The sequence below is a fragment of the Acidipila sp. EB88 genome (assembly GCF_003858395.1).
Lineage (GTDB): Bacteria > Acidobacteriota > Terriglobia > Terriglobales > Acidobacteriaceae > EB88.
This window is the reverse complement of sequence record NZ_QWEV01000005.1, coordinates 3746253-3803923: the sequence shown is the minus strand read 5'-3', so window position 1 is coordinate 3803923 and position 57671 is coordinate 3746253. Positions and strand designations below refer to the sequence as shown.

The window sequence follows — 57671 nt, the reverse complement described above, 5'->3', positions numbered from 1 at the left end:
CGTGGGATCGGACGGTGCGCGTATACGAGGATCGTACGACTGCCTTCACAACCGGGCAAGCCGCCCTTCAACTTTGATTCCGCCACGCGTGCCTCTATGGCCGAACAAAACCCAGAGCAGAGGCCTTCGCCGTCGCTTTGATCTTGAGTGCAAGGCCGGAACCCGTTAGGCTTTCGCCAAGACACACACAACCCCAGACGCGCGGTGGCGACTGCGCGCGCACAACACACACAGCCGCCACGGGAGCAGCAATGGAAAAGCAGAGCAGACGCGCAGTCCTGAAAGGCGCAGCCAAAACAGCGCTGGCAGCAGGCAGCGCAGCAGCCGCGATGGCGACGCCGCAGGTGGCAAAAGCGCAGGAAGCCAAGCCTGAAAAGAAGAACTATGGCCCGGGCTCGAAGCTAAAAGCAGGCGATCCGCCTCCGCTTTTCAACTCTGCGATCTCCTACGGAAACCTGCTGTTCCTTGCCGGAGTGGGCGCACACTTTCAGGGGACCATCCAGGAGCACACCAAGCACGTGCTCGACGAGATCGAGAAGAACCTTGTGGAAGCAGGATCCTCCATGGACAAGGTGCTCAAGGTCAACGTGTATCTCAACGATCTGAAGGACTATCAAGGGATGAACGACACCTACAAGGGTCGCTTCGGCAATATGCCTCCCGTGCGCACCACGGTTTCGCCTGCCGGGGGCATCCCCGGAAACTCGCTCGTCGAGATCGACGTCATCGCATACATCTAGCTCCGCCGCACTGCCGCTCCTCTGTGTACCACTTCCACCATGCGTCGCGGCCGAACAGGCTGCGGCGCATCAGCCGCCCCACACCCAAGGATCTGCATGGCATCGTTCGGCAGTGCACCCGTCTCTCGTCGTCAGCTCTTGAAGCAGTCAAGTGTTCTATCCGCTCTAGGCGTTGCGGCAGCGGCAAACCCGATGACCGGGATCGCGGCTGCGTTGGCCGAGCCTGCCGTGGAGACGCTCGCACCCTCCGGCTTCCCGCAGCTTACCGGGCTCGAGGCTGACAACCTCTACACGGCGCTTGGCGTGAGGCCCATCGTAAACGCCCACGGCACCTTCACGATCATCACGGGATCGCGGTCACTGCCCGAAGTGAAGCGAGCCATGTACGAGGCGTCGTTTTACTTCGTTCAACTCGATGAATTGATGGAGGCGGTCGGCAAGGAGATCGCCTCGCTCACCGGCGCTCCCGGCGCCATCGTAACGACTGGCTGCGAGGCAGCCATCGCACTTGCAACGCTCGCGTGCACGACTGGCGCAAACATTGAACAGTGCCAAGCCCTGCCGTACGTGCGTGGCAAGACCCGGGTGATCATCCCGACGCACTCACGCAATCCCTACGACTTCGGCGTTCGCATGACCGGCGCCGAGATCGTCGAAGTGGATACGCCGGAACTGCTTCGCGAGGAGCTTACCGCGCAGGTTGCGATGGTGTACGTGCTGTCCGGACCAGCTTCCGCCACCGGGGCCATGTCTATTGCCAACATCTGCACGATTGCGCGCGAGAAAGGTGTGCCGGTGTTTGTCGACGCCGCAGCCGAAGAGCCGCTCTCGCCCAACATCCACATCCAGGCCGGCGCCAGCCTGGTCGGGTACTCCGGCGGTAAGTGCATGCGCGGTCCGCAGGCTGCGGGGCTGCTGCTCGGCGATGCAACACTGTGCCGGGCAGCGTGGTTCCAGGCCTCGCCACACCATAATTATGGACGCGCCTACAAGGTTGGCAAAGAAGAGATCATGGGCATGCTTGCAGCGGTGCGCCAATGGTACAAGCGCGACCATGCCGGGGAGCAGCGCGCGTGGCAGGGCTGGCTGGACACCATTGCTGCCCGCGTCAAGACGCTGCCTTCTGTCACCACCGAGATCCTGCAACCGGACGACCTGTCCAACAAGAGCCCGCGCCTACGCATCCACTGGGATGCAAATGCTTTGAAGATCACCGGCACAGAAATGGTGCAGCGACTGGATGCAGGCACGCCTCGCATCATGGTCGATGGCGGCACCGGCTCCCGGCCGGGGCACATGGCGAGCTCGCTTACGATCATGCCCTACATGATGAACGCAGGCGAAGAGACAATCGTTGCCGACGCCATTCTTGACGGACTCACCAAGCCAGGCTCGTACAGTGACCCTGTAGTAGCTCAGGGATCGCCGGCACAGCTTGGTGGCAACTGGCTTGTCACCATCCATTACGTACGCGGTGTCGGGGTGCAGCACTTCGCGTTACAGCAGGAGGGGAACATGCTCACCGGCTTGCAGCAGGGCGAGATCTACACCGCGCAGTTGACGGGCACCGTGCATGGCGACCAGGTATATCTTCACAGCGTGATGAAAGTAAGCGGACACGCGATCACCTGGGAGTTCACCGGCACGCACTTGGGTGACACCTTCAGCGGAAGCGCCGACATGGGAGAGTACGGCACAGTGCCGTTCAAAGCTACGCGCGCTTAGAACACCAGTCAGAGCATCTGCATGCTCGGCCCTTCGGCAAGCTTGGCGTGGCTTGCGGACTGCGATGGTTGAACCGGTGCTGCAATCCTGCTTGGTGTTGGTTGCAGCCCGCCGAGCTGACAGTGCTGCTGGGAACCTAGCCAGGCAGCGCCGTCCGTGGTCTCCGCTGTCTCTGCTGTCTCAACGTGCCGCGCCTGGAGAAAAGGCGCATCAGCACAAGACACCGAATGACTCTTGGCCAGCAACCGCTGCGCACCCAGCTACCCTGCTTACTCCCTGCGCAAGAGATAACTCGTATCGTCATCGTGATGGTATGTCTGTGCTTGCAAGCTCACAGGAGGTCAGGGATCGCACGCCCTTATGCGGGTGTACAAGGCGTCGAGTCACGCCATGCGGCGCCACGGATCGACAAGAACTTCAAGCAACCCGGCAGCGTGAAAGACAAAGCCTCTGCACCTCGACTTAGGTAGGCAATAAGCCGAATGAAGGCTTGAGCTTGTATTTCGCTATAGACAAGTCATGGGAAAGTCAGTACTCTGCCGAACATTAGACATATCCGACTTACAAAGCTCGTCTTTGTTCTGGAGAAAGCAACGCCACTCTGCGTGGATTTGTATCAGCCGGAACCGGGGCTGAAGCACGCGACAACTCGTCAGCAAGCCAAGATCGTTCGTTTTAGGTGGGGTGAGCAGGATGCGCGTGGGGAAGCTGCCGGAGTTGATTGCTGCCTTTCTGGATGATCGTGCTAACAGGGTGATGGACGTATCGGAAGCGCAACAGATCGTGCTCCGCCATCATCCAGAAGCCAGGATCGCCAGGGGTAAATACGGGCACGTCTGGATCGAAGACGACCAGGAAGTCCTGAGCAAAGTCATTGGCGCGGGAACCAGGCTGGCCCGCGTATCCAGTGCCTGGATCGATGCCGCAGGGCAATTGCTTGAGAAGCGACCGACAAGTATCCACTAAGTGCATAGTTGAATGGTTGATCGGTCGGCCCGCTACCTATTCATCCCTGCCTTAGCCAGTCCAGCCGCAAGGGGCCACCGTGTCCTTCTATCGCAAGCCGCAGCGGGTTTACCTGCCTTTCGAGATAGGGAACCCTGTGATCGTGATCCTTGCCGTCGGCTGGGATGCCTCGGTCCTCGACAAGCGATGCGCGATCCTGGAAGGAAGTGGGTACTTCGTGATCAAGGCCTATGGCGAGAACGACGCACTTACCGCGGTGTCGTTCATGCGCCCGCACCTAGTGCTGTTGTGTCACACGGTAAAACGCTCCGTGCAGGACTCCCTGGCAATCGTACTCAGGGAGCGCCAGCCCGCGCTCTCCATCATCCAATTGACACAGCGCCACATGGAACCCGAGGCGCTCCTTACGTTTGTCAAAGGAGTGCTTTATGATGACGGGCTATCTGTTGGGATCTGACAAGCCGCAAGAGAGTAGCTCCAGCCTGGACTGCATCCAACAGCACTTGCTAGGGCTGCGTCCGCTCCTGGTCGCTGTTGCGCTTCTCCGCATGCAGTTCGCCGGCAATCCTGCGTTGCTGTGCGCCCTCCGCTGCTTTCCCCATCTTGATCAACGCAGTGCCCAGAACGAAATGCGCCTCCGCATCCCCGGCGTCGAGCACGACGGCCTTGCGGAGCGGTGCCACGGCCTCCGCAGCTCGCTGCAGCGCAAGCTCGCTCTGTGCCGTTTCCAGCAGCGCATCCCGATAGGAAGAATTCACCAGCAGCGCGGCCTGCAGATAGGGCAACGCCTCCGCAGGCCTGCCGCGCCTGCGAAGAACGCGCCCAAGCGTGCAGTTGGCCACAGGGTCTTCAGGGTGGAGGCTTAGCTCTGCACGAAACTCACGCTCCGCGGAGTCGATATCGTCAGTGCGCCAGTAGATCACGCCCAGGCTCGTGTGCACGCCCGGATATTGCGGATCCGCGGCAAGCGCTGCCTGCAGTTCGTGAATGGCGTCCTGCTCCTGGTACAGCTTGTCATAAGCCGTGGCCAGCATGAGGTGCGCTTGAGGCGATGCGGGATTCAACCGCATCACCTGGTTGAAGACGGCCGACGCGCCCGCGTAATCCTTCGTCCGCATGTAAGCTTTGCCAAGAAGGTCCAGCGTCTCGAGATCCTCCGGCCGTAGATTGTGCGCTTCCTGCAGGTACGCCGCTGCCTCTGCGTAGCGATCAAGCGCGAACAGATCCAGCCCCGCCAGGTCCACAGCCTGGTAGCTATGCGTTTGCTTCGCGGCAGCTTCAAGCAGCGGCAGCGCCTCCTTGTACTGCTTCGACCGAAACAACGCGACCCCGAGGTTGCGGCGAGTCACCGCATCCTCGGGACTTAACCGCAGCGCCTGCCGGTAGAAGGTAATCGCCTCCTGCTCCTTGCCTTCGCGCGCCAGTGAGATGGCAAGATTATTCAGGATCGGCAGGGAAGTGGGATCCATCGTGGCAGCTGCGCGAAACTGCGTCTCTGCTTCGACGTAGTTGCCATTCTGCAAAGCCGTGGAGCCAGACGCGATCGTCTGCTCGAGTGCACCCTTGGTCAAGGTCTGCCCTTGGCCTGTGCCTGCAATCACGAACAGGAGCCACAGCGAAAGCCATCGCGTGGCAGGCCGGGCGGTCGCTGTGGGTTGGCGCGGGTTCATCGGCGTGGGTGTCAAATGCTAGCACGAGAAGGCAGTTCGTCAGCCTCCTGTTTGCATGCCCTGCTGAATGCAGCGGCTCTCCACTTTCCTCTTGTTGCCAGGCGCAAAGCGTTCTAATCTCGACGCATTCGGACGGTTTCTCCGCGAAGAGATCCAGTCCGGCAGCTCGCTTCCGCCACACACGTGGTGGCTTTACTCTCCGTGCAAGTGTCACGGTTTCACAGGCAGGGCTACCGGCTTGTGGTGGGCGCATGCCGTGCACTTCCGCTCTCAGCGACATCCTGTTCCGCAAAAGAATCATGCGTATTCCATCTTTCTGAGTGAGGCCACAGATGCAGACGCACCTATGCCGGTCCTTCTTTGCTGCTTTTCTTTTGCTGTGCTGTTGGAACCCCCTGCGCGCGCAGGAAGTAGCGGCCACCCTCACTGGAAACGTCACGGACGCCTCGGGAGCAGTGATCCCCAACGCGCATGTGGAAATCGACAACGCCGCCGTGAAAGGCTCCTCGCGCGTCGCCACCACGGACAAGGACGGCAGCTACACAGTCACCAACCTGCCCCCGGCGGGTTACGTGATCATCGTGACAGCCCCCGGCTTCAAGAGCTTCACCGCGCAGAACGTCACCATCTACGTCGCCGAAAAGAGAACCGTCAACGCACGGCTTGAACCAGGCGCCGTCAGCGAGAACGTGACAGTGCAGCAGAATACGGTGGCCGTCGACACCTCTACCAGCGAGCAGTCGGGCACAGTGAGCGGCACGCAGGTGCGCGAGTTGGAACTCAGCAACCGCAACTTTGAGCAACTGGTGACGCTGCAGCCGGGCGTGGTAAGCGGACTCTCTGATGAAGTCGGCTTCGGGCTCAACAACTCGAGCACCGTGTCGGTCAACGGTGCCCGCTCCACCTCCAACAACTGGACGGTCGATGGGGCCGACATCAATGACAGCGGGTCCAACGGAACGCTGCTCAACGTTCCCAGTGTGGACGCGATTCAGGAGTTCACCCTGGCACGCGGATCCTATGACGCGAGCTATGGCCGCAGTGGCGGCGGACAGGTTTTGGTCGCGACCAAGGCCGGTACCAGCGAGTTTCACGGAGATCTCTACGAATTCGGGCGCAACACAATCTTCAACGCGAATGACTATTTTGCGAATCAGACCGGCACTCCTCGCGGTGTCGAGCACTACAACAACTACGGCTTCACGCTGGGTGGCCCGTTGTATATTCCGAGGCTGTACAACACCGGCAAGAACAAGACCTACTTCTTCTGGTCCGAGGAGTGGCGCAAGGTCAGCTCGCCCACCACGAGCAGCATCACCGCGCCGACCACGGCCCAGTTGAACGGCATCGTGAGCGGGCAGGTGACGGGTGCGCCCGCTGGCTGTGTCAGCTACGACCCGGCCGCGAATCAAAGCACCATCAGTCCTACGTGCTACAGCAACAACTCCAAGGTCTACCTTGCCAACGTGTTCGATGCTTTCCCGGCAAACAGTGGCGGCAATTACGTGTTTACCTACAGTTCGCTGAACAACTTCCGTCAGGACATTGTGCGGCTTGATCAAGCCGTCAACGAAAAGATCCACCTGTTTGCACGCGCCATCCAGGACGAGACGCCCGAGAACTTTCCCACCGGTCTCTTTGCCGGGGCCAACTACCCGGGTCTCGACAGTACCGCCGTCAACGCTCCCGGCGAAAACGTAGTCGGCAACCTTACCTACACCATCTCGCCGAGCCTGGTAAACGAAGCTGAGTTTGCCTATTCGCAGGGGACCATCACCGCGACATTGAGCGGTGTTGCGAACTCACCGACTGTGCTCAACCAGCTCACCAACAACACGCCTTACAAGGATCCGTACGGACGCATCCCGAGCGTCACCTTCACGGGTGGCACCATCACCGGGCTGGCGCAGGGCGATGCGCCCTACTTCGAGCGCAACCTCGATCGCACCTTCTTTGACAACTTGTCCCTGACCAAGGCACAGCACACCCTGCGCTTCGGTTACACCTTCTCGCAGATGCTCAAAACAGAAAATGCCTCCGAAGGCGACGCGAGCTTTAACTTCAATTCCTGGCAGGACTTTCTGCTTGGCAATGTCAGCGTCTACCAGCAGGCCAGCCGAGACATCATTCCCGATCTCCACTACTTCAACATGGAGGCGTATGCGCAGGATGACTGGAAGGTAAGCAGACGGCTCACGCTCAACCTGGGCATGCGCTGGAGCTACTTCCCATCGCCCACCGACGTCAATAACACGTTGAACAATTTTGACCCAACCCTCTACAACGGCTCGCTTGCTCCAGCCATCGATGTTGACGGAAACTTTGTCGCCGGGCAGTCCACAACACCGGCGACGTACGCCAACGGCCTGATCTTTCCCACTGGCACGGCCTGCGCGCAGGCCAAGGCAATCGCTCCGGGAGTTTCGTGCTCGCCCTACGGCGCGCGGGTGAACCCGAACTCGAACGCCAACTTCGCCCCACGCGTGGGCTTTGCGCTGGACGTGTTCGGAACCGGCAAAACGTCGCTGCGCGGCGGCTTCGGCACCTTCTTCGATCGCTCGCTCAATGGCATCTGGGAACAGAATGCCTTTGCGGATCCACCGCTTGTGCAGACCTCGACCATCAACAACACCAGCTTCGACAATCCGCTGCAAGGCACATCCGCCGTTTCGCTTGCACCCAACCGGCTCACAAGCACGGGCAATCCGGGCTTCAAGGTGCCGTCCTACGCGGACTACAACCTGTCTCTGCAGCAGGAGGTCACACCCAGCACGGTGTTTGAACTCTCGTATGTGGGCTCAAGCGGACGGCACCTGCTCGGCGAGCTCGATCTGAATCAACCCACCCTTGCAGCGCGCGCGTCCAACCCTGCGGCGAATGTCAATGCCGTGCGGCCTTATCTCGGATACTCCTACTTCCAGGCTCGTATCCCCGCATTCACCAGCAGCTATAACTCCTTGCAGGCTTCGCTCAATCACCGCGTCACGCGCGGCCTCACCCTGGGCATTGCGTACACCTGGTCACGCAATCTGAGCGACCAGTCAAACGATCGCGGCACCGCGAACACAGACACCTACGATCCCAAACTCGACTACGGGCCAACCACCCTTAATACACCCAACGTGTTCATCGCCAACTATGTCTACCAGCTTCCATTCTTCGCCCAGCAGCACGGCATCCTCGGGCACACCCTGGGCGGCTGGGAGGTTTCAGGCATCACCACGTTCGAGTCCGGCCATTCCGCCACTGTGACCCAGGCTGGCGACCCCTTCGCCTGTGTCGCATCCACTACAAGCGCCACTGGCTGTGTCGCCGGAACCTACCCCGGTGGCCTTGGCATCGCCACACCTAACGCCGACATCGCTCCACGCCCTGATCAGGTCGCCCCTGTACACATGACCAAGACGCAGGGACAGTGGTTCTCCACCGCATCGTTCGCTAAAGCGGTTGGCCACTTCGGGACAGAGAGGACGGGGAGCTTCCTTGGACCTGGCATAGAAAACTGGGACCTTGGCGCGATGAAGAATGTGGACTTCAAGGAACGCTACCGGTTCCAGTTTCGCGGAGAGTTCTTCAACGCGTTCAACCATGCCAACTTCGACGATGTCGATACCAACCTCAACGATGCGAGCTTCGGCCAGGTAACCACAACGCACCTCCCCCGCCGCATCCAGCTGGGAGCCAAGCTGTACTTCTAAAGCGCATGTCCACGCGGGATCAGGCAATTCACGCTCAAGAGTCACGCGGGTGCACAATGCGACCGGCCCTGCCAGGTACAGGCCAGGGCCGGTCGCGCGTTTACAAGTCACGCTGTATGTGCCCGCGCTTCAGCAGCGCGGCACCTCGCAGCCGCTGCCGCACTGTCAACACCGCCTACTCTCCCACAGCGTTCGCCTCTTCCGCTATGGTGTTGCCAGACCACATCCTGATCCGCGCGCAACCGCATAGAGAAAACCCAAGCACGCGAGTTGCCGCGGTCGCATGAAGCATCGAGGAGAACACATGTTCCCATGGAAAAGTTGTTGCCGTTCACTCACTGCGCCCGTTGCTGCCACGCTGTTGTGGATGACGCTCTCGCCGGCAGCGGAGTCACAGCGCGTCCCGGCTGCGACGTTGCCGTTCGCTCCCGTGCTGCCTCAGTCGGTTGCGCCCGCACTCATGCCGCTGCCAGCCAGCGTTGAACGTGGCACCGGGACAATGCGGCTGGACCAGAACTTCAAGATCGTTCTCGAAGGGTATCGCGAAGCACGGCTGGACCGTGCAGCTGCGCGCCTGCAGGAGCGCATCGAGCGCGCCACGGGCATCATCCTGCTGCCGCAGGCGACAGGCGCGCAAAGCACCCTCACCGTGCGCACCACACGTGCGAGCAAACCGGTACAGGCGCTCGACGAGGACGAATCGTACACGCTGGAAGTCACCAGCGCAGGCGCCACACTTACCGCGCCGAATCCACTGGGTGTGCTGCGAGGCATGCAGACCTTTCTGCAACTAATCCACCAGGACACGCAAGGTTTTGTTCTCGATGCGATCACAGTCCGGGACAAGCCGCGCTTCGCGTGGCGCGGGCTGATGCTCGATTCATCGCGACACTTCCAACCGATGCCGCAGGTACTCCAGCAGCTCGATGCGATGGAGATGGTCAAGCTGAATGTCTTCCACTGGCACCTCAGCGACGACCAAGGCTTCCGTGTCGAAAGCCATCGCTACCCAAAGCTCCAGGCGCAAGGATCCGACGGCAGGTTCTACACGCAAGAGGACATCCGCAAGGTCGTAGCCTACGCGCGGGATCGTGGCATCCGCGTCATTCCAGAGTTCGACATGCCGGGCCACGCGCGATCATGGTTTGTGGGCTACCCAGAACTCGCAGCTTTGCCCGGACCTTACAACATTGTGCATCACGAAACTGTCGACGACTTCGAGCATCCTGATCCCAAGCAGGATGGCGCCATGGATCCGACCAAAGAACAGGTCTACCGCTTTCTCGACGGTTTCCTTGGCGAGATGACAGCTCTCTTTCCGGATCAGTACTTCCACATCGGTGGCGACGAGTGTGACGGGAAGCAGTGGGATGCAACGCCCCATGTGCAGGACTTCATGAAAGCACACGGCATCAAGGATGACCCCGCCCTGCAGGCCTATTTCACCGGGCGCTTGCAGAAGCTCGTCACCCGTCATCACAAGATTGCGATCGGCTGGGACGAAGTACTGCAGCCCGACACGCCGAAAGACGTTGTGATCCAGTCGTGGCGCGGTCAGCGAAGCTTGTTCCAGGCAGCTTCCCGCGGCAACCGCAGCATCCTCTCCGCCGGCTACTACATCGACCTCAACCAGCCAGCATCGCAGCACTACCTGGTAGACCCGCTGGTACTCCCGCCTTTCAATCCCAATGACCCAACAGGCAAAGGCGTAGAGGTGCCAACACATCTCACGCCCGAACAGGAAGCGAGCATTCTGGGCGGCGAAGCCACCGAATGGACGGAGTACATCACGCCCGAGATCCTGAGCAATCGCGTATGGCCACGCACGGCGGCGATCGCAGAGCGCCTGTGGTCGCCGCAGTCCAATCGCGATGTCGCCGACATGTACACGCGCCTCGGCTGGGTTGCTCATGAGCTTCGCATGCAGGGCATCGAGAATGGCGGCCTCCTGCAGGGCATGACCGAGCGCCTGGCGGGCACAACGGGCATCGATCACCTGATGGTGCTCGCCGCAATGGTTCAGCCACCGGTGGACTACACCCGCGAGGTGGCCGGCCAGGCCTACGACCAGCTTCGGCCGCTGACCCACCTGGCAGACAGCATTCCGGCAGAAAGTGATACCGCGCGCCACTTTGCCGAGCTCGCACATGCAGTCGCCACCGGCACAGCGACCGCAGCGCAGCACGTGGAGGCGCGGGCGTGGCTGACGCTCTGGGCAGACAATGACGCCGCATTGGCGCCGATGCTCGACCGCACCGCGCTCACGATTGAACTGCAGGAGCCGTCACGCAACCTGGCCCGGACGGCAATAATCGGCTTACAGGCTCTCGATCGCATCGAAGGCCATGGCAAAGGCAACAGCGAGAACACTGCGAAGCAGCAGCAGGAACTGGAGACGTTCGACAAGCTGACTCCCGCGGCGCTTCGAAACATGGCAGTGGCGCCGGTCAAAGAACTTGTTGCCGCGAAGCCTTAATTGCGGGGCTTTCCTAGGTGCGTCTGTTCCTCCTGCGCACCCGCGCGTCGAACGCAGACCAATGCGCACGCTGCACTCGACCAGCGAGAGCAGGGTCTCCGTTCAACCCTGCCGACGACCATGCCAAGCCGTAGCGCTGCGCCGGGAAACCCGAGTGCTGGCTAAGTGGCGGGTAGCCCTGCTGCCTGCCACGCCTTGAACCCCCCGGTTACGTCCGAAGCGCGCCACAACCCTAAGTCCTGCAGGGCTGCCGCTGCAAGGCTCGAGGTGTAGCCTTCGGAGCAGAATACGATCACCTGGATGTCGTGATCGACAGCCGCCGGGAGCCGGGCGTCAGAGAGCGGATCAAACCTCCACTCCAGCACATTGCGCTCGACGATCAAGGCGCCCGGGATGCTTCCTTCCAGCGAGCGCTGCTGCTCGGGGCGAATGTCGACCAGCGTTGCCCCTTGTTTCACCGCGGCCTCGTACGACTCCTCGGGAGACATCCGGTGCAAGCGAGCGCGCGCCTCGTCGAGTAGCTGCGCAACACTCGAGGGCCTGGTCCGCGGAGTCTGCTCCCGCGTATCTGCACGCCACTCCGAGTTACTCCGCTGCTCGGTGAGCACATCCCGTGGTACCAGTTGGTCCCCATGCAGTTCGTACTCGTTCATCTCGTCGAGTGGAGGCGAGTAAGCGTGAATGCTCAACGCGGGCGCGGGTGAAATATTGCGAACATCGTGCGCGTAATCCGCGCCGAACGACCTTGGCGCGCCTGCACGCACCGTCACAGGCTGCCTGCCCGCGCAGTGCTCCTCAAGTTCGCCTGCGGTCACGACAAAAGCACCGGCTGAAGCGCCATGATCATGAAAGCCCGTGGACTGGCCCGGCATCCAACTGAGCACCCAGATGTCATAGTCCGCGGTAATCTGCAGCCGCTCATACCAGCGCGCTCCCGAGCGGAGCCGCACGCGATCCAGCCATCCATCTGTGGATGCGAACTTTGAAACAATCTCGGCAAGTTCTTCGGGTGTCTTCAACACGCTGCTGGTAGCAGCGTCAATCGGCGGCAGGCTGCCAACCGGCTGTATGGGTGCTTCTCTGGTGCTGAGCTGCATACGATCTCCAAAGCCAAACCATCGCGAAGCCCGGCGAAAACGCGGGCCCATCGATGCTAGAAAGAGGCAAACATAAGGAGGATCGGATGAGCTTTGAAGAGGCGTTTCAGAAGTTTCTGAGAGTGTCGCAGCTCATCCGACGAGGGTCTGGCGGCAGCAACAACAATAGTGCAGGGGAAACGTCATACCCGTTACGCTAGCACGGCGCCCCGAGCGGGTCAAACCAGGTGCGCAAGCAGGCAACCGGGTAAGACATGCAAAAGAGCGCCCGTCTGCCCAGGTACATCAATCACACAATGCGCGCTGGGCGAGCACACCACCTGGTACTCGGCGCGATCTCAAGCGGTTCGCGCCCTCCCGAATCAACAAAATGCTGCTCCTTACAGAGTTCCTTGCCGATCTGCTACAAAGGTCGCCATGGGCTGTTTTCGTTCTCTCCTCCTTTTGCTCTTAGTGCTTCCGTCCATCGCGCACGCGCAGACCGCGCCTGCTCCTCCGAATTGGACGCAGCACACGCAGCTGGGCCTCGATGCATTGCAGCGGCGATATCTCGAACGGACTGGCCTGTACACCTCGACCGGCTGGTGGAACTCGGCCAACGCCATCACGGTGCTCGACGACTTCATGCAGGTGACCGGATCCAGGCAGTATCTGCCCGTGCTCGCGCATACGTTTGCGCAAGCGCAGATCGTGGTCCCCAAAACCGAGCAGATCGGCGATCTCAAGGAGATGACCGGTGCGCCGGGCTTCCTCAATACCTACTATGACGATGAAGGCTGGTGGGCCCTGGCCTGGATCGGCGCCTACGATGTGTCCGGAGAGGCGCGCTATCTCGGTATGGCACAGTCCATTTTCAAGGACATGGCCGGTGGCTGGGACCAGACCTGCGGCGGTGGCATCTGGTGGAGCAAGGACCGCACTTATAAAAACGCCATTGCCAACGAACTCTTCCTTACAGTCGCCACGCACTTAGCCGTGCGCGCCGCCCCAGGCGCTGACCGGGCGCAGTATCACGACTGGGCAGCCAAGGAGTGGGCCTGGTTTCGTGCCTCGGGCATGCTCAACCAGCAAGGTCTCGTGAACGACGGCCTCACCATCGATGCGGCGACCGGTACCTGTACGAACAATCAAAAAACAACCTGGACTTACAACCAGGGCGTGCTGATCGGTGCACTTGCCGAGTGGTCAAGAATCTCTGCGGACCCAAAGCCTTTCCTGAACCAGGCACACAGTGTCGCGCTCGCCGCCGTGACCCGGCTGACCGACGCCGCCGGTGTGCTGCATGACAGTTGCGAACCGAACTGTGGCGGAGATGGCTCGCAGTTCAAGGGCATCTTTGTGCGTAACCTCGCGGCCCTGCAGGCCATCGCGCCCGACCCGCGCTGGCAGCAGTTTGTGGACACTAACGCTGGCAGTATCTGGACAAAAGACCAGGGCCCCGGAACAGAATTCGGTGTCGTCTGGTCCGGGCCGCTCATCGCTGTGGATGCTTCGGCACAATCATCCGCGCTCGATACGTTGGTCGCGGAGATTGCAGTACACCCGAAGTGAACGGTCGCAACGATAGAAAGGGCAGCCGCGAAGCTGCCCTTCTTGGCGAATCGAACCACGCTACTCTCGGTAATCAGGCCTGTGCCGCGCCTCCAAGAAGAACAGGAACCTCCGTGAGCCCGAGGGGATAGTCAGGCGTATCAGCCGTCCAGGCTTTCGCCGTCGGATTGTCCGGAAGCGTCTTCATGTAACTGCCGAGAGTCGTCGTGATCTCGATGGAGATTTCGTTGCGCCCTGGCTGCGCAGCACCCGCCAGCGGATAGCGATGCTCCCCATACCAGCGAACGCCCAGAAGATGACCATTCAACCGTACCTTCGAAACCGAGTGGACGCGCCCGAGCGAAAGCACCTGCGGTAGATCGCCTGAAGTTGCGAACGGGCAAGAGTAGGTGAGCGTGCCGGCGAAGGCTCGCAGGTCCGGCCTCTGGTTGAAGTCGATCAACGTTGCGAGATCAAGCGTGCGATCCGATCCATCCACATGCTGCAAACGCACCTTCCACGGACCAGTGAGTGTCATCACTGGCACATCCAGGTCGTGAGCGTGCGTGCCCAGTGCCCTGAAAGGCTTCATCTCTTCACCAACAGGTTCGAAAACGATCAAGCGGGACTCCGAGGGTCCGAGCGAGATGGTGAGCGCGCCGCCAATGCCACGCGCAAGCGCTGTGCGCTCTCCAGTCTCCGGGTTCCACAGCGACGCCGCCCCACCCACCTCGCCGAAGCTCGCCTCAAACGTGTGCCGGTCCTGTGGTCCGTAGTGGCAGAAGAAAAACACGTCCCGCTTGCCTTCGCGATAATGCACCTGGCTGATGTAGTCCACCGGCGCACTGAGCCGCACATCCGGCGTCAGCGCATAGCGTTGCTGCAGCTCACGATACCAGCCAACCATGTCGGTCTGCCGCACAGGAAGCAGCGGCGTACGCTCCGGGTGCCTGGTGCGCACCGACGCGATGAGCTGATGAACCACCGTGCTGGAACTCTCATGATCACGCAGCCCGTCCGACTGCTCTGGCAGCGTGTCGAGAAAGATGAGCGTGCCGCCCGACTCCACCAGTGCGCACAACTGCTGCACTGTCTCCGGGTGGAGCGACTGCACCTTGGGCAACAACACTGCCTTGTACGCGCGCGAGCCGAAATGCAGCCTGCCTTCGCGCACCGTTGCTTTGCGGATGATCTCCTCGGACAGGTAATCGCAGCCGCTTCCGTTCTGGTGCACCACCTCCCATAACTTGAACAGGTAGTCAGGGTAAGCAATGCGCGGGAACGGATCCCGTTGAAAACCAAATTTCGAGGCTACGTCGGCCTGCGGCGGCAGGATGGCGATGTCGGCCTGCATCTCGCACGCCTGCAGCACCGACGAAAGGCGAGCGCTGTAGGTGGTCCAAAGATTGAAGTACGGCCACCAGGTATTGTGCTCGCTGAAGTACGTTCCATACCGGACCCAACCAGGGAACGGGACCTGCGGCGGGCTATAGTTGAACCCGTGCAGCACCGGCTGCGTCACCCCCGACAGGATGCTCTGGTCACTCGCAATCTTGATGCGCTCCAGTGTCGTGTGGAATGGGTCGTCGGTGTTCGTCATCTCCTCGCAACTGATCAGTCGCTTACCTGCAAGATGCGCCGCGGAGGAAACGAATTTGTTGATCATCGAGTAGCTGCGTCCAGTGGTGTAGTCGCCATTGCCAAAGGCTTCAATGGCCTCGGTGTGGATCCACGTTTCACACTCGGGGATATCGACCATCATGCCTGCGGAGATCGGATCACATTCCATACCGTAGGCCTGCATGCGCGACTGCACCCCAAGCCGGTGACACCACGCCACGAACGTCGCCACAAAACGCTCATTGAACAGTTCGCGCTTGGTCGTCTCAAAGTCATAGCGCACCTGTTCTATCTGTTGCTGCAACGCAGCAGAAAACTGCGCACCATAAGGCGTAGCGACCGCGTTGCCCATTGCGCCCACCTTGAACAACACGAACGGCAGGTACGGCGCCAGGTCATAGCCGCGACGCCGCGCGAACTCCTGCAGCATGTCGTCGCACCAGTTCGCACCCTCAAGCTCGATGCTGTCGGTAAAGAAGGCGCGCAGCCGGGGAGAAAGCGGACCAAGCTTCGTTGTCAACGCGTCGGAGATGCGATCAAGATAGCGCGCCACCGCCTCGCCTGAGTAGTGGTTCAGCACCGGGCCGCTTGCTCCGGGCGCCCCATTGATCACTGCCATGTACCCCGTCATCTTCACCAGGAAGTACAAAACCTGGCGACCCTCGGCCACATCGAACGTGACCGCGCTATCTTCGGCGCGCACCGGAATATCCACTGCCTGCTCGGCGGACGATAGCTCGTACGGCACGACACACGCACGCACCAGTTGCTTTTGCGGATCGCTGTAGGCCGAGACAAGTTGCGGGTGAACATCGGCCAGCAGATCGGCCGCAGCGATGGTCACGCGTTGCGGCCCGGTGAATTCGCGCGTGCCAATCGTCATCATCTGCGTCTGGTCCTCGCGCGTGAGAAACTCTCCGCCAAACGGCCAGCCTGAGCCCACGATCATGTCGCACACCATGCCGCGATCCTTCGCACCTGCGAGCACGGCGTCGAGCGCCTTGATCCACGGCTCGCTCATCCAGGTAAGCGCTTCGATGTGCATCGGGTCTGCCTGGGCAGGGAAGCGGATGGGGTTGATCTCCACACCGCCGATGCCCGCGCTTTTGAGTACATCGAGCTCGCGCAGCAACTCCTGCTGCGTGATGCGGTCGCCGTTCCACCACCAGCGCACCATCGGACGATACCGGGCCACGGGCGTATGGAAAAGGTGCGGCAGTTCGTCTGGAGAAAACTCGCCAGGGGTCGCGCCGGCTGCGTGTTGCTCAACAGAAGAGGCCAGGAGTGCGGGCAGCGCAAAGCTGCCTGATGTGAGCGATGCAATGCGGAGAAAGTCTCTGCGGTCCATGTTCCTCAAGGTAAACCAAGGAACACGGCCGCTGCGGGCGACGGCAGGATCACTCCGGCTGCGCGAGCCGGAGCTGCAGCACTCCATCGCCCGCGGCAAGCAGGACGCCATCGTCTGTCGGTCGAGCGGTTCCGCGCTCCACCTCCACGGCATAGTGGAAGTCGCGGTAGCGGTAGCGTAGGCTCGTGCCTTCCACGCCCACAAAGGAGCTGCGTGCCTGTTCCCAGCACAGCCGCATTCCCGCAACCTGATTCTCCTGCACTCCGCTGAAGAGCATCACGAGTCTTTGCTCTGAGAACGTGAAGGTGGCCATCACACCGTGTTCAAGCGGTACCTGTACGTGCAGCGTATCTTCCGCTTCGTGCGCAGACGGCTCGCCTGCGAACCTCAAAACCAACGCGCGCCCGGCGCCGTCCGACAGCGTAAACACGCCCTGGGCAGCGCCGTCGCGCTTGTCTACGTCTCCCGGTTTACGGCTCCAATGGTAGCCGTCCAGCACTGCGAGCCCAATCTGGTCAATCCCGTGCTGCGTCGCCGTGTCGTGCAGGTAGATCTGCGGAAAGCGATCGCTGTAGACGAACAGGTCCCGCAAGTAAACGTCGTCGCCGCGAAAATGAAGATTGGCCCGGTAGAAGCGGCTCTGGTACCAGATGGTGCGCTCCGGCAATTCCTTCTTCCCATACGGGTCGGCCAGCATGATCTGCATCTGCACCGGCGTCTGCGCAAATTGCCTGCGAAAGTGACGCCCCGTCGCACTCATCGGCTCAACCACCACGCTGCTCGTGCGCACTGTCTCCGCAAGTTTATCGAGCTGCATGCCATAGGCCTCTTGCATCTCTGGCCAGCCGAAACTGTTTTCCTGGCCTAGCTGCGCGTAGGCAAGTCGACCCGCGGGCGCATGCGCCATCATCTCGTAGAAGCTGTCCACAAACGCCGCGGAGCGTCCGGAGGGCCACACCGGCTCCATGGTATCCGGGTATGCGAAGACCTTGTCGTAGTAGTAGACCGGGTCCTGTCCGAGCAGCCGGAAGATCTGCACCGGGATCTGGTTCTCCGCACGCAGCGCGCAGCTCCACGCGTTGATCCGACTCGGGTAATACGCCGTGATGGGCGAACCCCAAATTGTGAAACCATCCGTCGCCAGTTGATCGCGGCAATTGCCAAGGGCCTCCACCGCGTAGTGTTCCGCCAGGTGCGCCACGGTGACCGCGTCGAGGTTCCACGAAGCGACGGCTTTCGGATAGTAACCCACTGCTTTCCGAAAGCCGCCCATCGCGGCATCCGCCAGTCGCTTGCGGTCGTCCGGCTGGTAGCCAATCGAGTAAGCCACGGGCACGTGGTAGTCCCACTCCCAGTCAGGCTTGCCACGCCACGCGATGCCGGCAGCATCGCACAGCTTTCGATTGTTCTCCAGCCACAGCCCGATCTCGTGACTGGCCGGGATCTCCTGCTGCAGGTAGGCAAGAAAAGGGCCTTCCACCACGGCGTCAAACTGCAGAAGCCACGTCGCCGGAAAACCATGCGCCTTAATCAGTTCCATCTGTTTACGCACAGGAAGAAAGAGATCCATGGACTCACGCGGTTCCTCTGCCCGGATGAAGTTCATGATGTTGACGGTCCGGCGAACCGCGGAGCGCCCCTTCCGGTCGTGAGGGCTGGCAAGCAATGACGGGCCCGCCATGCTTGCGGCCAGCATCATTAGCAATACCTCACGCCTTGTCGGCCCGCACCTGTTTTGCATACGTCTCATCACCTCCGCTTCGCTTGTCCTTTCACAATTGCACGGACCTGCTCCGCGATTCTGCCGGTGCTTAAACAAAATTGATTGGGAGAGTTGCAGGGCTTTCACGGCGTCCGCAGCGAGCGGCATTCACAACGGATGGTTGCCAGTTTTGTCGTAGGCAAGGCTGCTTACGCTCGATGCAAGCACTGGCAGCCTCGCGTGACGAGACCTCACCGGTATTTCGTCTTCGCCATTGCGACTGTGTCGACAGAGTGCCTGATCGACCGGCTCGTGTTACAGGCAAACCGGAACCACACCGCGAACAGATGGGCAGATTGGTTGCATGATGGTGCAGCAGCTCTGCATATCTTTCATGCACGGGGGAGCTGCGCAGCCTGCTCCAGAAATCGTTACGCACTCCGCTGCGCGGCGAAATGCGATTGGAACGCCTGCCGGCTGAAACAAACAGGCGTTCCCATCGCGCAAGTCAGCATGTCCGCGTCAGGCTCCGGCATTCCGTCATGAACCGCTCCGCTGAAGAGCGGCTACCAGGCCAGCGTGGGAGGCAGAAACTCCGCGAACAGTTCGTCGTAGTACGGCTTCAACTCCTGCAGGTTCGGCTTGGTGTGTGCCTTGGAGTACAGGTCGTACTGGTTGAACTTCAACACCCACTCCAGCATGGACCTGTCCTTGTCGTTGCACAGGTAGTCGTACGCTCCATGCCGATGCCAGGGGTAGAAGGAGTGGAAGCGCAACATGTAAAGCGACTCATCGCGCAGGTACGGCTTCATGACCTCGGCGATGTAGCCGTCGTGCCCGAACGACATGTGCAGCTTTTCCAGCCCGCAGTTCGGCTCGTAGATACCGTACTTGCTCTGCAGTTCCGGCCGATGGCGATCGGGGTTCTTGTCGAAGTACTCGGGGAAGACAATGTCCTTCGACCATCCGCAACCAACCGGGAAGGTATCGCCCACCACGCCCCACTGCGGCTCGCCGTACAGGCACAGACACTTACCCAGATCGTGGATAAAGCCGGTCAGCACCATCCAGCGTGGATGGCCATCGCGGCGGATTGCCTCCGAGGTCTGCAGCAGGTGTTCAATCTGCGTCAGGTCGGTGTCCGGATCGCTGTCATCTACCAGGGTGTTCAGAAACTCTGCCGCTTCCCAGATAGTCTTCTGGCCCTTTTGGAGACTGAAGTACAGCTTCTCCTTGGCCAGCACGTAGTCAAGCGTCTGATGTTCGTGGTTGAGCCGGTAAAACTCTGCGACACTGGGAGTTGCTGTGGCGTCGTACACGCGGAATTCTTCCTGTGTCTTGCCTTCCTTGTACCGACCCTCAAGAAACTCGTCCCATTCATCGAGGTCACCCAAGGGTGCGTCGCCTGGTTTACCTGCGAGGCTTGTGCTCATAAGGCGGCTCCTAATGTGCGTGCGGCCTTGTCCCCGGCCGGATCGCGAAACTCTACGTTAGCGCTAACGTATAACAGGGAAATCCAACGGCACGCAACCTTGCACTGCACCGACCACGTGCGTGGACGACTCTCCCGGACCAGGCAATAACGCCCAGCGCCGGCTGCCACTCCAGATTCCCATCGCCATGGACCAGGCATTCCGGAGCACCTCCCTTGATTGACACCCCTGATGCCGGGTCCATACGATACCGCGGCAGGGCAGAACACCGGGGCGATGTCCCTTGTCCGATGCCGGTGTATTGCCTGGAGCGATGCGAATACCCGTACCTATGAGCCGCACAGACACGTTCAAGGCGCGCCTGACCGATGTGCAGTTTTGGGTGCCGGCACTGTGGCTTGTGCCGGGCGTCGCCGCCCTCGTGGCCCTGCACTAGAGCGCCTCCACTTCGACGAAGAGGGTCCATGGGATTGAGCCGCACCACGTTGCCGCAGAAAACTGCCACGGGACAAGGACTTTCTCTGCACGGGCTTGGCGTGGTCTGCGGACTGGCCGCAGGGGTCTGGCTGGGCGCCGCCGAGGCGCCTACCAAGCTGGTCACCGCGGGCTTTTCACCCTTCGCCGTCTCGCTCTGCATGGTGGCTGGCGTCTTCACCGCCCGCTGGACCTTTCCCACCCTGCTCAAGGGCACCTCCTACGTCTTTGCCGACCTGATGGCGAAAAAGCACCTGATCGTCTGGGCGATCCTCGCCGGCGCGTTGTGGGCCGTGGGCAACACCCTCACCATCTTTGCCATACGCGATGTCGGCCTGGCCACGGCCTTTCCTATCTGGAACACCAACGGACTCGTCGGTCTCGTGTGGGCCCGATTGTTATTTCTTGAGCTGCAGGGAGCGAATGCTCAAAACATCCTCAAGGTGGTAGTGGGTGGCGTACTCATCGTCAGCGCCGCCATCCTGCTGGGCTTCAGCACCATCCACGGCGCGTCTGCCGCGCCTGGCGCGACGGTGCAGGCGGTTCGCGGCCTTGCCGCCGCGGTTGGCGCAAGCCTGATGTGGGGCACCATGTATGTGCCCTATCGCAAGGCCTACATCAGCGGCATGAACCCGCTCTCGTTCGTCACAGCCTTCACCGTCGGCGAACTGGCGACCATGTTTGCCTTGACCCTTTACCTGGACGGCGGACGCAAGTCCTCCGTGTTCCGGCTCGTGCACAATCCACAGCTTCTGTTCTGGCTGTTTCTGGGCGGCTTCATCTGGGTCATCGGCGACATCTTCCAGCAGTTTGCCGCGAAGTACCTCGGCATCGGCCGCGGCATCCCCCTGGCAAACACCAACCAGCTCTGGGGTTTGGCGTGGGGCGCGCTCGTGTTTGGGGAACTTGCCACCGCCAATGCACAGCACCGGCTGTTCGTCCTGCTCGGCTCCGTGCTGATGATCGCGGGCGCGCTGGCCATCAGCACGGCAGTGGCTTCTTCTCGAGAACACACCTCCCGCAATGCCGCGCTTGAGCGGGAATGCGACCGCTACGGCCTCAACTACCTCGAGGTGCTGGGCGCACAGAACGGCGAAGAGTTTGGCAATCGCAACCAGCGTCGGCGGTGGTGGGACTTTGCCATTGTTCTGGCGGCTACCGCGGTGTTTATCTGGCTGGGGATACACGCTAGGCTTCCACCCATTGCCATCAACGGCCACTGGGTGCTGGCGCTCGGCGGCGTGCTGATTGTCTCCCTCGCAGGTGCCGGGTATGGCCTCTGGCGCAGCACGCGCTTCTGCTGAGGACGAGGCTGCCTTGTCACGCGCGAAGCACTCCCCGCGCGCAGCTCTCTCCCACTGCGCCGTCGCCAGGCTGACGGTGATCCTCCAAGGCAGACGTTGCAGCAGCAGAAAGGCCCACCGATGAAAGTCGCCACACGACGACAGTTCCTGGCAGCCGCCGGCACAGCAGCGGCGCTCACTGCCTTGCCGCGCGGCTTGCAAGCACAGGGAGCCGCTACCAGGGCAGGCACGCTCGCAGCAGATCCGATGCGGCCGCAGTTTCACCTGCTCCCGGCGAAGAACTGGATGAACGATCCCAACGGCCCCATTTACTTCCAAGGGCAATACCACATGTTCTTCCAGTACAATCCCGAAGCAGCCGTGTGGGGCAATATGAGCTGGAATCACGCCGTGTCGTCTGACATGCTGCACTGGTCTCACCTGCCGGTGGCCCTCACGCCGACCCCTGCAGGTCCGGATGCGTACGGCGTCTTTTCAGGATCGGCAATCCAGGTGGGCAGCCGGGTGTACGCGGTGTACACCGGAACGAAGAAAGGTTCGCCAGAGCTCGCAACGATACGGGATAAAAAGAGCGAGATCCAGGAATCGCAATGCCTCGCCTGGTCCGATGATCCTCGGCTTGTGTTGTGGACAAAGGATCCCGCTCCGATCGTGCCGCGGCCGCCCGAGGGGCTTCGGATCACCGGCTTTCGCGATCCATCCGCATGGAAGCAGGGAGACTGGTACTACATGACAGTAGGATCGGGTATTGCACAGGTCGGCGGTTGCGTGCTGCTCTACCGGTCGAAAGACATGCGCACCTGGGAGTACCTGCACGTGTTGGTGCAGGGCGCGTGGAACGGGCAGCCAACCACCAATCCATGCGAGGACGGCGAGATGTGGGAGTGCCCCGAGTTCTTCGCGCTCGATGGCGGCCACGTGCTGATCTACTCCACGCTTGGCAAGGTGTTCTGGGTGTCGGGGATCCTCAATGAAGCGACGATGAAGTTCAAAGCGGCCAGAACAGGACTGCTCGACCTCGAATCCTTCTATGCCCCCAAGACGCAGCTCGATGCCGCAGGACGAAGGATCCTGTGGGGCTGGATCCAGGAGCGGCGCTCGGAAGATGCCATGCGAACAGCAGGCTGGTCTGGGATGATGAGCCTGCCGCGGGTGCTCAACCTCGACAAGGATGGAACGCTGCGCATGCAGGTGCTGCCGGAGACAAGAGCGCTGCGCAGTGCCGCGGTTCCAGTTACGAAAGCAGACACCGGGTTGCGCGCAGTGTTGCCAAGGGCGACCGGCGAAGTTCTGTGCACGGGTGCCGGGGCTACGGATTTCACATTCGGTCTGCAAACCAGCGCCGGAGATTTGTTCAGGGTGCAGTACCACCGCGACAAACACGCTTTTGTTGCGGACGGCAAGGAGATCGCGCTTGCACCGGCCGACCTGCCGGTGTTGCATGCTTTTGTGGATGGCTCTGTGGTCGAGTTGATCGTGGCCGGCAGACTGGGCTACACCAGGCGGTTCTACTATGCGGACATCACCGCGCCTGATGTCACCGCGTGGACAGATGGCAGTGGTACATCCTTGCAAGCGTGGCAGGTTTCGCCCATCTCCTCGAACCGGTTGACCACGCCTGCTTAAGCAAGTCATCCCGGCAGGTTCCGCCACGCTGCGGCTCTAACGCGAACGCATCGCGTACATTTGGCAAACGGGTTCATAGCGCTTAAGCTGTTCAGGCCGTGGACCCATCGCTCGCCTTCGCAACGTACGCCGGGATCAAGGCACAACGTTCCCTGGTGGAGTGTACTCATGCCGCGCACAAAGCGATGTTTTCTCTGCGTGCGTGGCCTTGCTCTTTTGCTGTGCTGCCTTGGCTGCGGGCGGCACCCTCAGCCACTCACAATCGCAGTCGTACCTGAAAGCGCCCCGGAGCAGATCTGGCTCGACGAGCACGCGGGAACACTGCGCGCGGCCAGCCACCACGGTGTACGCATTTACTGGAACGCGCCCGATCGCGAGGGCGATGTGCAGCGGCAGATCTCGCTTGTGGAACAGGTCGGCGACCAGAAGGATGCAGGCCTGGTGCTGGCTCCAGCGCAGGAGCTGGCACTCATGTTGCCTGTCCGCAGGCTACTAGACCGCCACATGCCGGTGGTCATCATCAGCTCGCCGATGACGTTGCCTCCGCGGCCAAACCTCGCTTACATCCTCAACGACGAAGATCAGACCGGGGCCATCGCTGCCCGTGCCATCGGCAGCAGTCTGCACGGCAAAGGCTCGATCGCTCTGCTGGGAATCAATCCTTTTCAGAGCGGCGTCACGCTTCGCTTGCGCGCCTTTGAAGCGTATCTGCATCGCGAGTACCCGGCCATCCGCATCACCGATCGCAGGGTTGCATCGGACAGCTTCTCGTCTGAACAAACTGCGGCGGAAGTGCTGGCAGCGACGCCGCGCATTGACGCCGCCCTGGCGCTCGACCCGTCATCCGCCATCGGGCTGTACCAGGCCGAACAGCAGCAACCGACCCGGCATCGCATCACCATCATCGCCTGTGGTCAGGATGCCAGCCTCTTCGCGCTGCTCAAGTCCGGCTTCATCGATGCCTACATCGCGCAGGACTCCTACACCATGGGGTACCAGGCCGTCGACGCCATCCTCAGGATGCGACAGGGTCTGCCCGTACCGGCGCGGGTAGCACTGGGTCCGATCGTGATCACCGCGGCGAACATGCATGACCCCGCAATCCTCGCGCGGATCGCAAACATCCCGGACGAGCCGTTGTGAGACCTTTGCTCTCGGTCGTCCTACTCGTCAGCGTTTTCTGCGTGCTTGCAGCCGCGCTGACCCATGCGTTCCGCCCGGTCGAGCTCGCGCTCCCTTACACCGACCGCTTCTCCATCGACGGATTAAAGGGCTGGCAAAGTCTTGGAGGTTCCTGGTTCACGGAGTCTGGCACGGTCGTCAACGACTCGGAGGAGCGCGGCGCAAAGCTGCTCTTCGGCGCCGACACATGGAGTGACTACGCCCTGTCCGCCGACGTGCAGGTTCTCGGGGCCGACGGCGATGCCGGGGTAATCGTCCGCTCCACTGATGAGCAGCTCGGGACCAACGCCTACAGCGGCTACTATGCCGGCCTGCGAACCCTGGACGGGCGCCTGGTCCTCGGCCGCGCCGATTATGGCTGGCTGGAGTCGCAGACCGCGGCTTTCCCCGGCGGAATCCAGGTAGGACACTGGTACCGCGTGGAAGTAGTGGCTGTTGGGTGCACGGTCTCGGCCGCCGCTGTGGATCTTGCAAGTGGCGCGAGGAGCACCGTGTCCATGCAGGGCCAACCCTGCGTGCAGCATGGCCGTGTGGGGCTTCGCTCCTACGGCACCGCCGGGCGTTGGCGGGCCATCGCGATCAAGCCGGCCAATGCCGCTACGCTTGCGGCGCTTCACGCCACGCAGCAGCCTCGCGAGACGATCGACCCATACCAGTCCTGGCTCTCCGTGGTGACCGCCGCGAAGCTGTCGCAATCGTTCCCCGCCGCGGATGCTTCCGCGACACCCGGCACAGTGCGACCGATCGGCAGCCTTCGCTACGCCGACTCCACCGATCGCGCCCCGCGCACCATCCGCGGGGTCGTGATCCTGCGTCGCCCCATGCTCGTTGTGCAGGATGCAACCGGCGGCATTGCCATTCCAGCACAGGACCCCGTGCGCTTTGCGCCGGGCGATGAAGTCGAAGCCACGGGCGTGCCAATGGTGAGCGACTTCAGTCTTGTGTTAGAAAAAGCCACGATCAAAATCCTGGGCCACGGCAATCCATTACCACCCAAGTCCGTGTCCGCCTCCGAGGCCGCCACCGGCGTCTATGATGCCCAGTACATCGAGCTCACTGGGCTCGTCGCGAAGAACCAGGGTGACCAGCCGTCGCGCGACCTGCTGATTGATACCGGCTCGCAGTCCTTCCGTGCCGTGCTGCCCGAGAAAGAAAGCGGCAGGCGTCTGCTGCATTTGCCCAGGAACGCGCTGGTGCAGGTACGCGGGATCGAGGTGGTGGACCCGCATCTCACGCGCAACGAAACCCCGTTTGTGCTTTTCCTTCCATCGTTTGACTCGGTGGAGTTGCTGGCCGACCCTCCCTGGTGGAGTCTTGAGAACATGGTCTGGACCGCCCCGATTCTGCTGGTCCTGCTTCTGCTTGCGCAGCTCGGGCGCGTGCGGTTGCGGCACCTGCGCCTCCACGCCGCCATGCAGGAGCGGCAACGCCTCGGCCGCGAGATCCATGACACGCTGGCGCAGAGTTTCGCGGGCGTGGGCTACCAGTTGCAGGCAGTGCGCTCGAGCCTTGCCGCCGGCAGCGCCTCGGTTTCGGAGCATATCGACCTCGCGGTGGACATGGTGCGCCACAGCCACCAGGAGGCCCGCCGCAGTATCGCATCCATGCAGGCGGAGCTGCTCGATGGCAACGACATAGCGTGCATGCTTGAGGAGCGCGCGCGGCACATGGTCAAAGGCACGCCGTTACGCATCGCTGCCGTTACAAAAGGCGAGCCCCGCCCGTTGCCGCCCCGTATTGTGGATGCCCTGAACCGCGTCGGCCAGGAAGCCGTGGCGAATGCCATCCAGCACGCGGGCACGGACACTCTGCGGATCGAGGTCATCTTTCAAGACCGCGAGGTCCTGCTCGTGGTCGAGGACGATGGCCGGGGCTTCGACGCGGCAGCCAACCTGCCGGGCTTCGGACTGCTCAGCATGCGCAAACGCGCCGATGCCATCGGTGCGCAACTCGTACTCATCAGCAGGCCGGGGCAGGGCACACGCGTGGAACTGCGTGCATCGCTGCGTCGCAGGCGCAGACTCGAACGATTCCTGAGGACCGGGGAGCCCCACCTTCTATGAAAGCAGCAAGCAGGCCCATCAAGCTGTTGATTGTGGACGATCATCCTGTTGTCCGCGCCGGGTTGTCGAGCATGCTGGCCATGCATGGCGAAATCGAAGTCATGGATGCGGTGGCAACCTGCGCCGATGCGCTGCGACGCATCGGGCAGGAGGCGCCCGACATCATCCTGCTGGACCTTCGCATGCCCGGCATGGACGGCGTGGCTTTTCTCGAGTTGCCCGCGGAGACGCGCAAAAAGGCACGAGTCATCGTCCTCACGAGCTATGAGCGCGATGAGGAAATCTACCGCGCCGTGCAGGCCGGCGCACAGGGCTACCTCACCAAGGATGCTTCGGAAGACGAAATGGTGTCTGCCATCCTGCGGGTGCACGAGGGCAGGCGTGTGATCCCGCCGCACATCGCGGCCAGGCTTGCTGACCGCCTGATGCGGTCGACGCTGACCGCTCGCGAGATCGAGATCCTCAAGATCCTGGCGGAAGGGTTGACCAACCGGCAGATCGGCAAGCGCCTCAGCATCAGCGAGAACACCGTCCGCAACCATGTCAAGAGCCTGCTCGACAAGCTTGAAGTTGCCGACCGCACGGAAGCGGCCACCATCGCCATCCGACGCGGCATCATCCAGATGGATCAGTAATTGCTCCATCGGGCGATCTGTACCAGGAATCTGTCCGAAATGTTTCTTCGCGTGGTGAGTCTGCTACTTTCCAGCGACGCAGCAAGCTGGATGATATCTGCTAGTGCAAACGGGCTACGCAGCGAAGGTGCATCAGAGCCGGGCCATCCTAGATCGCCGACTGCTAGGATGCTCACGTTTTAGGCAAGCCGCGTCGCTGCTGCTCAGCGCGCTCGACCGGCTCCGTCTCGTGGAGGCTTGGAATGCATCGTTTGCTGGTCCGTTGTTTCATCGTCTTGGTGTTGTGCCTTGGGATCGCGGCTACCAGCTGGGCACAGTTCAACAGCAGTCTTCAGGGCACGGTGCAGGACTCTTCCGGCGCTTCCGTCCCCGATGCCGCCGTGACTCTGATCAACACCGAGACAAAAGTAAGCCAGGCATCCAGGGCTGACGCCTCGGGCGTCTACCGCTTCAACAGCCTGGCCCCCGGGAGCTACCAGGTATCGGCTACGGCAGCCGGGTTCTCGGCAGTCACTGTGGCCGTTACGCTCACCACCGGCGAAAACGAGAATGTGCCCGTCACTCTGCACATCGGGCAGACCACGACGCAGGTGCAGGTCACCGAGCAGCAACCATTACTCGACACCTCCGACACCCGCAACCAGCTCACCCTCGACCGGGCAGCGATGAGTTCGCTGCCCCTGCCGGCACGCAATCCCTTGTCGCTGATCACACTCACACCGGGCGTGACCGGCATCGGCGCCGGCAACGCAACCAACTTCAACCCGGAGAACTCCGTCGACGCGAGCGCCAATGGCCGCGGCTCCAACGGCAACCTGTATGTCGTCGACGGTCTTGACGTCACCAGCAGCATCCGCCCCGGCGTGGTAAACCTGACGCCCAACGCTGACACCGTGCAGGAAGCCACCGTGCAGACCAACACCTACACCGTGGACTATGGCCGCGCCAGTTCCATCGAGACACTGATGACAACGCGCTCCGGAACAAACCAGTTCCACGGGTTTGCCAGTGAGTTCTATACCTACCAGGGGTTGTTCGCACGCGGCGAGTTTGGCGTTCCCGCTGGTACCGACGTCTCGCCCTACCACACCAACAACCTGTCCTTCGGAGTGGGCGGCCCCGTCATTCCGAAGCACCAGTTTTTCTTCTTCGCCGGGTACGAACCATACCGCGCCATCCTCTCCACCGGCGCATCGCTTCAGACGTACGAGGACCCCGCGTTTACCGCCTTCGCGAATGTGGTTGCGCCCAACAGTCCGACCGTCGCACTGCTCAACACCTACAAGCCCACCAATGCCAGCTTCCGCAACGTGCTCCAGACGGCAACCCAGGCATTCGGCGCGCAGAACCTCGCGGCAAACACCGGCTGCGGGACGCCCAGCACCGACAACATCCCGTGCTCCACGCCGGTCTTCGACCAGGGCAACTTCAACAACAGCAGCTCCAACAACTCAAATCAGTACAACGTACGCGTCGACAAGACCTTCGCCAAGGATCGCGTCTACGGCCTGTTCTATCGCGACACCATCAACACCGGCGCACCCTCGGTTCGGCCGGCCTTTGCTGAAACGGATAAGTACTACACCTTTTCCCTACAGGGAAACGAGACACACACCTTCTCCTCAAGCACGCTCAACGAGGCCTTCGCCGGCTACAACCGCATCGAGGGCTTCGCTCCCTCGACCGGGTTGTTCAATGTGCCGGTTGTGAACGTGACTGGCCTAGGCGTCGGCCTCGGCGACGGGTTCGCGCTGGGAGACTACGTGCAGCACAGCTATCACTGGCGCGACGTGCTCTCGCACATTCACAGCGCGCACGATCTGCGCGTCGGCTACGAGGGCTGGCACGGCGACGACATCGCGAACTTCGCGGCCGCCTACGCACAGCCTAGCCTGCAGTACAGCAACATGATCGACCTCATCAACAACGACATCTACTCGGAAAGCGGCCTGACCTACGACCCCGTCACCGGCCAGCCCAAGGCGCATAACTACGGCTACCAGCAAACTACGGGCGGTGCCTTTGCAGAAGACACCTGGAAAGCGAGCCGCAAGCTCACCGTGAACTACGGCATCCGGTACGACAACTTCGGAAACGCCTACGCCAAGTCCGGCACCACCCTCGCCAACTTCCATCTCGGCAGCGGCTCGAGCTTCCCTGAACAAGTCGCAAACGGCGTCATGACACAGCAGGGACACGTGTACAACCACGATCTGAACTGGGTATTCAGCCCACGCGGAGGCTTCGCCTACTCACCCGATGAAGCATCGAAGTGGCTCGTGCATGGCGGCATCGGCCTCTACCACGACTACTTCACGCTGGGGAACTCAGAGAATGGCCTCAGCGGCAACCCTCCGTCCTTCGTGACGCCGACCTTCTTTAACAATGGCTCCACCTCCGCGCCCATCTTCAGCACGGGCACGCAGAACACGTACCCATTCGGTTTTCAGTACCCCGCATTCGGGGGCACACCGCTCAACGCCAAGGGTGGCCTCGCAGGCTCTCAGATCGCCGTCGGTGGAGTGGACGAGAACCTCGCCAGTCCCTTCACCCTCAACTTCAGCCTTGCCATCGACCGGCAGCTCACGCGCGATTTCGTGGTCAGCGTTGGCTATGTCGGCTCACACTCGGGCAACCTGGTCATCGGCGGCGGCAACACCAGCAACACCGCCTACGGCAACGACGTGAACGCTTATCGCGGAGACCTCATCCAGCACATCAACTGCACGGAGAACGCCACCACCAACACCTGCAGCGGCGTGCAAACACGCCTCAACACGAGCTTCGGAAGTATCAACTACGCCTTCAACGGGGCAATCGGCAACTACAGCGGGCTCGTCGTGTCGACGCGCGGTCGCTTCGCGCGCTCCGGCTTCCTCACGGCGTCTTACACGCACTCGCGTTCCGAAGACAACTGGCAGGTGTATCCCGTCGCCTTCCCGTTCTACAACTTCTACGCTGCTTCGCCTTATGACATTCCCAACCGGCTTTCGCTCGGTGTGTCTTACGAGCTGCCCACGCCTCGGCTTGCAAACGGGTTTGCAAGACACGTGGCGAATGGCTGGACGCTTGCCGGCCTGACGGTACTCCAGTCCGGACAGCCCTTTAGCGTCTACACCGGCGCTCCATTTGCCGCGCAGGAGATCGACCCGGCGCATGGACCGGCACCAGCGAACCTCGCCTACCTAGCCGGCAGTGGCGACTTCAACGCAGACGGCAACAACAACGATTACCCCAATGTGACCTCGTACAGGCAGCCCCACAATCGCAGTGCCTACCTGCCAAAAAATGGCGGCCTGTTCGGTTCCTGCTCGGGTGGCGTCCTGCCCTGCGGCAACTTCACCCTGCCTGCCTTCGGCACGGAAGGGAACGAGCGACCCAATCAATTTCGCAACGCAGGCTATGCCGACACCGACATCACCCTGAAGAAGAACACGCAGATCTGGGAAGGAGTGTCGCTCGAGCTGCGCATCGACACCTTCAACATCTTCAACCGCGTCAACCTTGTGAACTCCAACTCCAGCGTCACCACCGGGGCCGGCCTCACCACCCAGCCCGGCCTCGACACCAATCTCCAGGACGGCGGCTTCGGCCAGAGTCCAAGCGCCTACCCGGCACGCAACTTGCTGCTGGGCGCACGGCTCACGTTCTAGGCCCTTCACCCAAACAGCCACTGCGGCCAATCGCATTCTGGTTGCATTCAGGTCTAAGTCCGTAAGTCGTTGCGCACCCCGCGTTTATCACCCGGTTGCTTGCCCCTCTGCTACATGAGCAAGCAACCTCCACCCGTCACGCGCCTGTCACGCACCACACCCATCACCGCCAAAGCCTTCCCGCAGGACCAATCACACAGCCGGGTGCCCCATGGCTCGCACTCAAGCTATGGGTTCACAAAACCCAACGCCCCGGCCGCATGCCTCTCGGCCTATCGCCCGCACGCAGCCAGGATCATTCAACCCACAGCCCACTACTTCGTCTCCGTAAACCGGTAGCGACTCGACTCCTGGTCACGTGCGAGCTCGGTCTTCTTCGCCAGCTCCAGTCGCTTCAGCAATCCAGGCACAGCCGCCTCATCGCCCAGCTTGTGCCTGCTGCGAATCTCTGCATAGATCGCAAGGCTGTCATTCGGATCCCGCTTCAACGCCCGCTCGGCCTGCTCCAGCGCCAGGGCCGGCTGATCGGCGCGCAGGTAAAGCTTCGCCAGCAGGTCAAGCGCCTGCTGGTTGTCTGGCTCCAGCGCACATGCCTTGGTAGCTTGTGCGATTGCCTCCGCAGTGTCTCCACCGTCCGCCTCCGACAGCGCCTCGGCCAACAGGTACGCAAGCAGCGCATCCTGTGGGTGCAGCTTCGCCTGCTCTCGAAATAGCGCAAGCGACGCTGCATTCTCATGCCTCTGCGTTTCCAGGATTCCCACCGCGTCCATTGCGAGCGAAAGCTGCGGGTCCAGTTGATGCGCATGCGCAAAGTCTGCTTCGGCTTCTGCGAACTGCGACATCTGCACATGCAGCACACCACGGCTCACAAAGAGCGGCGCTGCCTTCGGCAGTCGCGTCAGCCCCGCGTTGATCATGTCGATCCCGACCTGCGCGGACTGATGCGCATCCGCCAGCCGCGCAAACGCGAGGTAGTTGTCCACCCGGTCCGGCTCCAGCACGATCGCCGTCCGCAGCAGTGCCACGGCACGCGGCGTATCGCTCGCTGCTTCGGCGATGCTGCTGCCCAGCACCAGCGAGCGCTCGTCAGCCCCGGCACCAAGCAACGGCTCGAGCGTAGTCAGCGCCTGCTTCGCCTCGCCCGCCTTCCACTGGGCAACAGCAAGGTCGTACGTTGCTTCGCTCGACGGCTGCTCCGTTTGCAACTGTGCAAAGACCACTTCCGCCTCGGGCCACTCCTCCAGTCGCGCCAGGCAGCTTCCATAGTCGAGCAGCAGCGCGGGCTGCGCAGGGAAGAGCACGCGAGCACGCTCGAAGTGGACCAGCGCGTTGCCGCACTCGCCCTCCCGCCCCTGTGTCGTCGCCAGCATCGCGTGGGTCGTGGCATCGTCGGGGCGGACCGCGAGAATGCGCAACAGCAGCGGCGCAGCAGCCTCCTGCCCGCGGGCAAACTCGATCTCGGCTGCGCCCTCCAGCGCCGGCAACGAGTTCGGGCAGACCGCAAGGGCAGCGTCGAAGCTGGCCAGTGCCTCCTGCCGGCGCGCCAGCGTGTTGAGCGCTACTCCCTGGAGTGACAGCAGGCGGCAATCGCGCGGCGCACTCCGCAAGGCGCGCTGCGCAGCAGCGAGCGCGCCTGCTGCGTCGCCTTCTTGCAGACGGTCGAGAGACACGGCAGGGGAGTCAGCAGCACTCCCGGCGACCTGCGCACGCGCCGAGACAAACGGCATCAGCAGCAGAAACAGCCACCATGCCGCGCGACTCCAGCCACGACCCGCGACCCGCATCGTTGCTCTGTTGTTCACTCCCGGGCGTCTCGGCATGCTCAACCTGCAAAAGTATGGACAGCCACGCGCACTGCTGTCAGCCCTTGTTTTCCGCCACGGGGAAAGCAGTGATGCGCAGCTTTGCCGCCGCATACGGAATCAGCAACACCGACTCGACCGGACCGTCCGCCTTTACCGGGCTCAGCGGAACGGGTCCGGCGACTCCTTCTTCCGCCCGCCACGCCGGCACCTTCCTGGCCGGCACACGCAGCGTCACGGCGGTATCTTTCCGCGCGAACGGCACAGCCCCCGTCGCACCAATCGTCTCCGTGATGCCGTGCGCGGGCGCCTCTGGGTCCAGCACAAGCGCATAGTTCCACTGGGTCATGGGATACACCTGCCAGTCGGCGGTCAGCCCACGGTCCCGCAGCTTCAACCAGTCCTCGCCGATGCCGTAAGAGAACACCAGCGGACCCCGCTCCACTGCCACAGAGTCATGGAACCAGCGCGATATACGCGGCTGCATGGGAAACACCATGCGTACCTCGTCGCCCTCCTGCCACACGCGATCGATCCTGCAGAAGGTGCCTTGCTGCGGAGCCGCCACCGCGTGGCCGTTCACCTGGATCGTCGTGCCCGCAGCCCACCCCGGGATCCTGAGCTCTAGCGGGAAACGTACCGGCGTCACGGGAGCAACCCGCAGCAACACGTTGCCCTGGAACGGGTAACTCGTCTCCTCCACAACGTGAATCGGCACACCACGCACCACAGTGTGCACTTCGCAAGGCGCGTAAGCAGTCGCGACCAGGCCAGCCAAGCCGTCTAAGCCGTCCAGCGAGGCCGCGCCTGCCGCAGCAGTTTTCCCTGACCCCATCCACAGCGACGCCGTGAACTTCGGCCAGCCCTGGTGATAGTTTGCGGTGCAGCAGCCGAAGTTCGGTTCCAGTCCAAACAGGTTTGACTCCGGCCCATCCGTGGTCCACGGTTCGCGATGCAGGCTGCACTCCACCTGGTTCGGCTGCTGGTTGTACTGGTGCGCCCACATGTCATCGGTGAGCGTGCCCGGCAGCGCGTTGAACGCAAGCTTCTCCAGCCGATCGCCCAGCGCCGGATCTCCCACGATCGCCAGCGATGTCTCGAGCGAAAACATCGTCTCCACCACCGTGCACAACTCCGACCCCTGTGAAGGATTCGGCCCGGCCAGGTGTTCGTCGCACGAGAACATGCCATTCGGCAAACCGTGATACCGGTCCAGCGCTCGCACCATCGCTGCCGCGGCCCCGCGGTCCGCCGCGGACCCGGAAAATAGTGACCACACGGGTCCCGTCTTGATCGCCTGGCCATTGTTGACGCCGTGCGTTGCCAGCGCCTTTTCATTCAGGCCGTTGCCGCCCGGCCCAAGGCCCACCTTCTCGGCAGTCGTTCGTTCGGTGTACTGGAAGTTCTCGAACTCGGCGGTCCATGCATACCCCTGCGCATGAAGCAGGTGCGCAAGCTCCAGCAGCCTCGGGTTGCGCGTCCGCTCATATAGCCACGCCACGCACAGAGCCTCGTCCTGCCATCGAAAGCGGCCCCAATCCCGCAGCGGCCTCTGCGGCAGCTCGCTCAACTGGTACCGGAAGTAGCGCTCCATGAAAGGCACCACCCGTGGGTCCCCGGTCGCCTCTGCGTACTGCGTAAGCACCTTGAGCATGACCATGCGTGGCCACCAGTCGTCGTTGCTGGTGGGGCCAAACATTCCGCTTGGCGTCTGCGAGCCAAGCGTCCAGTCAAGATAGCGCTGCGCCTTCTGCTGCAGCCCCTTGTCATCGAGCAGGTAGGCCAGCGGCACCAGTCCGTCCAGGTAATACGGACCACGCTCCCAGCTCTCTCCCGCGTGGCCCAGCCAACCGCTGTTCGGGCCTACATCGGGCCAGGTCTCGTCCAGGTGTCCGCTCAGTCCGCCGGCCTGGATCCGGAGCTGATCCTGCAGCCACCCCTTCGGCCGGACCGCACCGAGGGGCAACGCCACAAACGCCCCGGGACTAAACCCGGAACCGCCAGGAGTCGCATCCCCACCTGGGAGCGTGGCTGCTCGGGCCAGCAGTGGAGCCGCATCGGGCAGCGAACATGCAACGCCGGCAAGGCCAACCTGTTTCAAGAACTGGCGGCGACTGGGATCGCGGCGCTCGAAAATAGACACGAACATCCTCCGGGGTTGCAGCAAGACTACGCTTTGCGCTTACGACCCCGCATGACCCGAATGGTCTACATGGCGCTCTGGACAGCCCGCTATGCGGCGGCAATGCCATGCCGGCTCAGGTGGTCTTTGCTTCAGCGCCGCCATTGCCGCGATACTGCGGGATCGACATCCGCTGCTCCGCAAATACGGCATCATGCGCGACTGAGCAGGCAATGCCGGAACGGAATCCCACGTGCAGATCCGCCACAACAGCATGCTCGCCGCGCACCGCCTCCACAAACGAACGAATCGACTCCAGCGTTGGGTCGCTGCTCGAGCCCGTATTCACACGCTCGCCCACGCCGCGGTACGGCATCTCGCCGCCCGTTGAGTACGAAGCGCCCGTGACCACGCCGCGCTCCACGATCGTTTTGCTTGTGGGCTTATCGGCAGTCGGCTGGTTCGACAGCTTTTTCTCGTAGTAAAACGTTGCGTCTTCGATAGTGATCTGTGCGCTGCCTTCGGTGCCATAAACCCACAGCTCGTTGCCGTTTTTCGCATTGTCCGTCAACGAAGAAAACATCAGCCGGCGACCCTGCGAGTAGTTAAACACCAGCTGGACATTGTCTCCCACGGTGCGGCCATCGTGGTACACACAAACACTGCTTGTGCCGAGCACGCTTTCCGGCTGCTCCCCGAAGATCCAGTTCGCGATGTCGATGTGGTGCGAGCCGAGCTCCGTGCCGAGGCCGCCGGAAGTATCACGGTACAACCGCCAGTTGATCAGGTGCTCCAGCTTGCGCCCGGGGTCAGGCGAGGGCACGGCGCGCCGCCAGTCATTGTTGCGATTCCAGTAGGCGTAGATATGCGTTGGCTTGCCGATGTCTCCATGCTGAATCCGCCGCACCGATTCCTTCACCCACGACGCATAGCGATACTCATGCCCGATCTGGAAGAGAACGCCCGCGCGCTCGACTTCATCGACGATATTGTGGTTCTGCTCCACCGTGAAGCCAAGCGCCTTCTCACCAAAGATCGGTCGTCCACTGCGCGCAGCCGCGATGATGTGCTCGGCATGGCAGCCCACGGGCGATGCGATCAGTACGGCGTCCACATCGTGGCGCGAGAGCAGCTCCGCATAACTCGTGGTCGCGGGCACATCGTGCCCCACCAGTTGCCGCACCTGCTCGGTGCGCGACGGATAGATGTCGCAGATCGCGGAGATGGAAACGCCGGGCACCCGCAGGAACTGGCGCATGTCTTCCTGCCCGCGGCTGCCCGCGCCGATCACGCCCAGGCGGAGTGGCTTCGCAGCCGGGGCAGCGGCGCGCGCCACCGGTGACGATGCCAGCGCAGTGAGAGATGCAGCTTCAATAAAATCGCGACGGTTCATACGCGTACAAAGGCCTCCGGAAAAGCTTAGTGCATCAGGGGCATAGCCTGCTCGCAGTGCGCGTGATCCACTGGCGCACGCCAGCGGAACACGGCGCAGCTCGGGCGCGACCCATCCACGGAGACGATCAGCGCGCTCGCCTGCGGCGCGTACCCGGCCAGCGTGCGCACGGTCTGCTCTGGTGCCAGCACAAAGGCCACGTTGGACAACGCATCGCTGGCCGTGGCCGACGGGTGGATCACGCTGACCTGGATGCGACCCTCCACAGGCCGCAGCGTGCGTGGGTTCATGATGTGGCAGTATAGGTGGCCGTCCAGGACAAAGTTCTTCTGGCTGCAGTCGGCGCTTGAAAGCGACTCATCACGCAGCGTGACCATAGACAGCGTGCCATTCCGTGGAAGTGGCCCCGGCACCACGATGCGCCATCCTCGCCGATGAGGCGGAGCCCCCAGCGCAAACAAGGTACTGCTGCCGGCCGAGAGCAGCGCGGCCCGCACCTGGTCTGCTCGCAACACGCGCACAGCGGCATCCACGGCAAAGCCCTTGCCTATGCCGCCCGGGTCGAGTTCCACCCCGGGTGCGGTGAAGCGCACCATGCGGCGCGCAGCATCGAGCTGTACTTTGCGCCAGCCGGTCTCGGTCCGGAGTTGGTCAAGCTCGGCAGCCGGCGGAACATGGCCCTGGTGCCGGTAAAACCCCCAGGCCTTCATGAGCTTGCCAACGGTGATATCGAAGGCTCCGTCGCTCACCTCGCTCCAGTGCGCGGACTGCACGAGGAAATCCATCATCTCGGGATCCGTGGTGACCGGCGCCTTGACGGCCTCCTGGTTTAACCGGGAAAGTTCGCTCGACTCCCGATAATTCGAGAGCAACTGCTCCACGCGATCCACCTCGTCGAAGACTTCGGAGGAGACCTCGGCGGCACGTGCGGCGTCGGCGCTGTACAGCGAGAGACGGAAGACCGTTGCCATGGCCGGGTGCTCAAAGGTGTAGAGCCTCTGCGATGCACACTGCGCCTGCCCTGGTGCAAGCACTGCAAGCAGCACCGTGGCCACGCCAACAACTCTCCTGATATCGCGAACGATCGACCCACGGCGCCGAATCAGCATTCCGGATCAGACTACACCGTCACGCGCGCTTCGCTGGGGCCGGCGCGCCGCGCGGCAACGGAGGATTGCGCATCGCGGTCGCTGTTCGCCAGGCGTAATTGCCGGGTGTTATTCTCAACGCCGAGCGCGATCCATGCAGCTTCCGCCACCGCAGCGTGGCCGGCATCCTGTACAGTGTCGCCGAGGAAAACGAGATGATCACACGAAGAGAGTTTCTGGATGCGGCTTCGATCAGTGCTGCCGCAGTTGCGTTTGGAAGTGCCAAATCCTACGCCAGGATCCTGGGCGCGAACGACCGTTTGAACTTCGCGGTGATCGGCCTCAACTCGCGCGCCTACGCGCATCTGTCCTCGCTCGCGGCCAACAAGGACAAGGCGCGCATCTCGCACGTCTGCGACGTGGACACCACCATCCTGTCGAAGTTCGCCGGCGAAACCCGCAAAGCGATGGGCGAGCCTGTTGCATTCGAACAGGACTTCCGCAAGGTACTTGCCCTGAAAGAGGTCGACGCGGTCACCATCGCCACCCCCGACCACTGGCACACGCCCATGGCCATCCTGGCGCTCGAGGCAGGCAAGCACGTGTACGTCGAGAAGCCGTGCAGCCACAACCCGGCCGAAGGCGCCATGCTGATTGCGGCGCAGCGCAGGTACGGCAAACTGGTACAGATGGGCACGCAGCAGCGCTCGTCGCCGCACACCATGGAGGTGGCAGACAAGATCCACAACGGCCTGATCGGCAACGCCTACTTCGCCAAGGCCTGGTACTCCAACGTGCGCAAATCGATCGGCTACGGCAAGCCTGCGCCTGTGCCAGCAACGCTTGATTGGGATCTGTGGCAGGGTCCGGCACCACGCCAGCAATATACCGACAATATTCAGCCGTATAACTGGCACTGGTTCCGCAAGTACGGCACCGGCGAATCGCTCAACAACGGCACGCACGAGGTCGACGTGTGTCGCTGGGTTCTCGGTGTCGATTACCCCGCGCGCGTCACCGCGCAGGGCGGCCGCTACCAGTTCAAAGATGACTGGCAGTTCTATGACACGCTCACTACGAGCTTCACCTACCCCAACGCGATGATCGCGTGGGAAGGCAAGTGTTGCAACGGAATGAAGTACTACGGCCGCGACCGTGGCTCGGAGATCGTGGGCACCACGGGCACCGTCATCGTGGACCGCGATGGCTACGAAGTCTATGACCTCAAGGGCACCAAGGTCAGCGAAGCAAAGGCCGGCAGCCAGACCTCCTCCACCGACCTGGTCGGTGCAGACAGCATGACCGATGCACACTTCGCAAACTTCATCGCCGGTATCCAGCGCGGCACCAAGCTCAACGCGCCGATCGAGGTAGGCAATGTCGCCGTCACCATGCTGCAGCTTTCCAACATCGCCTGGGAGGTAAGTCGCGAGCTGAAGCTTAATCCCGCGGGTGGGCATATCCTCGACGACCCGGAAGCAATGAAGGGTTGGGGACGCGCCTACGAACAGGGCTGGGCGCCCAAAGGCTAACGGCCACTGCCACCGATCAGAACACGGAGCCAGCCCGCAATGAGCATCCCCGCCTCACGTCGTACGTTTCTCCGCAATGCTTTGCTGTGTTCGGCAGCTGCCTCACTGCCGAACACCGTCATGTGCGCGCCCGCTGTGCAGGCCGCCACGTCGCCCGGTCCGCGACCGGCGCTCACGGGTGAGCCGCCCATCAAGCTCGGCCTGGCGAGTTACACCTTTCGCAACTTTACCCGGGCACAGTTGATTGCCTCCATGCAGCAGTTGCAGATCACCGCGCTCAATCCCAAGGACGCGAAAGACCACCTGCCGCTCGACTTCGCGCAGGAAGCAGCCGCCGTGGCGGACTACGCGGCCAACGGGATCGCGCTGCACGCCATCGGCGCAGTGTACTTTCCCAAGGATGAAGACGACGACATCCGCGCGAAGTTCGAGTACGCCCGCCGTGCCGGCGTTCGGGTGATCGTGGCCGGCGATCCAACCCCTGCCAGCCTGCCGCGTATCGAGCGCTTCGTGAAGCAGTACAACATCCGCTTCGCCATTCATAACCACGGCCCCGAGGACGCGATCTGGCGCTCTCCCCTCGACGTGCTCAAGGCCGTGAACACCATGGATCCACGTATGGGCTGCTGTATCGATATCGGCCACTGCGTGCGCGCCGGGACAGATGTTGTGGACGCGATCCAGGCTGCCGGCCCGCGCCTCTTCAACATCCACGCCAAGGACCTCACAGACTTCACCCAGAAGGAAAGCCAGGTCGCCGTGGGCCAGGGCAACCTGCCGATCAGGCGGATCTTCGAAGCACTCATCGCTGCTAAATACGATGGCTTTGTCGACCTTGAGTACGAGGTCCACCCGGACGATCCGATGCCCGGCGTCATCAGCAGCTTCGCGTACATGCGCGGCGTGCTTGCGGGCATGGGCTACCCGACACACAAAGCCCAGGCCGTGTAACACCTGCATGCGTCCGCCGGCGGTTGTGCGCCGTCTCAGGAAACACGAGGCGCCGACCAGCTGCCCACGCGCAGGTATCTCGCAAGGCATGCAGCGCTCGCACAAACTTGCCCCTAACTTCAAGGAGGTTTCATGATCACATCCCATTCCCGCCGCCGATTCCTGCAGTCTGCGGCCGGTGCCAGCGCGATGCTTCTCGCCCAGCGGAGAAGCTGGGCGGCCGCCTCTTCCTTCAAGGTCGGTGTCATCTCGGACGAAATCTCGCAGGATCTGGACCATGCCTGCTATGTCATCGCGAAGGAGTGGAACCTGCGCTTCGTGGAATTGCGCGAGGTATGGGGCAAAAACTTGCAGACCATTTCCGACGCGCAGATAGCTGAGGCCCGCAAGGTCATCGCCAAGTATGGGCTGTCGGTGACAGATATCAGCAGTCCACTCTTCAAAGTGAACTGGCCGGGCGCCCCACCAAGCCGCTATGCCGAAGGGGGCGACCTGCACGGCGCAGCCGCGGCGACATTCAAACAGCAGGACGAAGTGCTCCAGCGTTCCATCTCGCTGGCAAGGCAGTTCAACACCGACAAGGTGCGCTGCTTTGACTTCTGGCGCCTCGATGACGTCGCGCCTTTTCGTGCAGCGATCAACCAGAAGCTGACCGAGGCTGCCGAGACCGCGCGCCGGCAGGGGATCCTGCTTGTGCTCGAAAATGAGTTTGCCTGCAACACCGGCACCGGCCGCGAGGCTGGGGCAACGCTCGCTGGGGTCACCTCGCGCAACCTCGCCCTCAACTGGGACCCTGGCAACGCGGTGATGCGCGGCGAACTCGATGCCTTTCCTGGCGGCTGGAACGCCATCCCCAAAGACCGCATCCATCACTGCCACGTCAAAAATGCCGTAAAAGACAGCACAGGCAAGATCGTGTGGTCGCCAGTGGATGTCGGCTACATTGACTGGGCTGCACAGTTCCGAGCCCTCAAGCAGATCGGTTACGCGAATGGGGTGGTACTCGAAACGCACTGGAAGGATGGGAAGAGCCCGGAGAGCTCATCCGAGCGAAGCTGGCAGGGCATGAAGAAAGATCTTGAGAAAGCCGGCGCGCTGTGACGTTGGGCTCGAATTTCTTGCGTCGCCACATACCAGCAAGCACCATCACGGCACCACGGCAAAATCTCTACGCGCTCAGCGCCTAATTGCCCGCGCCCAGCAGGTGGAGCACCAGCCCGCCACAGCTTGCGCCGATCACCGGCCCCACAATCGGCACCCACGCATACGCCCAGTCCGAACCGGCCTTGCCCGCGATCGGCAGGATCGCGTGGGCAAGCCGTGGACCAAGATCGCGAGCAGGGTTGATGGCATAGCCCGTGGTCCCGCCCAGCGAAAGCCCGATCGCCCACACCACGCAGCTCACCAGGTACGGTCCGAGCCCTGCCGGAGCTCCACTCGCCAGCACCAGCTTGGAGCTGATCGCACCCGCAACAAGGATGAGCACAAACGTAGCGATCGCCTCCGCGAGCACGTTGGCCGGGTAGTTGCGCACCGCCGGGATGGTGCAGAACACGCCTCGCTTCGCCTCGGCATCCTCGGTCAGCGCCCAGTGCGGCAGGTAGGCAAGCCACACCACCACCGCGCCACAGAACGCCCCGGCAATCTGCGCCACCGCATACGGCAGGAGCTTTGCAAAGCTGCCGGTCTCAATCGCAAACGCCAGAGTGATGGTCGGGTTCAGGTGCGCGTCCTTGCTTCCAAACAGCAGAGAAGTAAAGATCCCGCACAGCACCGCGAACGCCCACGCCGTGCACACCGTGAGCCATCCTGCGTTCTCTGCCTTGCTGCGCTTCAGCAGCACGCCGGCCACCACACCATCGCCAAGCACCATCATGATGAAGGTGCCCATAAACTCGCCCAGCATCGGAGACCGCAGCATCCTGCCCTTTCCATTCGGTGGCCAGCCTATGGAGTTCGGCACGCCCTGTACGTTGCAACAGTGATCGCACCGCCGACGCGCTCGCCTTCACCACACGCCCACTTACTTGCGGATGGCTACCGCGCAGCACGAGCCAACCACGTGCTGCCCACCATATCACTGCTTGCCGTTCCCAGGCTCCTGTCCCCCTGCTGCAGAGTGTTCCCGCTTAAGCCTTCTGCTCCGGGGCGGCCGGTCCGCCCACTCGGTTCCATCCTCCGGCGCGCTTCACTGCCTCCTTCCACCTGGTCGTACGTCGCTGCATCTCCTGTGGGGTCGCCTTCGGTGTAAACACGGTGTCCTCGTCGCGTACCTGCGCTATCTCATCCGTGCTGCTCCAGAAGCCGACCGCAAGCCCAGCCAGGTACGCCGCGCCCAGTGCTGTAGTTTCAAGCACCGCGGGGCGACGCACGGGAAGTTGCAACAGGTCCGCCTGGAACTGCATCAGCATGTCGTTGCCCGTCGCGCCCCCATCCACGCGCAGTTCGCGAAATGGCTCCCGAGTGTCGTTATTCATCGCGTAAAGCACATCGGCCACCTGGAACGCGATGCTCTCCAGCGCGGCGCGCGCAATATGCCCAATCTCCGTGCCGCGCTCCAGCCCGATAATCAGACCACTTGCATACGGGTCCCAGTGTGGCGCACCCAGCCCGGTAAATGCCGGCACGAAAACCACGCTGCCCGCATTCTCCACCCCGGCTGCAATCGCCTCCACATCCGGCGACTCCTTGAAGAAGCGCATGTTGTCCCGCAGCCACTGCACCACCGCGCCGCCCACAAAAATGCTACCCTCCAGCGCATACTCAAGCTGCTTGCTCGGGCTGCAGCACAACGTTGTAATCAGCCGCTCCTTCGAGAGCGTGAAGGTCGTGCCAATGTTCTGCAGCAGGAAGCAACCAGTCCCGTAGGTGTTCTTGGCATCTCCCGGGGCAACACACAGCTGGCCGAACAACGCCGCCTGCTGGTCGCCCGCGATACCTGCGATCTCAATCTCGCCCAGCCCCAGCGAGGTCGTCACCTGGCCCATCGGCTCGCTCGACCAGTGCACCGCGGGCATCATGCTCGCGGGTATGTTCAGGATTTTGAGCAGCTCATCATCCCAACGATCCTCGACGATGTTGTACAGCATCGTGCGGCTCGCATTGGTGCGATCCGTCAGGTGCTGTTTGCCGCTGGTCAGGTTCCATACCAGCCAGCTGTCCACAGTGCCAAATGCAAGCTTCCCCTGCTCGGCGCTTGCCCTCGCTCCCGCCACGTTCTCGAGAATCCAGGCAATCTTGGTGGCGGAGAAGTACGGGTCTACTACCAGGCCGGTCTTCTCTCGGACCGTCGTCTCCAATCCGTCCTCGATCAGCTTCCGGCACAGCGGCGCACCGCGTCGATCCTGCCACACGATCGCGTTGTACACCGGTTTGCCCGTCTCCCGGTCCCACACGATCGTGGTCTCGCGCTGGTTGGTGATGCCGAGCGACGCCACGTCCCGCGGGCGTACACCGGCTCGCGTCATCACCTCCACCGCCGCGGTCAGCTGCGAGGTAAGAATGTCGAAGGGATCATGCTCTACCCAGCCGGTGTCAGGAAAGATCTGTCGGAATTCGTGCTGGGCAACACCGGCGATCTTGCCGGCATGGTCAAACAGGATCGCGCGGGAACTGGTCGTGCCTTGATCAAGTGCGAGGACATAGCGCATGGGTCTAGGATTCACGACTCGGCAGCGAGGTAGCCCTCGTAAACTCGTTTCTGCGCCTAAAAGTGCCAAGGGTTCTGGAGCACCCTCACCTGCCGAGCGGAGCCGTTTCACTGCTCGTGACCATCGCCTGGAACAAGGCAGAAGCTGCGGTAGTATGGTTCTGATTCAGCGGCCACCGGACGCTCCCCGCGAGGACGGCTGACTGTCTCCTGCCCGGCAATCTCATGGGAACAGCCGCGCCCCGGCCATCCCGTTTGTTCGCGCCATACGCTCTGCTCCAAATCCGAAAGGTATCCATGTTTCTCGGCATCGACTGCGGCACCCAGGGCACCAAGGCTCTTCTCCTGTCCGATCAGGGATCCCCCATCGGTCGCGGCTACGCCGCGCACAACCTCATCGAGCGGGCATCCGGCGCACGCGAGCAGGAGCCTCAGTGGTGGGTAGACGCCCTCATCACCTCGGTCAAACAGGCGCTTGGCACGGCCAATGGGCCCGTGCTGGCGCTCGGCGTCTCCGGGCAGCAGCACGGGCTCGTCGTCCTCGACGAGCACAACAAGGTCATCCGCCCGGCCAAGCTCTGGAACGACACCGAAACTGCGGCAGAGAACGAGGAGTTGATCGCCATGCTGGGCGGCCGCGCCGCCTGCGCCGAGCGGTTCGGCATCGTCTCCCGCACCGGCTACACCGCCTCCAAGCTCCTGTGGCTGCGCCGGCACGAGCCCTCCAGCTTCGCCCGCATCCGGCACATCCTGCTGCCCCACGAGTACCTCAACTTCTGGCTCACCGGGCGTATGGCCGCGGAGTTCGGCGACGCTTCGGGAACTGCCTTTTTCGACGTGCGCTCCCGCACCTGGGCTCTCGACGTGCTGGCCGCCATCGACGGCGGGTCGGGCCAGCTCGCTGCCGCGCTGCCGCCGCTGTTTGGTCCCGACGAGCTGCTCGGCCTGGTGCTGCCCGAGGTCGCGCAGGAGTTGGGCATCGCCCCGGGCTGCCAGGTCTCCACCGGCGGTGGCGACAACATGATGGGCGCAATTGGTACCGGCAACGTGCAGGCCGGGGTGGTCACGCTCAGCCTGGGCACCTCGTCCACCGTCTACTCCTACCAGACCGAACCGCTTATCAACGGCAGGGAAGAGGTTGCGCCCTTTTGCTCTTCCTCGGGCGGCTGGCTCCCGCTTGTGTGCACCATGAATGCAACCAACGTTGTGACACAAACGCTCAAGGTGCTCGGCAAGGATGTGCGCGAAATCGAAGCATCGCTCGCCGCAACCGAACCCGGCGCGGACGGCCTCGTCTTCATCCCGTTTCTGAATGGAGAACGCACCCCCGACCTGCCTTCCGCGCGCGGCACTATCGCCGGGCTCTCCAGCACCAACTTTACCCCGCACCACCTGGTCCGCGCCGTGATCGAGGGCGTCAGCTTCGGGGTGCTCGACGGGCTGGACCTGATCCTTCAAGGCGCGCAACCCGACCGCATCCTGGTCATCGGTGGAGGGTCGCGCTCCATCGCCTGGCGGCAGATGCTCGCCGACATCACCGGCGCCACCGTGCAGGTGCCGCGCGAGGAAGAAGCCGGCTGCCTCGGCGCGGCCATCCAGGCCTTCCACGCCTGGAGCCTCGCCCAGGGACATCCTGTGTCCATGACGGAGATCACAGATCGCTGGGTCGAAGTGGAGCAAAGCAGCACCACCGCTCCCCGCGCCGAACTGCGCCCGCTCTACTCGGAGGCACGCGCCACCTATCGCTCTGAACTGAAGCGTCTCTACGGCGTCTAGCAGCCTTCGCCGCGCGCACGCGCCGCAGTCTCTCTGCGGCGCGTGTGCCACCCCTGCAATGACCGGGGCAGCAGGGAAGCCACACCTGCGCTCTTGCTGCCGCCGGCGTTACGCCTGGATAAACTCCAGCAGATCGGCATTGATCTGCGCCGCGTGCGTTGTGGGCATTCCGTGCGGAAACCCCGGGTAGAACCTGGTCGTGGCCTGCTTCAGCAGCTTCGCTGAAAGCGGCCCGGCATTGGCGAAGGGTACGATCTGGTCGTCCTCACCATGCATCACCAGCGTCGGCACTTCAATCTGCTTCAGGTCTTCCGTAAAGTCCGTCTCCGAGAACGCCGCGATGCAGTCGTACTGCGCCTTGATCCCGCCGATCATCCCCTGGCGCCACCAGTTGTCGCGCACACCCTGCGCTGCCTCGGCCCCAGGCCGGTTGTAGCCGTAGAACGGCAGCGACAGGTCCTTGTAAAACTGTGAGCGATGGTTCTTGGTCTGCTCCCGAATGTTGTCGAACACGGCGATCGGCGTACCCCCCGGGTTCGTGTCGGACTGCACCATCACCGGCGGCACCGCGCTGATCAATACTGCTTTCGCCACGCGGCCCGGCTTTGCCCGCGCCACGTAGCGCGCCACTTCGCCACCGCCCGTGGAGTGCCCGATGTGCACCGCCTCTTTCAGGTCGAGCTTTGCCGCGAGCTCATCCACATCCGCCGCGTACGTGTTCATCTCGTTGCCCGTGGCAGTCTGCGTCGAGCGGCCATGCCCCCGGCGATCGTGCGCAATCACGCGGAAACCACGCTCCAGGAAGAACATCAACTGCGCATCCCAGTCATCCGAACACAAAGGCCAGCCGTGGTGAAAAACCAGCGGCCGCCCCGTGCCCCAGTCCTTGTAATAAATCTGCGTGCCATCCTTGACCGTCATCAATCCCATCAATAACCTCCCGCATACTCGCAGCTCAATGTAGCGCAGCAGCCTAAAAGCCACAACCGTTGGCACAAGAATCGTTGCAACCAGAAGCCTCACCTAGCGCGTGGAAGCCTTTGACTCTGCCGATAAGTGCTGCGCAAACCACGCCAGCTCGCGTGTAAGGCTGTCGATCTGGTGTTCGCGCTCACCAAAAATATGCGGCTCTCTCGGGTAAGTAACCATCTCTGTCTCCCGCGAGAAGAAGCGCAACGCATGGTACAGTTCCGACCCCTGCAAGAGCGGAACGCGCACGTCCGCATCGCCCTGCAGAATCAGCAACGGCGTATGGCAGGCCTCCGCTGAGCGAACAGGGGAGTGCCGGTCATACTCCGCCATCTGCCCCGTCAATGGCCCAAGGTAGCTGTCCAGGTAGCTTGGCGCGATATCCGTCGTGGTCGCCATGCTGAGCACATCAGTGATGGGTGCGCCTGCCATCGCCGCCTTGAAGCGATCAGTGTGCGTCACGGCCCAGCTCGTCAGATAGCCGCCGTAACTCCACCCTGCGATTGCCATCTGATTAGGGTCGGCAATGCCTTGCTTCACCAGCCAGTCCACCCCGGCCATCACGTCGTCAAAGTCGCCACCGCCCCAATCGCGGTAGTTGCCTTCGGTAAACGCGATCGCTTGTCCCGCCGATCCGCGATAGTTCGGCTGCAAGACCACGTAGCCCCACGAAGCAAGCAGCGCGGCGTAGTTATACCAGGTCGCGTTGAAGCCGACAGTGAAGGCTTCCTCCGGCCCACCATGCAGGTGGATCACCGTCTTGTACGCACGGCCCGGCGTGTAGTCCGGCGGCAACGACAATACTCCATACACGGTCGTGCCATCCTTCGGGTTCGCCCATTGCACCTCGCGTTCCGCACCCAGCGCCCAGCCCTGCACCTGCGGGTTGGTGCTCGTCAGCACCTCGGCCTTGTCACGCGCCCACACCGAGATCTCGCCCGGCTGCGTCGCGGTCTCACTCACAAAGCTGAACGTCTTTCCGTCCAGGCTCGCATCCAGCTCCAGCGCGGACACAGGCAGCGCAGGCACAACCCGCGCCGTGTGCTTCGCAACATCGACAACATGCGCCTCGGTGTGCGCGCCCACATAACTGCTCACGAGCAGCAGGTTCTCCGGCAGCCACCGCACCTCGGAAACTGTTCCCTTGACCAGGTCCTCCAGCCGAAGCTCTTTCCCGCTCGCCAGCTCGCGCACGTAGTGCTCATCGGTGATGCCACGCGCACTGAAGCGCGAGAATGCGACGCGCGCTCCATCTCTCGCGTACAACGGCTGCTGGTAGCCCGATCTCGGCTCGATCACGCTCACCTGTGCGCCCGTGGTCGCGTCGAAGATCATCACCTTGGATACTCGCCAGTAATCATCCAAGCGAGGCGACGGCGAGACGCGCGCCACGATACTCCTGCCGTCAGGGGACCAGTCAATCGCATCGACATTCTGGTCCGAACGCGTCAGCAGCCGCGCCTGCCGCTCGGCGACATCCAGTACCCACAGCCGGTCATAGTGGTACTCGTGATCGACGATCTCGCGATCGTCCTTGCGCTGCACGCGGCCGCGTTCGTCCTCGCTCGCTGCATCCTTCCGTACAAACGCAATCTGCTGCCCGTCCTTGGACCACCGAAACGAGCGCACGCCGCCCGGCAGGTTTGTCAGCGGCTCCGCTTCGCCCCCATCCATCGCAATCCACCAGAGCTGCATGTCCTTCGGTTCAGCCTCGGGCGCGGCTTCCGCCTTCAGGGGCGTCGCGGGAGGCGCCGCCTTCGGGTCCGCGGGTGCGGCCTTCGGGCCCGGTGCCGCCGCCGGCGCAGTCACGTTCTCCGCTGCCACAAGCGTCAACGGAATGTCCGCCGGATACTTGCCGCTCGCCAGCTTGAAGCGGAACGGCGATCCCGCCTGCGTAAGGGGATTCGGCCGGTTTGAAAGAAAGGCAAGGTGCTTCCCATCCGGCGACCATGCCGGCGCCGTATCCACGCCGCTGCTCGCCACGAACGGTCGCTGCGACATCGGCCGATCCGTATCCACCAGCCAGATGTGCTCGTTGCGCGGCATGCTCGAGGCAGCGGGCGTCAGCACGGTGTACGCGACCCGGCGTCCATCCGGCGAGATGCGCGGCTCCGCTACCGTGCGCAGGTTCACCAGGTCAGCCGGCTGCATCACCTGCTTCGCCGCGGTCTGCGCGCAGGCCCCCATCGTCCACAACGCCGCGCTCAGCACGAGGCCTGCAGCCGACTGCACAGTGCCGCACCTTATCCGTCGTTGCCGTCCGGCCACATCTTCCCGCCGCCCCTGCGCAAGGCAAACAAACCGCATGTGTCACTCCCTTTGTTCTTTTTTCGAAGATCAGCAGACCAGTTCGGCGGCCAGCCCAGGCCGCAACGAAAGAACGCAGCAGCAAAGCACCCGCGGTCACGGCGTCATCAGCTCGCCTCCAATCACAGTGCTCACAATCCGCACATGCTCAATCGCCACTGGGTCCAGGTGGAAGATGTCATCCGAAAGCACAACAAAGTCAGCCAGCTTCCCGGGCGCCAGGCTGCCTTTCCGAGCCTCCTGGCTCTCGGCATACGCCGAGCCCACCGTGTAGGCATGCACCGCCTGTTCCACCGTCAGCCGCTGCTCCGGAAACCAGCCCTCCGGATGCTTGCCGTCGAGCGTCCGACGCGTCGTCGCGGCATAGATCGTCTCCATCGGGTTCATCGGCGCCACAAACCAGTCCGAGCCAAGCGCCAGCGTCGCACCCGCATCCAGCAGGGAACGGAACGCATAGGTCGTGGCTGCGCGCTTGTGTCCAATGCGCGTCTCGGCCCAGCGGCCGTCATCAATCGCGTGGTACGGCTGCACCGAAGCAATCACATGCAGTTGCGCAAAGCGCGGGATATCCTCCGGACGCAGGTGCTGCGCATGCTCGATCCGCAACCGACGATCCGCCGGCCCGTCCTCCTGCTCGAGCCGCGCATACAGGTCAAGGATGGTCTTGTTCGCGAGGTCCCCAATCGCATGCGTGGCGATTGCATTGCCCGCGCGGTCAGCAGCCTGCAGCTTCGCGAAAAATGCTTCCGGGTGCGCCAGCTGCTCCGTCGGCTGGCCTGCGTTCCCGGGCTGGTCATCAAACGGCTCCATGAACCACGCGGTCGCCGAACCCAGCGATCCGTCGGCGAACGCCTTCAGCGATCCAATCACCAGCGTGTCATCGCCGAAGTTGGTAGCAATGCCAAGCGCCCGCAGCCGTGCCCCTTCATCGAGAGGAAAGCGCGCCGACACGCGCACCTTCCATCTTCCTTGCGCAATCAACCGCTGGTAGCCACGCACCACCAGCGCCTGCAGGTCGGCGGCATGCGCGCCCGTAAAGCCCATGTCCTGCACGCTGCACACGCCGTTCTGCAATGCGTACCGCTGCGCTGCCAGCAGCGCAGCATCCACCTGCGCATCGGTCGGCGCCGGGATCACACGCTCCACCAGGTCCTTCGCGGCGTCCTTGAAGATCCCCGTGGGGTTGCCGTCCCGGTCCCGCCCGATCGTTCCACCCGGCACGTCCGGCGTATTCCTAGTCACACCCGCGAGCTTCATCGCCAGCGCATTCGCCAGCATCATGTGCCCGTCCGAGCGCTGGACCCACACCGGGTTGTTCGGCGTCACCGCATCGATCCACGCGTGTGATGGCAGCTCAACCGGCGACCATTTCTGCTCGTCCCAGTTGCCGTCCACGATCCACTCACCCGCAGGCCTCGTCCGCGCATACGCCGCCACGCGATCGACAAACTCCTGCCGGCTGTGCGCGTCCGCCAGTTGCACGCTTGCAAGCCCCTGGCCACCCCAGAAGAAGTGCACGTGCGCATCGTTGAACGCTGGCACAACCCGCTTGCCCGCCAGGTCAAGAATCTTTGTGCCGCGCCCCGCGAGCGCAGCGATCTCCGCATCACTCCCCACGGCCACAATCCGGTGCGCCTGCACGGCAATCGCCTGCGCCTCGGGCTGCGCCGGGTTCTCGGTCCACACCTTGCCGTGCAATGCCACAAGGTCGACCTGTGCCTGCATCGCTGCACACCGCAGCAGGCAGCACGCAAACACAAGCACCTGGGCGAGTCTCGGCAAACGCTGCTCCCATCACGGCATTCATTACTGCCGGCATCAGTCCATCGCCACGAAGCGCGCATGCAACCACCACAGCGCGCCAGCATGCGCAACCATAGCCGACTATGGGCAGGCAGTGGCTTGACCGTAAGGGCAAACTCGTTCGCTGTAAAGTGCAAATTTCAGCGCACAGCGCGTACATCGATGCAGACTGATGCACCCTAACTCTCCAGACCATGCTCGACAGCGCTATTGCAAGCCAGCCGGCCTGCCAAGACAGGAGGAACAGGAGGGAACTGCAAGACAGCAGGCGCAGGAGAGAACCGCCTTGCACACCACCACGAGCAGAGCTACTCGCGCGCACAGGCGAAAACCGAGCGCATGTCGGTTGAAGCGCGTGCATTCACAAGCATGACGCATGCAACGAACCTGCGCGAACCAATCTCAGCAGGATCTGCCATGCGCCATCCGACACACCATGCCGGCGTTCATACAGCGACTGCCGCTGAAGCCGAACAACCGTAATTTGCAGCAGATCGGGCTGAAAAGGGGAGTGGGCCCGCACCCACACCTGCCGCTCCTGACAAGCAAACCACAAAGACTACGTCTGATAACCAATATTATGTAATGAAACAAGGCAACAAACCCGCTAAAAGAGGCCCAAAAGGCAAATTTTGGCCTTAGGAACCCCAGCCGCAGAGCTGGCATACACCCCGACAATTCTGTTCAATCTGCACCCGAAACCGTTGATCGCAGTGTTTCTATGGCCGCCCGTCAGCAAGATGAAAGCCGTGTCTATGCAGACCCGCGACAACGCCACCGGCAACCAACGCGCACCGAGCAAACAAATGCGCACAACCACACCCAACAAGCGACACAACTCACCCCGACGACCGTCGTGCAGACCCGGCGTCTCGTCCAGCCGATGGAAAACAGCCTCGTTCTTGTACGACAGTTCTCCCCACTAACAATGGTTCTCGGCTCCGGACCCGGGCGTATCTGTGACCAGCTCCTTCGGAGCTTCAGCTTGCCCTAGGCCTGCTGCGGCTGCCGTTTGAGAATATGCCTCCCGCCGCATCCATCACCAGGCAGCGTGTAGTCCTTCTACTCCACCATCGAACCAGCAAACCCGATGCTCCAAACGTCCAGATTCCACTTGTTACCATCCACGAAGATTGGTACTGCCCGGCGTTGCCTTTTCCCAATCTGCTCACAGCTCGCGCTATCGCCCCGTTTGAAAGCGGCGTGCGCTTCCTTAGGCATGTGGCTCTTCACGCAATTGCCGAAGCGGACCTGGGGCGGCCACGGCCCGATCACTCGATCGGGCCGTCCTTCTGCGGCACTCCGAAATGGGGCGTGCCATCGACATTCCACGTAAATCGTTGCGCACGCGTCGCACGCCCTGCGGCCGTGGGTGCATCCGTACTCTTTGCCGCATACAGGAGCCAGTCGCCCCCATCCGGCGCGCGGGCGAAGGTGCCACGCCCCGGTCCGAAAATGCCGTTCTCGGGCGCGGCGGAAAAGACCGGGTGCGCTGTCTTCACCCAGTGGCTCCGCACCAGCGGATCACCACCTGCAAACGTAAGCAGCCCCAGGCAGTAACGCGGCGAGGCCGTGTCGCTTGCCGAATACACGATGAAAGTGCGGCCATCATGGAACAGTGCGGTAGGCCCCTCGTTCACCGGGTACGTGCGCGTACTTCCCTCGCCCCGCTCCCACGCAAACTCCGGCTCGCTGATCAGTGCATCCGCACCCTCGGGCGTCATGGGCGCGCCCAGCCGCACCATGTGGATCGCGTTTTCACCCCGGTCCACCGTGACATACATGAGGTACCGCGTCGGGCCTAGCACCAGCAGCGATGGGTCGATCGCCGGCCGGCCAAGTGCCACCTGCCCGCGGAACGTGTAGCTGCCAAGCGGGTCCGCGGTGTCAGAGACAAGCGCATAAATACCATGCTCCTTGCCGGCAGCACGTGCCGTGAAGTAGATCCACCAGCGACCATCCATCTGCCACAGTGTCGGTGACCATACTTCGGAGAGGTCCGCCGGCGCCTGAAACACCACCGAGGCGTGCGTGGCTGCGAGCGCCGGCGTCGCACCGCTCCAGATCGTGATGTTGCGGCCAGTGGTTGCCAGCAGCAGGTACCTTCCCTGCACCGGCTGAGCCGTAATAAACGGATCGGCATGCGGCAAAAGGGGGTTCGCCGCCCGCTGCCCATACAGGCAAGGCGACAGCACAACAGCAAACGCGCACACCAGGCAGAACAACTGTTTCATCATGGAGTACACACCTCCCGAGTCTTCATCGGCTCGAACGCCCTGCCGAAAACCGCAGGACAATCCTCAAGACTACGAACGGCGGAAGCATCTTGATTTTCCGCCGGCGCAAACTACGCGCAGCCTTTGCGCGGGTAGCCGACTCTTTCCTGCGCCCTGCTCATTGGCATCGCAGCCTACAGGTCGTTGCAACAGTTTGTCCCACCATCTCCTCTTCACCCCTGAAAACACAAAAGCCAGTTACAAAATTAACCACCCTGCTTCCCCGGTCAGCCCACAACGCAAGAGCACCACTCAACAACGCGGGAGGCGCATGCTCGCCCTCAAACAACCAGACATTGAAGGGGATATCACCCAACTTTCTTATTGCAAATGCATCCGCAAGTGCGTTAGCGTGGGCTGGAACTTACAGAAAGCCAAACTGCAGACAGCATGAAGCCCACCACCGTTACCGGCAAGATCATTCTCGGCCTGCTTTGCCTCCTCCTTGCCGTTTTCATGACGGTAGAGGTAGCGCATAGCCATGCCGATCTTGTCGGGGGCTCGCACTGTCAGCTCTGCGCTTCCTCACATCTCGCCGTCGATGCTGCACCAGCATGGCTCACGCCGCTGGTTCTCTTCCTGCTTGGCATCGTCTCGCTCGGCGAACCCGCAACGGGATCTCGCCCTGTGGTGATGACGACGTTGATTCGCCCCCCGCCCTCTTCCTGCTGAACGCGCCTGCGCGCTCTTCCCTGCTGCCGGATTTTGCCGGCGATCCACCCCGGCAGGTCAAGGGCCGCAACCAAAAGCCGTCGCCATCGTTGAGTCGCCCGCGTCTGTCCACTGACCCATTCAGGCAGCGCTCTACCCCCAACTTTGGCAACCGCTCTGCCGCTATGCGCTACTTCCCAACGCGCGCGAAGACGTGTCTCTTCCTGCAGTCCGCCCTGTGCCGACAAAGCACTGCCGGGCGCGATCACGCGTAGGCAAAGCGCCGGCAGTATCGTTCTCCCGCGCTCGCTGCACCTTCATCGGAGACGCCGTCATGTCCAGGTTTCATCTACGCAGGATCCAGTACTTTCTACCTCTCGCTTCGTTGAGCGCCCTCTGCTTGCAGGTGCCATGCGCCCACGCCCAGGCAGCCGGCAGCTCCGGCAGTATCTACGGCACTGTCACCGATGGAACAGGGGCCATCATCCCCAACGCCTCGGTGACCCTGCTCAACCCGCGCAGCGGCTACAGCCGCCAGGCCACCACCGACAGCTCGGGCAACTACCAGTTCAGCAATCTTCCCTTTAACAGCTACCACCTCGTGGTCTCGGCAGGCGGCTTCGGCGCCATCACTGAAGACGCAGCCATCAACTCATCCGTTCCCGTCGTGCTGAAGGATGTTCTGCAAGTCGGCAAGTCAGCCGAAAGCGTAACCGTGACCGGCAGCGACCTGATCGAATCAGACACCACGTTTCACACCGATCTCGATCGCGGCCTGTTCAGCAAGCTGCCTCTCGAAAGCCAGTCCTCCGGTCTCAGCTCGCTCGTGACCCTTGCCTCGCCCGGCGTAGCCGCTGACTCCAACGGTCTCTTTCATGGGCTCGGCGACCATGCCTCCAACTCGTTCTACGTCGACGGTCAACCCATCACGGACCAGCAAAGCAAGGTGTTCTCAAACCAGACGCCGGTCAACGCGGTGCAGTCCCTGCAGGTCATCTCCGGCGCGCCGCCGGCCCAGTTCGGCGACAAGACAAGCCTGGACATCGTCGTGACCACCCGCTCCGGGCAGGGCCTGCCGCACCCGACCGGCGACTTGGTCGCCTCCTATGGAACGTTCGGTTCCGCCAACGGCATCTTCGATCTCGGCGTGGGCGGGCCCTCGGGCGGCAACTTCTTCGAGATCGATGGTTTGAATACGGGACGCTTCCTTGATCCTCCAGAGTTCGTGGTCTTCCACGACAAGGGCAATGAGCAGAATGTGTTCGATCGCATCGATCGCCAGCTCTCTGAAAAGGATGCGTTGCACCTCAACCTCAATTACAGCCGCTCCTGGTTTCAGACACCCAACACCTACGACAACCTCAACGTCTCCGATGTCGTCAGCGCGGGAACCTCGGCTAACCCTGTCTTCGGAAACGTCGGAGATGCCGACCAGCATTCCAAGATCGAGACGTTCAACATCGCGCCCAGCTACACCCACGTGCTGAACAACACCGCTGTCTTCAACATCGGCCCATACGTCCGTAAGGACGCTTACAACTACTACCCCAGCGGTAACCCGCTCGCCGACCTAGGCCCCGTCAACCTGCAGCGGGAATCCATCGCGCAGCAGCGCACCCTCCTCAACGCCGGTGTCCACACGGAACTCTCATTCACCAGGGGCATCCACACCGCACAGGCCGGCGCGGTGTACCAGCAGACGTTCCTTCGGGAGCACGACAACCTCGGCATCGTCGACTCAACCCTGAATGCTCCCTGCCTCGATGCAAGCGGCAACTCGCTGCCCGGCTTCAGCGATCCCAGCAGTTGCGCGCTTGTCGGCCAGCAGGCAAACACCGCGTATAACCCGGTGCTCGCTCCATACGACCTCACGCGCAACGGCGGCGAGTTTGCCTTCTTCGGCCACACTGATGTCAAGGAACTTGCACTCTATGTGCAGGATGAAATCCACGCCGGCAACTGGCTCCTGAACCTCGGCATACGCGGCGACCTCTACAACGGCCTCACCGTGGCCCGCCAGGGCGAGCCCCGTCTCGGCGTCTCCTACCGGGTCAATCGCTCCAATACGCTCCTGCGCGTCTCCTACGCACGCACACTCGAGTCGCCCTTCAATGAAAATCTCGTGCTCTCCAGCATAGGTTGCGGCGACGCCGTGCTCAATCCCCTGCTCGCCTGCGCTCCCGGGGTCACAAACACGGTCGAGCGGCCCGGCACGCGCAATGAGTTTCACGCAGGGTTCCAGCAGGCAGTAGGTCGCCACGTCGTCGTCAACGGCGATTACATCTGGAAGTACACCCACAACGCATTCGACTTCAGCGTGCTTGGCAACACGCCGATCACGTTTCCCATCGACTGGCACAACTCCAAGATCCCCGGCTTTGTGCTCAGCGCCGACCTGGTCGATCTGCACGGCTTCACTGCGTTCGTCGTCATGTCCTCGGTGGCCGCACGCTTCTTCAACCCGCAGCTTGCCGGCGCCGGCGCAACGCCGGGCAACGGAAACGGCAACCTGCCATTCCGCATCGATCACGATGAGAAGTACAACCAGACCACGCACCTCCAGTACCAGGTACCGGGCAAGTACTCGCCCTGGTTCAGCTTTAATTGGCGCTTTGACAGCGGGCTCGTCGCAGGCTCCGCTCCCTGTTACAACGATGTTCCCGGCGCAAATACTGGCTGCAGCAGCACTGCTTCCACCAACGGGCAGCAGCTCATCGACCTCTCGGGCTACACCGCCGATCAGGAGTCCGAAGCCGGCCTTGTCTGCAATGGCATCCGCGCCACCCCATTCCAGGCTCTCCCCGGCAACCAGTGCCTGGCCTCGCAGCTCACGTCCAAACTCATCACCATTCCTGCACCCAACACTGAGAACGACGACAAGAACCCGCAACGCATCGCGCCTCGCAGCCTGTTCGATGTCGCTGTCGGCAAGGACAATCTCTTCGGCGGCGAAAAGTACCGCTGGAGCGCTCGCCTTACCGGCATCAACATCTCGGACAAGTACGCGCTCTATAACTTCCTCTCCACCTTCAGCGGCACGCACTACGTCACACCCCGCGCGCTCAACGGCGAAGTAGGCTTCCACTTCTAAACCACGCACGATCGTCTGGGGGCGCAAGGCATCGCGCATCCAGCCGATCGTGTGCATCACACGCTTTCGTCAGAGCCACAGCTTCTGCAGGACGCCCATGACGCGACGCACTCAACAAAAACAGGCAATCTGGGCCGCCTTCGAAACGGCCACCCAGCCGCTGTCCGTCCACGAAGTCCGCACTATCGCCAGCAGGCAGGTAAAGCATCTGAGCCTCGCCACGGTTTACCGCACCATCGGCAGCCTTCTCAAAGAAGGGTCGTTGTCGGCCATCGAGGTTCCCGGCAACGCCGATCGCTACAGGCTCGCCGGGGCAAATGAGTGTGACCACTTCCGGTGCGATCACTGCGGCTGTATTTACGAGATCGCACCCTGTCCCCTGGCCGCGACCCCGAGCCTTCCAGCGGGCTTCCGCAACGATCGCCACCAGGTCTTTTTCTTCGGAGTATGCTTTCGATGTTGCGAATCAGACGCGCAATAGCCCGTACACAGGAGCGCCTGGACATGCAGCCTGCGCCACGCCCAGACATGCAATCCGAAGTAGTCCGGCTTCAAGTCCTGACGCTGGCCTGGATGCTGATCGAGTGCGCGGTCTCACTTACAGCGTCCATCCGCGCAAAGAGCGTGTCACTCTTCGCGTTCAGCTCCGACAGCTTTGTGGAAGTGATCTCAGCCGCCGTCGTGCTCGCGCAGGTCCTGCCCGGCTTCCGGCTCAGCCCGGCGAGAGCAGCGCGCGCCTGTGGCACGTTGCTCTATGCGCTGGCGGTTGTTGTGTCGCTGATCGCTCTCGCCGGCTTGCTCTGCAAGATCGAAAGCACGCCAAGTACCTTGGGCATCGCTGTGACCGCAGGCGCCCTGGTCATGATGCCGGCACTTGCCTGGCAGAAACGCAGGGCCGCTCTCCGCCTGCACAGCAAGGCGCTGTTCGCGGACGCTGTACAGTCCGCCACCTGCGCCTATCTTGCCGCCCTCACGCTCGCAGCGCTTCTGCTCCGGCACCATGTGGATCTGCGCTGGATCGATCCGGTTGCAGCGCTCGCGGCGGTTCCAGTCCTGATCGGCGAAGGCCGGCGCGCTCGACGCGGCGAAACCTGCGGCTGCTGTTAGCAGGCCGCCCCTGTCTCTTTCCTCGCATAGAAGCTTGATTTGCTTCAAAAGAGGATCCGCGAAGCAGCGAACCATCGCAGGCACTACGCTGTAGGAACCGGATTTGCTACCGGCCGAGGGAACCGGCGAAGCAAGCCCGCATTTCTGACAGGAGAAAACACCATGCAGAAAAGGGTACTAGGCGACAGCAAGCTCGAAGTTTCCGCCGTCGG

At 62.3% G+C, this 57671-nt stretch carries 38 protein-coding genes (1 of these 38 only partly in view); 23 read left to right on the top strand and 15 right to left on the bottom strand.

Annotated features, from left to right (window positions below; genetic code table 11):
- The first annotated feature begins 251 nt into the window (after window positions 1-251).
- From D1Y84_RS16005 to D1Y84_RS15990, 4 genes are all read left to right on the top strand, one after another.
- Complete coding sequence (locus D1Y84_RS16005; protein WP_124849581.1) at window positions 252-740, top strand: RidA family protein; 489 nt, start codon at window positions 252-254, stop codon at window positions 738-740.
- A gap of 96 nt (window positions 741-836) precedes the next feature.
- Window positions 837-2465, top strand: a complete 1629-nt coding sequence (locus tag D1Y84_RS16000; RefSeq protein ID WP_124849580.1) for a PLP-dependent transferase — start codon at window positions 837-839, stop codon at window positions 2463-2465.
- Window positions 2466-3164: 699 nt separating this feature from the next.
- Entirely contained in the window at window positions 3165-3431 is a 267-nt protein-coding gene (locus D1Y84_RS15995; protein ID WP_124849579.1) for a hypothetical protein, read from the top strand.
- A 79-nt stretch (window positions 3432-3510) separates the two neighbouring features.
- Entirely contained in the window at window positions 3511-3888 is a 378-nt protein-coding gene (locus tag D1Y84_RS15990; RefSeq protein ID WP_124849578.1) for a hypothetical protein, read from the top strand.
- A gap of 49 nt (window positions 3889-3937) precedes the next feature.
- On the opposite strand, the gene D1Y84_RS15985 is transcribed toward D1Y84_RS15990, so the two are convergent.
- Window positions 3938-5101 (bottom strand): tetratricopeptide repeat protein, encoded by a 1164-nt coding sequence (locus tag D1Y84_RS15985; RefSeq protein ID WP_124849577.1) that lies wholly within the window; start codon window positions 5099-5101, stop codon window positions 3938-3940.
- Between the two features lie 332 nt (window positions 5102-5433).
- On the opposite strand from D1Y84_RS15985, the gene D1Y84_RS15980 reads away from it, so the two are divergent.
- A complete protein-coding gene (locus tag D1Y84_RS15980; protein WP_124849576.1) occupies window positions 5434-8799 on the top strand; it encodes a carboxypeptidase regulatory-like domain-containing protein in 3366 nt (1121 codons plus the stop codon).
- Window positions 8800-9103: 304 nt separating this feature from the next.
- On the top strand, window positions 9104-11275 hold the full coding sequence (locus D1Y84_RS15975; RefSeq protein ID WP_158615520.1) for a beta-N-acetylhexosaminidase: 2172 nt from the start codon (window positions 9104-9106) through the stop codon (window positions 11273-11275).
- A 161-nt stretch (window positions 11276-11436) separates the two neighbouring features.
- Here the strand turns inward: D1Y84_RS15975 and D1Y84_RS15970 are convergent, their stop codons facing one another.
- Window positions 11437-12372 carry a rhodanese-like domain-containing protein gene (locus tag D1Y84_RS15970; RefSeq protein WP_124849574.1) on the bottom strand — a complete coding sequence of 312 codons (936 nt, stop codon included), beginning with the start codon at window positions 12370-12372 and terminating at the stop codon, window positions 11437-11439.
- 453 nt (window positions 12373-12825) lie between these two features.
- On the opposite strand from D1Y84_RS15970, the gene D1Y84_RS15965 reads away from it, so the two are divergent.
- Window positions 12826-13923 (top strand): glycoside hydrolase family 76 protein, encoded by a 1098-nt coding sequence (locus D1Y84_RS15965; RefSeq protein WP_233581593.1) that lies wholly within the window; start codon window positions 12826-12828, stop codon window positions 13921-13923.
- Between the two features lie 73 nt (window positions 13924-13996).
- On the opposite strand, the gene D1Y84_RS15960 is transcribed toward D1Y84_RS15965, so the two are convergent.
- The 3 genes from D1Y84_RS15960 to D1Y84_RS15950 form a co-directional block, all read right to left on the bottom strand.
- Entirely contained in the window at window positions 13997-16870 is a 2874-nt protein-coding gene (locus D1Y84_RS15960) for a glycosyl hydrolase (RefSeq protein ID WP_158615519.1), read from the bottom strand.
- 49 nt (window positions 16871-16919) lie between these two features.
- Window positions 16920-18440, bottom strand: a complete 1521-nt coding sequence (locus D1Y84_RS15955) for a hypothetical protein (RefSeq protein ID WP_148092693.1) — start codon at window positions 18438-18440, stop codon at window positions 16920-16922.
- 698 nt (window positions 18441-19138) lie between these two features.
- The gene (locus D1Y84_RS15950) at window positions 19139-20005 is read right to left on the bottom strand and encodes an inositol oxygenase family protein (RefSeq protein WP_124849570.1); all 867 of its coding nucleotides are present in this window, start codon (window positions 20003-20005) and stop codon (window positions 19139-19141) included.
- 331 nt (window positions 20006-20336) lie between these two features.
- Between D1Y84_RS15950 and D1Y84_RS15945 the strand changes: the two genes are divergently transcribed.
- The 7 genes from D1Y84_RS15945 to D1Y84_RS15915 all read left to right on the top strand — a co-directional run bounded on the left by D1Y84_RS15945 (window position 20337) and on the right by D1Y84_RS15915 (window position 30942).
- Window positions 20337-20441 (top strand): translocated intimin receptor Tir, encoded by a 105-nt coding sequence (locus D1Y84_RS15945; protein WP_199726429.1) that lies wholly within the window; start codon window positions 20337-20339, stop codon window positions 20439-20441.
- A 28-nt stretch (window positions 20442-20469) separates the two neighbouring features.
- Window positions 20470-21783 (top strand): GRP family sugar transporter, encoded by a 1314-nt coding sequence (locus tag D1Y84_RS15940; protein WP_124849569.1) that lies wholly within the window; start codon window positions 20470-20472, stop codon window positions 21781-21783.
- Between the two features lie 120 nt (window positions 21784-21903).
- Window positions 21904-23409 carry a glycoside hydrolase family 32 protein gene (locus D1Y84_RS15935; RefSeq protein WP_124849568.1) on the top strand — a complete coding sequence of 502 codons (1506 nt, stop codon included), beginning with the start codon at window positions 21904-21906 and terminating at the stop codon, window positions 23407-23409.
- A gap of 168 nt (window positions 23410-23577) precedes the next feature.
- The gene (locus D1Y84_RS15930) at window positions 23578-24552 is read left to right on the top strand and encodes a substrate-binding domain-containing protein (protein WP_124849567.1); all 975 of its coding nucleotides are present in this window, start codon (window positions 23578-23580) and stop codon (window positions 24550-24552) included.
- On the top strand, window positions 24549-26654 hold the full coding sequence (locus D1Y84_RS15925) for a sensor histidine kinase (RefSeq protein ID WP_124849566.1): 2106 nt from the start codon (window positions 24549-24551) through the stop codon (window positions 26652-26654). Before D1Y84_RS15930 ends, D1Y84_RS15925 begins: the two co-directional genes overlap by 4 nt.
- Window positions 26651-27289 (top strand): response regulator transcription factor, encoded by a 639-nt coding sequence (locus tag D1Y84_RS15920; protein ID WP_124849565.1) that lies wholly within the window; start codon window positions 26651-26653, stop codon window positions 27287-27289. The genes D1Y84_RS15925 and D1Y84_RS15920 overlap by 4 nt, the downstream gene beginning before the upstream one ends.
- Window positions 27290-27531: 242 nt before the next feature.
- The gene (locus D1Y84_RS15915; protein ID WP_124849564.1) at window positions 27532-30942 is read left to right on the top strand and encodes a carboxypeptidase regulatory-like domain-containing protein; all 3411 of its coding nucleotides are present in this window, start codon (window positions 27532-27534) and stop codon (window positions 30940-30942) included.
- A gap of 314 nt (window positions 30943-31256) precedes the next feature.
- Here the strand turns inward: D1Y84_RS15915 and D1Y84_RS15910 are convergent, their stop codons facing one another.
- From D1Y84_RS15910 to D1Y84_RS15895, 4 genes are all read right to left on the bottom strand, one after another.
- Complete coding sequence (locus tag D1Y84_RS15910) at window positions 31257-32744, bottom strand: tetratricopeptide repeat protein (protein WP_158615518.1); 1488 nt, start codon at window positions 32742-32744, stop codon at window positions 31257-31259.
- Between the two features lie 58 nt (window positions 32745-32802).
- Window positions 32803-34887, bottom strand: a complete 2085-nt coding sequence (locus D1Y84_RS15905; RefSeq protein ID WP_233581476.1) for a beta-L-arabinofuranosidase domain-containing protein — start codon at window positions 34885-34887, stop codon at window positions 32803-32805.
- Between the two features lie 115 nt (window positions 34888-35002).
- Window positions 35003-36259 (bottom strand): Gfo/Idh/MocA family protein, encoded by a 1257-nt coding sequence (locus D1Y84_RS15900; protein WP_124849561.1) that lies wholly within the window; start codon window positions 36257-36259, stop codon window positions 35003-35005.
- A gap of 26 nt (window positions 36260-36285) precedes the next feature.
- Window positions 36286-37314: an FAD:protein FMN transferase gene (locus D1Y84_RS15895; RefSeq protein WP_233581475.1), complete on the bottom strand. Its 1029-nt coding sequence runs from the start codon at window positions 37312-37314 to the stop codon at window positions 36286-36288.
- Window positions 37315-37562: 248 nt separating this feature from the next.
- On the opposite strand from D1Y84_RS15895, the gene D1Y84_RS15890 reads away from it, so the two are divergent.
- The 3 genes from D1Y84_RS15890 to D1Y84_RS15880 all read left to right on the top strand — a co-directional run bounded on the left by D1Y84_RS15890 (window position 37563) and on the right by D1Y84_RS15880 (window position 40931).
- A complete protein-coding gene (locus D1Y84_RS15890) occupies window positions 37563-38879 on the top strand; it encodes a Gfo/Idh/MocA family protein (RefSeq protein WP_124849559.1) in 1317 nt (438 codons plus the stop codon).
- A gap of 39 nt (window positions 38880-38918) precedes the next feature.
- On the top strand, window positions 38919-39830 hold the full coding sequence (locus tag D1Y84_RS15885; RefSeq protein WP_124849558.1) for a sugar phosphate isomerase/epimerase: 912 nt from the start codon (window positions 38919-38921) through the stop codon (window positions 39828-39830).
- 132 nt (window positions 39831-39962) lie between these two features.
- Window positions 39963-40931, top strand: a complete 969-nt coding sequence (locus tag D1Y84_RS15880; protein ID WP_233581474.1) for a sugar phosphate isomerase/epimerase — start codon at window positions 39963-39965, stop codon at window positions 40929-40931.
- An 82-nt stretch (window positions 40932-41013) separates the two neighbouring features.
- On the opposite strand, the gene D1Y84_RS15875 is transcribed toward D1Y84_RS15880, so the two are convergent.
- Both D1Y84_RS15875 and glpK read right to left on the bottom strand, forming a co-directional pair.
- Entirely contained in the window at window positions 41014-41751 is a 738-nt protein-coding gene (locus D1Y84_RS15875) for an MIP/aquaporin family protein (protein ID WP_199726428.1), read from the bottom strand.
- Window positions 41752-41959: 208 nt separating this feature from the next.
- Window positions 41960-43480 carry a glycerol kinase GlpK gene (glpK, locus tag D1Y84_RS15870; protein WP_124849557.1) on the bottom strand — a complete coding sequence of 507 codons (1521 nt, stop codon included), beginning with the start codon at window positions 43478-43480 and terminating at the stop codon, window positions 41960-41962.
- A 296-nt stretch (window positions 43481-43776) separates the two neighbouring features.
- On the opposite strand from glpK, the gene xylB reads away from it, so the two are divergent.
- Window positions 43777-45255, top strand: coding sequence for a xylulokinase (xylB, locus tag D1Y84_RS15865; RefSeq protein WP_124849556.1), 1479 nt, complete (start codon window positions 43777-43779; stop codon window positions 45253-45255).
- A gap of 108 nt (window positions 45256-45363) precedes the next feature.
- Here xylB and D1Y84_RS15860 read toward each other — a convergent pair whose 3' ends face one another.
- The 4 genes from D1Y84_RS15860 to D1Y84_RS15845 form a co-directional block, all read right to left on the bottom strand.
- A complete protein-coding gene (locus tag D1Y84_RS15860; RefSeq protein WP_124849555.1) occupies window positions 45364-46185 on the bottom strand; it encodes an alpha/beta fold hydrolase in 822 nt (273 codons plus the stop codon).
- A gap of 93 nt (window positions 46186-46278) precedes the next feature.
- Window positions 46279-48456 carry a S9 family peptidase gene (locus D1Y84_RS15855; protein ID WP_158615517.1) on the bottom strand — a complete coding sequence of 726 codons (2178 nt, stop codon included), beginning with the start codon at window positions 48454-48456 and terminating at the stop codon, window positions 46279-46281.
- A 171-nt stretch (window positions 48457-48627) separates the two neighbouring features.
- On the bottom strand, window positions 48628-50313 hold the full coding sequence (locus D1Y84_RS15850) for an amidohydrolase (protein ID WP_233581473.1): 1686 nt from the start codon (window positions 50311-50313) through the stop codon (window positions 48628-48630).
- 1292 nt (window positions 50314-51605) lie between these two features.
- Complete coding sequence (locus tag D1Y84_RS15845; RefSeq protein ID WP_124849553.1) at window positions 51606-52571, bottom strand: family 43 glycosylhydrolase; 966 nt, start codon at window positions 52569-52571, stop codon at window positions 51606-51608.
- Window positions 52572-53000: 429 nt separating this feature from the next.
- On the opposite strand from D1Y84_RS15845, the gene D1Y84_RS15840 reads away from it, so the two are divergent.
- From D1Y84_RS15840 to D1Y84_RS15820, 5 genes are all read left to right on the top strand, one after another.
- A complete protein-coding gene (locus tag D1Y84_RS15840; protein WP_124849552.1) occupies window positions 53001-53282 on the top strand; it encodes a hypothetical protein in 282 nt (93 codons plus the stop codon).
- A gap of 313 nt (window positions 53283-53595) precedes the next feature.
- A complete protein-coding gene (locus D1Y84_RS15835) occupies window positions 53596-56352 on the top strand; it encodes a TonB-dependent receptor (RefSeq protein WP_124849551.1) in 2757 nt (918 codons plus the stop codon).
- 97 nt (window positions 56353-56449) lie between these two features.
- On the top strand, window positions 56450-56833 hold the full coding sequence (locus D1Y84_RS15830; RefSeq protein ID WP_124849550.1) for a Fur family transcriptional regulator: 384 nt from the start codon (window positions 56450-56452) through the stop codon (window positions 56831-56833).
- 23 nt (window positions 56834-56856) lie between these two features.
- Complete coding sequence (locus tag D1Y84_RS15825) at window positions 56857-57459, top strand: cation transporter (RefSeq protein WP_124849549.1); 603 nt, start codon at window positions 56857-56859, stop codon at window positions 57457-57459.
- A 162-nt stretch (window positions 57460-57621) separates the two neighbouring features.
- A protein-coding gene (locus D1Y84_RS15820; RefSeq protein ID WP_124849548.1) for an aldo/keto reductase crosses the window boundary here: on the top strand, window positions 57622-57671 show its beginning. It continues 946 nt past the right edge of the window; only the first 50 of its 996 coding nucleotides appear in the window; it begins with the start codon at window positions 57622-57624; the stop codon falls past the right edge of the window.

Excerpts from the sequence above, each read along its gene's own strand:
- D1Y84_RS16005 (WP_124849581.1), top strand. The coding sequence starts at position 252 with ATGGAAAAGCAGAGCAGACGCGCAGTCCTGAAAGGCGCAGCCAAAACA.
- D1Y84_RS16000 (WP_124849580.1), top strand. The coding sequence starts at position 837 with ATGGCATCGTTCGGCAGTGCACCCGTCTCTCGTCGTCAGCTCTTGAAG.
- D1Y84_RS15985 (WP_124849577.1), bottom strand. The coding sequence starts at position 5,101 with ATGAACCCGCGCCAACCCACAGCGACCGCCCGGCCTGCCACGCGATGG.
- D1Y84_RS15980 (WP_124849576.1), top strand. The coding sequence starts at position 5,434 with ATGCAGACGCACCTATGCCGGTCCTTCTTTGCTGCTTTTCTTTTGCTG.
- D1Y84_RS15975 (WP_158615520.1), top strand. The coding sequence starts at position 9,104 with ATGTTCCCATGGAAAAGTTGTTGCCGTTCACTCACTGCGCCCGTTGCT.
- D1Y84_RS15970 (WP_124849574.1), bottom strand. The coding sequence starts at position 12,372 with ATGCAGCTCAGCACCAGAGAAGCACCCATACAGCCGGTTGGCAGCCTG.
- D1Y84_RS15960 (WP_158615519.1), bottom strand. The coding sequence starts at position 16,870 with ATGGACCGCAGAGACTTTCTCCGCATTGCATCGCTCACATCAGGCAGC.
- D1Y84_RS15955 (WP_148092693.1), bottom strand. The coding sequence starts at position 18,440 with ATGGATCTCTTTCTTCCTGTGCGTAAACAGATGGAACTGATTAAGGCG.
- D1Y84_RS15950 (WP_124849570.1), bottom strand. The coding sequence starts at position 20,005 with ATGAGCACAAGCCTCGCAGGTAAACCAGGCGACGCACCCTTGGGTGAC.
- D1Y84_RS15945 (WP_199726429.1), top strand. The coding sequence starts at position 20,337 with ATGAGCCGCACAGACACGTTCAAGGCGCGCCTGACCGATGTGCAGTTT.
- D1Y84_RS15940 (WP_124849569.1), top strand. The coding sequence starts at position 20,470 with ATGGGATTGAGCCGCACCACGTTGCCGCAGAAAACTGCCACGGGACAA.
- D1Y84_RS15935 (WP_124849568.1), top strand. The coding sequence starts at position 21,904 with ATGAAAGTCGCCACACGACGACAGTTCCTGGCAGCCGCCGGCACAGCA.
- D1Y84_RS15930 (WP_124849567.1), top strand. The coding sequence starts at position 23,578 with ATGCCGCGCACAAAGCGATGTTTTCTCTGCGTGCGTGGCCTTGCTCTT.
- D1Y84_RS15920 (WP_124849565.1), top strand. The coding sequence starts at position 26,651 with ATGAAAGCAGCAAGCAGGCCCATCAAGCTGTTGATTGTGGACGATCAT.
- D1Y84_RS15915 (WP_124849564.1), top strand. The coding sequence starts at position 27,532 with ATGCATCGTTTGCTGGTCCGTTGTTTCATCGTCTTGGTGTTGTGCCTT.
- D1Y84_RS15900 (WP_124849561.1), bottom strand. The coding sequence starts at position 36,259 with ATGAACCGTCGCGATTTTATTGAAGCTGCATCTCTCACTGCGCTGGCA.
- D1Y84_RS15890 (WP_124849559.1), top strand. The coding sequence starts at position 37,563 with ATGATCACACGAAGAGAGTTTCTGGATGCGGCTTCGATCAGTGCTGCC.
- D1Y84_RS15885 (WP_124849558.1), top strand. The coding sequence starts at position 38,919 with ATGAGCATCCCCGCCTCACGTCGTACGTTTCTCCGCAATGCTTTGCTG.
- D1Y84_RS15880 (WP_233581474.1), top strand. The coding sequence starts at position 39,963 with ATGATCACATCCCATTCCCGCCGCCGATTCCTGCAGTCTGCGGCCGGT.
- D1Y84_RS15875 (WP_199726428.1), bottom strand. The coding sequence starts at position 41,751 with ATGCTGCGGTCTCCGATGCTGGGCGAGTTTATGGGCACCTTCATCATG.
- glpK (WP_124849557.1), bottom strand. The coding sequence starts at position 43,480 with ATGCGCTATGTCCTCGCACTTGATCAAGGCACGACCAGTTCCCGCGCG.
- xylB (WP_124849556.1), top strand. The coding sequence starts at position 43,777 with ATGTTTCTCGGCATCGACTGCGGCACCCAGGGCACCAAGGCTCTTCTC.
- D1Y84_RS15860 (WP_124849555.1), bottom strand. The coding sequence starts at position 46,185 with ATGGGATTGATGACGGTCAAGGATGGCACGCAGATTTATTACAAGGAC.
- D1Y84_RS15845 (WP_124849553.1), bottom strand. The coding sequence starts at position 52,571 with ATGATGAAACAGTTGTTCTGCCTGGTGTGCGCGTTTGCTGTTGTGCTG.
- D1Y84_RS15840 (WP_124849552.1), top strand. The coding sequence starts at position 53,001 with ATGAAGCCCACCACCGTTACCGGCAAGATCATTCTCGGCCTGCTTTGC.
- D1Y84_RS15835 (WP_124849551.1), top strand. The coding sequence starts at position 53,596 with ATGTCCAGGTTTCATCTACGCAGGATCCAGTACTTTCTACCTCTCGCT.
- D1Y84_RS15830 (WP_124849550.1), top strand. The coding sequence starts at position 56,450 with ATGACGCGACGCACTCAACAAAAACAGGCAATCTGGGCCGCCTTCGAA.
- D1Y84_RS15825 (WP_124849549.1), top strand. The coding sequence starts at position 56,857 with ATGCAGCCTGCGCCACGCCCAGACATGCAATCCGAAGTAGTCCGGCTT.